Source organism: Haloactinomyces albus (genome assembly GCF_031458135.1).
Classification (GTDB): Bacteria; Actinomycetota; Actinomycetes; order Mycobacteriales; family Pseudonocardiaceae; genus Haloactinomyces; species Haloactinomyces albus.
The window spans coordinates 4005295-4062965 of record NZ_JAVDXW010000001.1; the positions used below are offsets into that span (position 1 = coordinate 4005295).

20 protein-coding genes and 1 pseudogene (2 of these 21 only partly in view) are annotated in these 57671 nt (G+C 65.0%); 4 read left to right on the forward strand and 17 right to left on the reverse strand.

All coding sequences use genetic code 11. The features are described 5' to 3' along the window. The 15 genes and pseudogenes from JOF55_RS19095 to JOF55_RS19165 all read right to left on the reverse strand — a co-directional run. On the reverse strand, nucleotides 1-182 hold the 5' end (the start) of the coding sequence (locus tag JOF55_RS19095; protein WP_310276118.1) for a 2-oxo acid dehydrogenase subunit E2. Its footprint begins 658 nt before the window's first position; only the first 182 of its 840 coding nucleotides appear in the window; the start codon lies at nucleotides 180-182; its stop codon lies off the left edge, out of view. After that, nucleotides 169-4917 carry a type I polyketide synthase gene (locus JOF55_RS19100; RefSeq protein ID WP_310276120.1) on the reverse strand — a complete coding sequence of 1583 codons (4749 nt, stop codon included), beginning with the start codon at nucleotides 4915-4917 and terminating at the stop codon, nucleotides 169-171. Before JOF55_RS19100 ends, JOF55_RS19095 begins: the two co-directional genes overlap by 14 nt. A 37-nt stretch (nucleotides 4918-4954) precedes the next feature. Continuing rightward, nucleotides 4955-10468, reverse strand: coding sequence for a type I polyketide synthase (locus JOF55_RS19105; protein ID WP_310276122.1), 5514 nt, complete (start codon nucleotides 10466-10468; stop codon nucleotides 4955-4957). Between the two features lie 44 nt (nucleotides 10469-10512). Then, the gene (locus JOF55_RS19110) at nucleotides 10513-22116 is read right to left on the reverse strand and encodes an SDR family NAD(P)-dependent oxidoreductase (protein WP_310276124.1); all 11604 of its coding nucleotides are present in this window, start codon (nucleotides 22114-22116) and stop codon (nucleotides 10513-10515) included. Between the two features lie 26 nt (nucleotides 22117-22142). Continuing rightward, nucleotides 22143-30626 (reverse strand): type I polyketide synthase, encoded by an 8484-nt coding sequence (locus JOF55_RS19115; RefSeq protein ID WP_310276126.1) that lies wholly within the window; start codon nucleotides 30624-30626, stop codon nucleotides 22143-22145. Between the two features lie 180 nt (nucleotides 30627-30806). After that, on the reverse strand, nucleotides 30807-32081 hold the full coding sequence (locus tag JOF55_RS19120) for an FAD-dependent monooxygenase (RefSeq protein ID WP_310276128.1): 1275 nt from the start codon (nucleotides 32079-32081) through the stop codon (nucleotides 30807-30809). A 293-nt stretch (nucleotides 32082-32374) separates the two neighbouring features. Then, complete coding sequence (locus tag JOF55_RS19125; RefSeq protein WP_310276130.1) at nucleotides 32375-33406, reverse strand: alpha/beta hydrolase; 1032 nt, start codon at nucleotides 33404-33406, stop codon at nucleotides 32375-32377. Between the two features lie 110 nt (nucleotides 33407-33516). Continuing rightward, on the reverse strand, nucleotides 33517-33744 hold the full coding sequence (locus JOF55_RS19130; RefSeq protein ID WP_310276131.1) for an acyl carrier protein: 228 nt from the start codon (nucleotides 33742-33744) through the stop codon (nucleotides 33517-33519). Further along, nucleotides 33741-35678: an HAD-IIIC family phosphatase gene (locus JOF55_RS19135; RefSeq protein ID WP_310276133.1), complete on the reverse strand. Its 1938-nt coding sequence runs from the start codon at nucleotides 35676-35678 to the stop codon at nucleotides 33741-33743. The genes JOF55_RS19130 and JOF55_RS19135 overlap by 4 nt, the downstream gene beginning before the upstream one ends. A gap of 5 nt (nucleotides 35679-35683) precedes the next feature. After that, on the reverse strand, nucleotides 35684-36676 hold the full coding sequence (locus JOF55_RS19140) for a 3-oxoacyl-ACP synthase III family protein (RefSeq protein WP_310276135.1): 993 nt from the start codon (nucleotides 36674-36676) through the stop codon (nucleotides 35684-35686). A gap of 356 nt (nucleotides 36677-37032) precedes the next feature. Next, a complete protein-coding gene (locus JOF55_RS19145) occupies nucleotides 37033-37593 on the reverse strand; it encodes a TetR/AcrR family transcriptional regulator (protein WP_310276137.1) in 561 nt (186 codons plus the stop codon). Beyond that, nucleotides 37586-38395: an alpha/beta fold hydrolase gene (locus JOF55_RS19150; protein WP_310276139.1), complete on the reverse strand. Its 810-nt coding sequence runs from the start codon at nucleotides 38393-38395 to the stop codon at nucleotides 37586-37588. Before JOF55_RS19150 ends, JOF55_RS19145 begins: the two co-directional genes overlap by 8 nt. Before the next feature lie 223 nt (nucleotides 38396-38618). Beyond that, complete coding sequence (locus JOF55_RS19155) at nucleotides 38619-39416, reverse strand: AfsR/SARP family transcriptional regulator (RefSeq protein WP_310276141.1); 798 nt, start codon at nucleotides 39414-39416, stop codon at nucleotides 38619-38621. A 274-nt stretch (nucleotides 39417-39690) separates the two neighbouring features. Further along, nucleotides 39691-40437 (reverse strand): thioesterase II family protein, encoded by a 747-nt coding sequence (locus tag JOF55_RS19160; protein WP_310276143.1) that lies wholly within the window; start codon nucleotides 40435-40437, stop codon nucleotides 39691-39693. Between the two features lie 79 nt (nucleotides 40438-40516). Continuing rightward, nucleotides 40517-40833: pseudogene (locus JOF55_RS19165) on the reverse strand (transposase family protein); the annotation flags it as partial. A gap of 951 nt (nucleotides 40834-41784) precedes the next feature. On the opposite strand from JOF55_RS19165, the gene JOF55_RS19170 reads away from it, so the two are divergent. Beyond that, complete coding sequence (locus tag JOF55_RS19170; protein ID WP_310276146.1) at nucleotides 41785-44553, forward strand: helix-turn-helix transcriptional regulator; 2769 nt, start codon at nucleotides 41785-41787, stop codon at nucleotides 44551-44553. Between the two features lie 153 nt (nucleotides 44554-44706). On the opposite strand, the gene JOF55_RS19175 is transcribed toward JOF55_RS19170, so the two are convergent. Together JOF55_RS19175 and JOF55_RS19180 are read right to left on the reverse strand one after the other, a co-directional pair. Beyond that, nucleotides 44707-46260: a GMC oxidoreductase gene (locus JOF55_RS19175; RefSeq protein ID WP_310278457.1), complete on the reverse strand. Its 1554-nt coding sequence runs from the start codon at nucleotides 46258-46260 to the stop codon at nucleotides 44707-44709. Nucleotides 46261-46266: 6 nt separating this feature from the next. After that, nucleotides 46267-47259 carry an SDR family NAD(P)-dependent oxidoreductase gene (locus JOF55_RS19180; RefSeq protein WP_310276148.1) on the reverse strand — a complete coding sequence of 331 codons (993 nt, stop codon included), beginning with the start codon at nucleotides 47257-47259 and terminating at the stop codon, nucleotides 46267-46269. Between the two features lie 75 nt (nucleotides 47260-47334). On the opposite strand from JOF55_RS19180, the gene JOF55_RS19185 reads away from it, so the two are divergent. From JOF55_RS19185 to JOF55_RS19195, 3 genes are all read left to right on the forward strand, one after another. After that, on the forward strand, nucleotides 47335-47949 hold the full coding sequence (locus JOF55_RS19185; RefSeq protein ID WP_310276150.1) for a TetR/AcrR family transcriptional regulator: 615 nt from the start codon (nucleotides 47335-47337) through the stop codon (nucleotides 47947-47949). 191 nt (nucleotides 47950-48140) lie between these two features. Beyond that, nucleotides 48141-49577 carry an acyl-CoA carboxylase subunit beta gene (locus JOF55_RS19190; RefSeq protein WP_310270393.1) on the forward strand — a complete coding sequence of 479 codons (1437 nt, stop codon included), beginning with the start codon at nucleotides 48141-48143 and terminating at the stop codon, nucleotides 49575-49577. Between the two features lie 407 nt (nucleotides 49578-49984). Further along, nucleotides 49985-57671 carry the 5' portion of a type I polyketide synthase gene (locus tag JOF55_RS19195; RefSeq protein ID WP_310276152.1) on the forward strand. 5 nt of this gene lie beyond the right edge of the window, so only the first 7687 of its 7692 coding nucleotides appear in the window; it begins with the start codon at nucleotides 49985-49987; the stop codon falls past the right edge of the window.

A 57671-nucleotide genomic window follows, 5' to 3' on the forward strand; every position in this document is an offset into this window, starting at 1 on the left:
TATCGTTCGCCGGCCTCCCGTGCTGCATTCCGATGCTGCTGAACGGCAGTCATGTCAACCTCGGTGTCCAGGAAAACCGGCGAGAACGAACGGATCTCCTTGAGGAAGTTGAGCGTGTGGCGGCGCTCCCTCGCGATTGTGGTGATGGTCGGGCTTTCGCCGGTGGTATCAGGATTGGCCATGGTGGATTCCTCCATTCGGTTCGTCGGGGTCGGATTCGTCGTCGAGTTCGGAGGCTCCGCCATCGAGGACCAGCAGCAGCTGACGGGCGATGTCGAGTGGGTTCGGATTCTCGTAGAAGATCGCGGGCGACATTTCCAGTCCCTCCAGGCGCAGCCGGTTGCTCAGTTCGAGTGCGCTGAATGAGGAAAAACCCAGGTCCAGCAAGTTGGAGTCCTCGGAAATTTCCTCGACCGAGTCGAGCCCGAGAACGGATGCCGCGTTGCGGTATACACGTTCCAGCACGGTCCGTAGTTTTTCCTCGTCCGAAAGCGTGTGGAGCCGGGACAGCAGCGGCGTCGGCTCGTCTCCGAAGGGCGATCCATCGTGTGTGTCGAAATCGAGCACTTCTCGCAGGAAGTGCTCGTGACTTGCGGCGGTATTTTCCCGCAGGACTGCACGGTCGAAGTCGGCGAGTAACAGACAATCGGGGCCCGAGTCGGCGGCCTGCCCCAGGACCTCCATGGCGAACCGAGCGGACAGCGGGCGCAGCCCGAAGCGTTCGGTCTCGTCGGTGCCTGTGTCCACCGGTCCCCAGGCGATTGCGGTCGCCGGGCGTGATTGCGCCCGGCGAGTCGATACCAGGGCATCGAAGTAGGCTTGTACCGTGCCTTGGGCCGAAAACCCGGGCACACCGAGAACTCCGGCCGCAGGAGCGAAGAGCACGAACGCAGCCAGAGATCGTTCCCGTGTCAGCTCGTCCAGGACGGTTGCTGCTGTGACTGCGGGAGCCAGCGTGTTCCGGATCTGCTTGCTGCTCGGTGGTACTGCTGGTGATTCGATGGCGGCCGCGGTCGTGTGCACCACCGCGTTGAGTGGTCTCTCCGCCGGTACATCGGCAAGGATCCCCGCGACCGCGTCCTGATCGGTGAGCTCGCAGCGGACCAAGCTGATCGGCACCCCGAAACGGGACAGCTCGGCTTCGAGTACCTCGGCCTCCCGCGAACCGGTGTCGGTCGAGAGGGTGAGCAACAGATGTTCGGCGCCGTGCTCGGCCAGCCACACTGCGGCTTCCCGGCCGATCACCGAATCGACGCCCGTCACCAGGACGGTGCCACTCGGTGTCCACGACTGCTCGTTGTCGAGCGGACGCACCGGTAGCAGCCGCTTGGCGTAGCCGCGCGAACCGCGTAGTGCGATCTGATTCTCCCCCGTGTCGACGGATCGGGTTCCGGAAGCCAGTACGGCGGGCAGCTGATGTCGAGTGTTGCCATCGAGTGCCTCGGGCAGATCGATCATGCCGCCCCACCGCGCCGGCGACTCGACGGCCATCGCCTGGGCGAGCCCCCACGTGGCGGCCTGCCAGGGTGACGGATCCACTGTCCCGGGGGAATCGGTCACGGAGAAGGCACCGCGTGTGATCGTCCACATCGGTGCGGCGATCTCCGCGTCCTCCAGTGCCTCGGCCAGCACGATCAACGAGCCGGGACAGCTCATGCCGTTCTCGGGCCCCTCCCGATCGGCGGTCAGCGCCAGCAATGACAGGACACCGTGGACAGGATCGGATGACCGGGTTCCTGTCGCGATCGCCTTGCTCAGGTATCCGCTCAGGACATCGTGATCCTCGACGCGTTCATCGACGACCACCGTTAGGACCTCGGCGCCGGCATCGATCAACGCCTCGGTGACCGCGTGGGTGAACTCGCTGTCCGCCCACTCCTCGGGAAGGACCACCAGCCATCGGCCGGAGAGGGCAGCCGTATCGAGGTCCGGCAGCGGGTTCCAGCCGATCCGAAAACGCCAGCCGTCCTTTCGCCGCCATTGGGACAGTGTGGGAAGGATCGTGGCCAGACCGGATCGTTGCTCCTCGGACATTCCCAGTATCGCGGCAAGCGAGTTCGTGTCCTGCTGCTCGACCAGCTTCCAGAACTCGGCTTCGATCCCGGGGTCTTTCCTGCCTGGAGTGCCGGCCGAGGGCGCGGAATCGTGCAGCCAGTAGGGGCGGTGCTGGAAGGGATAGCCCGGCAGCTCGACCCGTCGTGCCTCGGTGTCTTCGAATACCGTGTGCCAATCGACGGGGTAGCCGGTGACGTGTTGCTCGCTGAGTGTGCTCAACGCGGACCGGATTTCGGGCCGCCGCGGCCGCAGCACGGGCGTCAGGCTCGGTTGCACGGACGCGTCGGCATACTGCTTCAGGCTGCTGTCCGCCATCGCGGTGAGAGTGGCATCCGGGCCGAGTTCGAGGTAGCGGGTAACGCCATTCGTGTACAGCGTGTGAATGGCGTCGTCGAACCGAACGGCGTAGCGGATGTGGTTGCACCAGTACTCCGGCGAACACATCTGCTCGGCTGTGGCCAGTTGTCCGGTGAGGTTGGACACAATCGGCATTGTCGGCGGCCGAAGCTCCAGTCCGGCGACCACATCGCCGAACTTGTCGGCGGCCTCGTTCATGTGCGGGGAGTGGAAGGCATGGCTCACCTTCAGGCGCCGGACCTTGTGCCCCTCGCTTTTGAAGTGCTCCATGACCTCCACGGCGAGCTCCTCGTCGCCGGAGATGACGACCGATCTCGGACCGTTGACGGCGCCGATCCGCAGATCGTCCGTTCGATGCGCGAGTACGGCCAGCACTTCGTCCTCGGAGGCATCGACGGAGACCATCGCGCCGTCGTCCCGAGCTTCCTCCATCAGCCGGCCACGGGCCGCGACCATGGCAGCGGCATCCGGTAAGGACACGACCCCGGCGATATGCGCGGCGGTGAGCTCGCCGATCGAGTGCCCGGCCAGGTAATCGGGATGCAGTCCCCAGTGGCCGACCAACCGGTACAGTGCGGTCTCCAACGCGAACAGCGCCGCTTGCGTGTACATCGTCCGGTCGAGCAGCTTCGCCTGCTCGGATTCCGGTTCGGCGAACACGACATCGCGTATCGGCTGGTCCAGATGCCGATCCAGGGCCTGACAGACATCGTCGAACGCGCCGGCGAACACCGGGAAGCTCTCATACAGTTCACGGCCCATCCCCAGACGTTGGGACCCCTGGCCGGTGAAAAGGAATGCCGTCACGTTCTTGTCGGAAGCCGATCCCCGCACCAGGGTGGGCGACGGTTCGCCTTGGGTCAGGGCGTCCAACCCGTACAGGAAGGTGTCCCGGTCGGCTCCGACGAGTGCCGCACGGTGTTCGAAGTGCGTACGAGTGGTCGCCAGCGAGAAGCCGACATCCGCGATCCGCAGGTTCGGGTTCTCCCGCACGAACGAGCGCAGTCGCACCGCCTGATCACGCAAGGCATCGGCACTACGTGCGGAAATCACCCACGGAGTCATGCGTTCGTTCGGCTGCTCCGTGGTATGCGAAGCTTCTTCGCTCTCCGGCGCCTGCTCCACGATGACGTGGGCGTTGGTGCCGGAAATGCCGAACGAGGAGACTCCGGCGCGCCGGGGCTGGTTGCCGTTCGGGATCCAGTCACGTGCTTCGCCGAGCAGCGCGACAGCCTCGCTGTCCCAGTCGATGTGCGGTGTGGGTTCGTCGGCGTACAGGGTCTTCGGGAGCACCCGGTGACGCATGGCCTGGACCATCTTGATGACGCCTGCGACGCCGGCGGCGGCCTGGGTGTGGCCGATGTTCGATTTGATCGAACCCATGTACAACGGCCTGTCGTAGGCGCGTTGGTGACCGTAGGTGCCCAGCAGAGCTTGGGCTTCGATGGGGTCACCCAGTTCGGTGCCGGTGCCGTGGGCCTCGACGGCATCGATGTCGTGGGTGTCGAGCCCGGCGTCGGTGAGAGCCTGGTGGATGAGGCGTTCCTGGGCCGGTCCGTTCGGAGAGGTCAATCCGTTGGACGCGCCGTCCTGGTTCACCGCGGAACCCCGCAGCACGGCCAGCACGGGATGTCCGTTGGCACGGGCATCCGACAGCCGTTCGAGCAGCAGGATGCCGATGCCCTCGCCCCATCCGGTTCCATCGGCCGCGGCGGAGAAGGGCTTGCATCGTCCGTTGGGTGCCAGGCCACGTTGGCGGGAGAACTCGACGAAGACCCCCGGCGTGGCCATCACCGTCACCCCACCGGCCAAGGCCAACGAGCACTCGTCGTTACGCAGCGCTCGAACGGCCAGGTGCAGGGCAACCAGGGACGACGAGCACGCCGTGTCGACGGTGAGGGCCGGACCTTCCAAGCCCAGGGTGTAAGCTACCCGCCCGGAGGCGACGCTGCCCGCGCTGCCGATTCCGAGCAGCCCCTCGACTTCTTCCGGCGGCTGCTGAACGCGAGAGCCGTAATCGGTGTACATCACGCCCGAGAACACACCCGTCCGGGATCCGCGCATGTCGCCGGGATCGATTCCACCGTGTTCGAATGCTTCCCAGGAGCTTTCCAGGAGTAGTCGCTGCTGCGGGTCCATCGCCATCGCCTCGCGAGGGCTGATTCCGAAGAACCCCGCGTCGAATCCGGACGCGTCATTGAGGAAACCGCCTTCGTGGGCGTAGCTCTTGCCTTTCTTCTCCGGATCCGTATCGAACAGGTTGTCCAGATCCCACCCCCGGTCCTGGGGAAATCCGTCGATTGCATCTTTGCCGGAGGCGACCAGATCCCACAAATCCCGCTCCGAGCGCACGCCACCTGGATACCGGCAACTCATCGACACGATCGCAATGGGTTCCTTTTGAGTGGACCGTGCCTCGGCCAGCCGTTGGCGTGTCTGGTGGAGATCGTTGGTGACCCATTTGAGGTAGTCGAGGAGTTTCTGTTCCTTTTCCGAGTTCGTCATGGCAACTGAACTTCCTTCGAGACGAAAGGTCGTATTCTTAATTCGATGTCCGGCCGAGCTCTTTGTCGATGAAGTCGAACACGTCGTCGACAGTTGCCGACTCGATCTGGTCGGATACCTCGGATTCGCCGTTTTGTTCGTTCTCGGTCCACCTGGCCACCAGATTCTGTAGCCGCGCGGTGATTCGGGGACGGTGCTCCGTGTCGGCAGATAGTGCCAGTAGTGCGGTCTCGAGCCGGGTCAGGTCCTCAAGGACCGACTGCGCCGCATCCCTTTCCGCGGGTACCAGCTCGGTGCGTATGTGGTTGGCGAGTGCGGTGAGGGTGGGGTGGTCGAAGATCAGCGTGGCAGGCAGGCGGAGTCCGGTGGCGGTGTTGAGCCGGTTGCGCAGTTCGACGGCGGTGACCGAGTCGAATCCCATGTTCTTGAATGCCTGGTTTGTGTCGATGGTGTTGGGGTCGGGGAGGGCGAGGACGGCGGCGATGTGGGTTTGCAGGGTGGTGCGGAGGAGTTCGTGTTGGGCGGTGGGGTCGAGTTCGGCGAGTTGTTCGGTGAGGGTGCGGGGGTTGGAAGCGGTGTGCGGGTTGGTGCGGACGAGGTTGCTGAGGATGGGGGGCAGTGTCCGGGTGTCGTGTTGGTGCTGGAGGGCCGTGGTGTTCAGCTGGGTGGCCAGGTAGGTGGGCTGGTTGTGGTGGAGGGCGGTGTCGAAGAGGGTGAGGCCGTCGTGGTTGGTCAGGGGGGTGAGGCCGGAGCGGCGTATGCGGGTGATGTCGTGGGTGCGGAGTCCTTCGGTGAGGGTGCTGCTTTCGGTCCAGAGGCCCCAGGCGAGGCTGGTGGCGGGGAGTCCGTGGGTGTGGCGGTGGTGGGCGAGGGCGTCGAGGAAGGTGTTGGCGGCGGCGTAGTTGGCTTGGCCGGGGTTGCCGAGGGTGCCGGTGGCTGAGGAGTAGAGGATGAAGGCGGCGAGGTCGTGGTCGGTGGTGGCGGTGTGGAGGTTCCAGGCTGCGTCGACTTTGGGGGTGAGGGTGGTGTGGAGTTGGGTGGGGGTCATGGTGGTGAGGACGGTGTCGTCGAGGACGCCGGCGGTGTGGATGATGGCGGTGAGGGGGTGTGTGGTGGGGATGGTGTGGATGAGTTGGTGGGTGGTGTGGGGGTCGCTGAGGTCGGCGGCGGTGATGGTGACGTGGGCGCCGAGTTGTTCGAGGTCGTGTTGGAGTTGGGTGGCGCCGGGGGCGTGGGGGCCGCGGCGGCTGGTGAGGTGGAGGTGGGTGATGTCGTGGTGGGTGACCAGGTGGTGGGCGATGAGTGCGCCCAGGGTGCCGGTGCCACCGGTGATCAACACCGTGCCCGCGGGATCCAGTTCCGCGCCCCCGACATCCCCCGACCGCACGACGTTTCGCGCCACGCGTGGAACGCACAACGTGCCGGAGCGTATCGCCACCTGCGGTTCGCCATGCGTCCATACGTCCTTGACCACGGCCTCCGTGTCCACGGTTTCCGGGTCGGTGTCCGGATCGAGGTCGAGCAGGGTGATCCGGTCGGGATGCTCGGATTGAGCGGTGCGGATCAGTCCCCACACCGCCGCGCCGGGCAGATCGACCACCGTCTCCGCACCGCCGGTGGACATCGCCCCGCGTGTGGTGATCACCAGGTGTGTGTCGGCGAACGCCGGTTCGTCCAGGAAGACCTGTGTCAGCTCCAGTAGCCGAGCGGTCAGGGTGTGCACGGCCTCCGGGATGTCGTCACCGTGGTCGGTGGCATGCACGAGCAGCGACCGTGGTGGTGCTTCGGAGGAATCCGCGAGTCGGCGTACCGCATCGGCATCCGGTGTTTCCAGTGTGTGGAGGGGAGCCGGTGTTTCCGAATAGGCGGTGCCGTTCGCGGCTGTCCATTCGACGGTATACAAAGTCCGCGGCCGGTTCGCGCGCAGTGCGTCGAGCTGTTCGGTACTGATGGGACGTACGGCCAGTGCGGAGATATTCACCAGCTCGGTGCCGTCCTCATCGGCCAACCGTAGTGAAACCTGCTGGTCACTCGACTCGGAAAGCTGCACTCGCAGGCGCGTGGGATTGTTCATCGCACCGGTGTGCAGGTTGATTCCGGACCAGGTGAATGGGAGTCGTATTTTGTTTTCGTGGGTGTTGAGGACGAGTGGGTGTAGGGCGCTGTCGAGGAGGGCTGGGTGGATGTGGTGGTTGGTGGTGTTGGTGTTTTCGGGGAGGGCGATTTCGGCGTAGGTGTTGTTGCCGTGGCGCCATGCTTTGCGTAGTCCTTGGAAGTGTGGGCCGTATTCGTATCCGTGTTCGTTTAGTTGGTTGTAGAGGCCGTCCAGGTTGAGGGGTGTTGCTTCGGTGGGGGGCCAGTGGGTGGCCCAGTGTGTGTCTGGGGTTTTTGGGGTGGGGTTTGTGGTCAGGGTGGCGGTGGCGTGTCGTGTCCAGTCGTTGGTGTTGGTGGTGCGGGTGTGCAGGGTGAGGGTGCGTTGGTGGGTGTTGGGGTGGGGTTCGCTGATGTGGAGTTGGAGTTGGAGGTTGGTGTCGGTGTCGAGGATGAGGGGGGATTCGAGGGTGAGTTCGTTGATGTGGGGGGTGTTGGTGTGGGTGGCGGCGTGGAGGGCGAGGTCGATGTAGGCGGTTCCGGGGAGGAGGACGGTGTTGAGGATGGCGTGTTCGGGGATCCAGGGTTGGGTTGTTTGGGTGAGTTGGCCGGTGAATAGCCAGCCTTGGTTGTTGGGGAGTTCGGTGGCTGTGCTGAGGAGTGGGTGGTTTGTTGGGGTGATGCCGAGGGTGGTGGGGTCGTTGGTGGTGGTTGGGGTGTGTAGCCAGTAGTGCTGGTGTTGGAAGGGGTAGGTGGGGAGTTCGATGTGGTGTGCGTGGGGGGTGAGGGTGGTCCAGGTGGGGCTGTGGCCGTGGAGGTGGGCTTGGGTGAGGGCGGTGGTGAATTGGGTGGGGGTGTGTTCGTGGCGGCGGAGTGTGCTGATGGTGGTGGCGGGGGTGTTTTCGAGGGTGTCGGTGAGGGGGGTGGTGAGGACGGGGTGGGGGCTGATTTCGATGAAGAGGGTGTGGCCGGTTTCGGTGAGGTTTTGGGCGGTGTCGTGGAAGTGGACGGTGTTGGCGAGGTTGTTGTACCAGTAGGTGGCGTCGAGGTGGGTGGTGTTGAGGTGGGTGCCGGTGACGGTGGAGTGGAAGGGGATGGTGGCTGGTTGGGGGGTGATGGGGGCGAGGTCGGTGAGGATGCGGTGGCGTGCGGGGGCGACGTGGGGGCTGTGGGAGGCGTAGTCCACGGCGATGGTGCGTGCGTGGATGTTGTCGGTGTTGCAGGTGGTGAGGAAGGTGGTGATTTGTTCGGTGGGGCCGGCGATGACGGTGGAGGTGGGGCTGTTGATGGCGGCGATGTGGAGGTCGGTGGTGTGGGGGGTTTGTAGGCGGGTGTGGATTTCGTGGGCGGGGAGGTTGATGGAGGCCATGCCGCCGGTGCCTGCCAGGGTGCGGATGGCTTGGGAGCGTAGGGCGATGATGCGGGCGGAGTCGTCCAGGGAGAGTGCGCCGGCGATGTGGGCGGCGGCGATTTCGCCTTGGGAGTGTCCGAGGACGGCGTCGGGTTCGATGCCGTGGGCGCGCCATAGGGTGGCGAGGCTGATCATCATGGCCCAGAGGGCGGGTTGGACGACGTCGACTCGGTCGAGGAGTTCGGCTCCGTGGTCGGTGGTGATGGTTTCGAGGAGGTCCCAGTCGGTGTGGGGGGCCAGGGCTTCGGCGCAGGCGTGGAGTTGTTGGGTGAATACGGGGGAGGTGTTGACGAGGTCGCGGGCCATGCCTGCCCATTGCGAGCCTTGGCCGGGGAAGACGAAGACTCGTTTTCCGGGGCGGCTGGTGTTGGGGATTTCGGTTTGGTGGAGGGCGGGGGAGGCTCCGCCGATGGCGAGTGTGCCGAGGGTGTCGATGCCGTGTTGGCGGTCGGTGGTGATGATGGCGGCGCGGTGTTCGAAGTGGGTGCGGGTGGTGGCCAGCGAGTAGGCGATATCGCGGGAGCTCAACTCCGGATGCTTGTCCAGGTGGGCACGTAGCCGTGTTGCCTGATCACGCAATCCTTGTGCTGTTTTGGCCGAGAGCAGCCAGGGCTGTGCTCCCGGGTCGACGGGGTCGTCGGATTCCGCGGCGGGCTTTTCGGGTTCGGGGGCCTGTTCGAGAATCACATGGGCATTCGTGCCCGAGATGCCGAACGACGATACCGATGATCGGCGCGGACGCCCGTCGGTGGCCCAGTCGTGGGGCTTCGTCAACAACGACACCGCACCGGATTCCCAGTCCACGTGGGGGCTGGGCGTTTCGGCATGCAGTGTCGGTGGCAGAACACCATGGCGCATCGCCTGCACCATCTTGATCACACCACTCACCCCGGCCGCTGCCTGCGTATGACCGATGTTCGACTTCACTGAGCCCAGCCACAGTGGCTGCTGCCGGGTGTGCTCGCGTCCGTACGTCGTCAACAGTGCCTGGGCTTCGATGGGGTCGCCGAGGGTGGTGCCGGTGCCGTGGGCCTCGACGGCGTCCACTTCGGCCGCACTCAGCCGGCCGTTCTCCAAAGCCTGGCGGATCACCCGCTCCTGTGCCGGGCCGTTCGGCGCACTCAACCCGTTGCTGGCGCCGTCCTGGTTGACCGCCGAGCCACGCACCACTGCCAGGATCGGGTGTCCGTTGGCTTCGGCGTCGGAGAGGCGCTCCAGCAACAACATGCCCGCCCCTTCGGACATGCCGGTGCCGTCGGCCTCCGCCGAGAACGCCTTGCACCGACCATCCGGAGCCAGCGCCCGCTGCCTGCTCATACCGATCATGACGTTCGGCGAGGCCATGACCGTCGAACCACCCGCCAGCGCGAGCGTGCACTCGCGGTTCCGGAGGGCTTGTACCGCCAGGTGCAGCGTGACCAGCGACGACGAACACGCCGTGTCGACCGTCACCGCAGGGCCTTCCAAACCGAAGGTGTAGGCGACCCGGCCCGAAGCGACGCTACCCGTGCTCCCCGTCAACTGGTACGCCTCGGTGTCGGCTGTTCCTGCCCCACCGAAGGCGTAGCCGTGGACGACCACTCCGGCGAACACCCCGGTGCGACCGCCGCGCATGGTGTTCGGGTCGACACCGGCGCGTTCGAACGCCTCCCAGGACGTCTCCAGGAGCAGTCGCTGGTGGGGATCCGTCGACAATGCCTCGCGCGGGCTGATTCCGAAGAACTCGGCATCGAATTCCCCGGCATCCAGCAGGAAACCGGCCTCACGCGGGTACATTTTCCCCACTGCGTCCGGGTCCGTATCGAACAGTTTCTCCAGGTCCCAGTCGCGGTCCGTCGGAAACTCGGCGGAGATCGCGTCCGTGCCCGTTGCCACCAGGTCCCACAGCTCCTCCGGTGAGGAGACACCACCGGGAAACCGGCAGCCCATGCCGACGATCGCGACCGGTTCGTGGTTCTTGTCCTTTTCTTCTTGCAGCCTCCGGTTGGCCTCTCGCAGGTCGGTCGTCGCACGCTTCAAGTAATCGCGGAGCTTGTCTTCGGTGTTCATTCGGCACTACCTTCTCTGCACATCGCTGGGCGTGGTGTGGTGGCTCAGAGGGATCCGAGTTCCTCGTCCAAAGCCTCGAAAAGCTCCTCGTCGGAAGCCACGTCGAGACTGTCGTCGACGTTCGAACGCTCGGTCAGATTGCGCAGGATCGTCTGGAGCCGCACCACCACGGAGCTACGCACTTCGTCTCCTGACGAGTGAGCCAGAACTTTCGTCTCCAGGCGGTCCAGGTCGGCGAGCAATGGTGCGGCGAGTTCCTTTTCGTCCGGGACCATCTCGCTCTGCAGGTGCTCGGTGATCGCGGTGATCGTCGGATAGTCGAAGATCAATGTGGCGGGCAGATGCAAGCCAGTCGCGGCGTTGAGCCGGTTGCGCAGTTCCACCGCGGTGAGCGAGTCGAAGCCCAGATCCTTCAGCGGCCGGTCATCTTCGATCCCGCTCGCGTCGGGATGGCGCAGCACCACCGCGACCTGCGTTCGGACCGTGTCGAGCACGAGTTCACGCATTTCGTCCTCGTTCAGCCCGGCCAGTCGGCGCTGTAGGCTCGGAACCTGTTCGAATTGCTCGTTCCGGGCATCGCCGACCAGCTCGCCGAGCACGGCGGGCAGGTTTCCGGATGCGTGCTTGCGTCGGTACGCGGCAAGGTTCAACCGTGCCGGGACCACGGCAGGTAATGCGGTGAGCAACGCAGCGTCGAAGAGCCTGAGCGCCTCGTTTGTGGGCATCAGGCCGATTCCCGAGTCGCTGGGCCGTGACGCCAAGTGCTTGTTTCCACCGTCCGCCCAGTAACCCCAGGCGAGACTGCTTGCCGGGTGCCCGTGAGCGTGGCGATGGTGAGCCAGGGCTTCGAAGAAGGTGTGCACGAAGGCGGCATCGAGTTGATCGGCTTCACCGAGGGAACCGGCGGCCGAGGAGTAGAGCACGAACGCGGCGAGGTCCAAACCGGCGGTGGCGTTGTGCAGATGCCAGGCCGTGCCGATCCCGGAGGACAGCGCATCGTCGAGCTCGTCGACCCCCGTCGACGACATCGGCGCGTGGCCGGAGGTTCCCATGGTGTGGATCACGGCGGTCAGCGGGTGCTGCGGGTCGACCGAGTCGACCAGCTCACGGACGGTCTGCGCATCACTCGTGTCGACCGCGGCGATGTTGACTTGTGCGCCGTGTTGTTCGAGAGCACGATGAAGGTCGTCTCCGACGGTGCCGCCGGGATCGGCCAGCAACAGGTGACGGACACCGTAGTGGGTGACCAGGTGATCGGCGGTCAACGCGCCCAGGGCATCACTGCCCATGGTGACCAGGACGGTCCCCTCCGGATCCAGGCCCTCGCTCTGCCCTGTCTCGGACATGGCGGTGCGCACCAGGCGGGGAACCCGGACAGTACCGCCGCGCAGGGCCAGCTGAGGTTCGGCACTGGCCGAGACACGTGCGATCAGCTCGGGCTCGGGGGGCTCGGACGTATCGAGGTCGAGCAGGGTGATCCGGCCCGGGTGCGTGTTCTGTTCGGTGTGGACCAGCCCCCAGACACTCGCAGCGGCCAGGTCGTCGTTCACCGCATCGTCCACGCCGGTGGACACCGCACCGCGCGTGACGACCACCAGTCGGCCATCCTCGTTCGCCGGTTCACCGAGGAAAGCCCGAACCTTTCCGAGAACGTCGTGGGAGACGCTCTTCGTGGCCTCGAGCACGTCCTCGTTTGCCGGAGCCTCCACCGAAATCACCTGCGGATCCGGTCCGTCCGGCTGTGCGGGGGAGGAAAACTCGATCCACTCTCGACACAGCAGCGAGTTCTGCCGCTTGGCGCGGGCGGCGGCGAGCTGGTCCGGAGTGACGGCGCGGACGGTGAGCGAGTCGATCTCAATTACCGGTGTGCCGTACTGATCGGTCAGCCGTAGGGAGATTGCGTCCTCCGCGACAGGCGCGGTGTATGCCCGGAGTTTTCCGTGCGCGGGACTTCCCAAGCGGACTCCGGACCAGGCGAATGGCATTCGTAGTTCCGAATGCTGCTCGCCTTCGGCCGGACCGTGGTAAAGGGCGGCCGGCAGGGCGCTGTCGAGGAGGGCTGGGTGGATGTGGTGGTTGGTGGTGTTGGTGTTTTCGGGGAGGGCGATTTCGGCGTAGGTGTTGTCGCCGTGGCGCCATGCGGCCCTCAGGTTCCGGTAGGTGGGGCCGTACGTGATGCCCAGGTGATCGAGCTGGTCGTATAGTTCGTCGACGTCGATCTGGGTGGCCTCCGGGGGCGGCCAAGTCCCCGTCGAACTTCTGTTGTCGCTGTCCGATTCGATCGGAGGTTCGGACAGTACTGCGGTGGCGTGTCGTGTCCAGTCGTTGGTGTTGGTGGTGCGGGTGTGCAGGGTGAGGGTGCGTTGGTGGGTGTTGGGGTGGGGTTCGCTGATGTGGAGTTGGAGTTGGAGGTTGGTGTCGGTGTCGAGGATGAGGGGGGATTCGAGGGTGAGTTCGTTGATGTGGGGGGTGTTGGTGTGGGTGGCGGCGTGGAGGGCGAGGTCGATGTAGGCGGTTCCGGGGAGGAGGACGGTGTTGAGGATGGCGTGTTCGGGGATCCAGGGTTGGGTTGTTTGGGTGAGTTGGCCGGTGAATAGCCAGCCTTGGTTGTTGGGGAGTTCGGTGGCTGTGCTGAGGAGTGGGTGGTTTGTTGGGGTGATGCCGAGGGTGGTGGGGTCGTTGGTGGTGGTTGGGGTGTGTAGCCAGTAGTGCTGGTGTTGGAAGGGGTAGGTGGGGAGTTCGATGTGGTGTGCGTGGGGGGTGAGGGTGGTCCAGGTGGGGCTGTGGCCGTGGAGGTGGGCTTGGGTGAGGGCGGTGGTGAATTGGGTGGGGGTGTGTTCGTGGCGGCGGAGTGTGCTGATGGTGGTGGCGGGGGTGTTTTCGAGGGTGTCGGTGAGGGGGGTGGTGAGGACGGGGTGGGGGCTGATTTCGATGAAGAGGGTGTGGCCGGTTTCGGTGAGGTTTTGGGCGGTGTCGTGGAAGTGGACGGTGTTGGCGAGGTTGTTGTACCAGTAGGTGGCGTCGAGGTGGGTGGTGTTGAGGTGGGTGCCGGTGACGGTGGAGTGGAAGGGGATGGTGGCTGGTTGGGGGGTGATGGGGGCGAGGTCGGTGAGGATGCGGTGGCGTGCGGGGGCGACGTGGGGGCTGTGGGAGGCGTAGTCCACGGCGATGGTGCGTGCGTGGATGTTGTCGGTGTTGCAGGTGGTGAGGAAGGTGGTGATTTGTTCGGTGGGGCCGGCGATGACGGTGGAGGTGGGGCTGTTGATGGCGGCGATGTGGAGGTCGGTGGTGTGGGGGGTTTGTAGGCGGGTGTGGATTTCGTGGGCGGGGAGGTTGATGGAGGCCATGCCGCCGGTGCCTGCCAGGGTGCGGATGGCTTGGGAGCGTAGGGCGATGATGCGGGCGGAGTCGTCCAGGGAGAGTGCGCCGGCGATGTGGGCGGCGGCGATTTCGCCTTGGGAGTGTCCGAGGACGGCGTCGGGTTCGATGCCGTGGGCGCGCCATAGGGTGGCGAGGCTGATCATCATGGCCCAGAGGGCGGGTTGGACGACGTCGACTCGGTCGAGGAGTTCGGCTCCGTGGTCGGTGGTGATGGTTTCGAGGAGGTCCCAGTCGGTGTGGGGGGCCAGGGCTTCGGCGCAGGCGTGGAGTTGTTGGGTGAATACGGGGGAGGTGTTGACGAGGTCGCGGGCCATGCCTGCCCATTGCGAGCCTTGGCCGGGGAAGACGAAGACTCGTTTTCCGGGGCGGCTGGTGTTGGGGATTTCGGTTTGGTGGAGGGCGGGGGAGGCTCCGCCGATGGCGAGTGTGCCGAGGGTGTCGATGCCGTGTTGGCGGTCGGTGGTGATGATGGCGGCGCGGTGTTCGAAGTGGGTGCGGGTGGTGGCCAGCGAGTAGGCGATATCGCGGGAGCTCAACTCCGGATGCTTGTCCAGGTGGGCACGTAGCCGTGTTGCCTGATCACGCAATCCTTGTGCTGTTTTGGCCGAGAGCAGCCAGGGCTGTGCTCCCGGGTCGACGGGGTCGTCGGATTCCGCGGCGGGCTTTTCGGGTTCGGGGGCCTGTTCGAGAATCACATGGGCATTCGTGCCCGAGATGCCGAACGACGATACCGATGATCGGCGCGGACGCCCGTCGGTGGCCCAGTCGTGGGGCTTCGTCAACAACGACACCGCACCGGATTCCCAGTCCACGTGGGGGCTGGGCGTTTCGGCATGCAGTGTCGGTGGCAGAACACCATGGCGCATCGCCTGCACCATCTTGATCACACCACTCACCCCGGCCGCTGCCTGCGTATGACCGATGTTCGACTTCACTGAGCCCAGCCACAGTGGCTGCTGCCGGGTGTGCTCGCGTCCGTACGTCGTCAACAGTGCCTGGGCTTCGATGGGGTCGCCGAGGGTGGTGCCGGTGCCGTGGGCCTCGACGGCGTCGATGTCGGCGGGGGTGAGTCCGGCGTTGGTCAGGGCTTGGCGGATGACTCGTTCTTGGGAGGGTCCGTTCGGTGCGGTGAGTCCGTTGCTGGCGCCGTCCTGGTTGACCGCCGAGCCACGCACCAGGCCCAGGATTTGGTGTCCGTTGGCTTGGGCTTCGGAGAGCCGTTCCAGTAGCAGCACCCCGACACCCTCGGCGAATCCTGTGCCGTCGGCCTCCGCCGAGAACGCCTTGCACCGACCATCTGCGGCGAGACCCCGCTGCCGGGCGAAGTCGACGAACAGATCGGGACTGGTGTTGACGGTGACACCGGCTGCGAGGGCCAGTGTGCAGTCGCCGTTGTTCAGTGCCTTGGCAGCCATGTGCAGCGCGACCAGCGACGACGAACACGCCGTGTCGACACTGACCGCAGGGCCTTCCAAACCGAAGGTGTAGGCGACCCGGCCCGAAGCGACACTGCCGGTGTTGCCGGTCAGGAGGTATCCCTCGACATCGTGGGCCCCGACACGAGTCGCGTCGGCAGTGCTCGGCCCGTAGTTCTGCGTGATGATGCCGGTGAACACGCCTGTGGGAGTGTTGCGCAGAGTGTGGGGAACGATTGCGGCGCGTTCGAACGCCTCCCAGCTCGTCTCCAACAGGAGCCGCTGCTGCGGATCCATGGCGAGCGCTTCACGCGGGGAAATCCCGAAGAAGGCCGGATCGAAGTCGCCCGCATTGTTCAGAAACCCACCGGTGGTGGTGTAGGTGGTTCCCGTTCGGTCGGGATCGGGGTGATGCAGATGGGAGAGATCCCAGCCACGATCGGTGGGGAACGGGCCCATCGCGTCCTGCCCGGCGAGCAGCATGTCCCACATGTCCTCGGGCGAGTTCACATCACCCGGATACCGGCAGGCCATGCCGACGATCGCGATCGGATCGTCGGCATCGGCCGTGCTCGTCGTCGCCTGGACGGCTTCGGGGGCAGGAGCGCTGTCGAGCACCAGCTCGGTTCGTATGTGGTTGGCGAGTGCGGTGAGGGTGGGGTGGTCGAAGATCAGCGTGGCAGGCAGGCGGAGTCCGGTGGCGGTGTTGAGCCGGTTGCGCAGTTCCACCGCTGTCAGGGAATCGAAGCCGAGATCGTTGAAGGCTTGGTCGGGAGAGATGGCTGTCGAGGATTCGTGTCCCAGGACAGCGGCCACCTGTTCGGCGAGCAGTGTGAGTAGCGCGTCCTGCCGTTCCGATTCGGGCAGCTCGGAGAGTCGCTGCAGCAGCGAGGCCTTCTCGGCGGTAGCCGGTTTCGGCTTGGTGTGGTGTTGGTTGGTGGGTTGGTGGGGGGCGAGGTTGGTGAGGATGGTGGGGAGGGTGTTGGTGTTGGCTTGGTGGCGTAGTTGTTGGCGGTCGAGGTGGCTGGCGAAGAGGTAGGGCTGGTTGTGGTGGAGGGCGGTGTCGAAGAGGGTGAGGCCGTCGTGGTTGGTCAGGGGGGTGAGGCCGGAGCGGCGTATGCGGGTGATGTCGTGGGTGCGGAGTCCTTCGGTGAGGGTGCTGCTTTCGGTCCAGAGGCCCCAGGCGAGGCTGGTGGCGGGGAGTCCGTGGGTGTGGCGGTGGTGGGCGAGGGCGTCGAGGAAGGTGTTGGCGGCGGCGTAGTTGGCTTGGCCGGGGTTGCCGAGGGTGCCGGTGGCTGAGGAGTAGAGGATGAAGGCGGCGAGGTCGTGGTCGGTGGTGGCGGTGTGGAGGTTCCAGGCTGCGTCGACTTTGGGGGTGAGGGTGGTGTGGAGTTGGGTGGGGGTCATGGTGGTGAGGACGGTGTCGTCGAGGACGCCGGCGGTGTGGATGATGGCGGTGAGGGGGTGTGTGGTGGGGATGGTGTGGATGAGTTGGTGGGTGGTGTGGGGGTCGCTGAGGTCGGCGGCGGTGATGGTGACGTGGGCGCCGAGTTGTTCGAGGTCGTGTTGGAGTTGGGTGGCGCCGGGGGCGTGGGGGCCGCGGCGGCTGGTGAGGTGGAGGTGGGTGATGTCGTGGTGGGTGACCAGGTGGTGGGCGATGAGTGCGCCCAGGGTGCCGGTGCCACCGGTGATCAACACCGTGCCCGCGGGATCCAACTGGGTGGGAATGGTGAGGGTGTGCTTGCCGATGTTGCGTCCCCGCTGCAGGTGTCGGAACGCTTCCGGCGCGTGCCGAATATCGGTGGCGTGCAGCGACAGCGGAGTGAGGATTCCCTGCTCGAACAGGTCGCGCAGCTCGGTCAGCATCTCCTGGTGCCGGTTCGGGTCCGCCTCCACCAGATCGAATGCGCGGTAGTACACGCCGGGGTGGTGTTCACCGACCTCGTCGACATCCCGAATGTCCGTCTTGCCCATTTCGATGAAGCGCCCGCCACCAGGTGGCAGCAGACGCAGTGATGCGTCGACGAACTCGTTGGCCAGGGAGTTGAGCACGACGTCGATCCCGCCGGAGATGTCGAACCGGTTCTCGAAGTCCAGTGTGCGGGAATTGGCGACGTGTTCGTCGTCCAGGCCTGCGGTGCGCAGGATGTGCCACTTGCCCGGACTGGCGGTGGCGAAGATTTCCATCCCCCAGTGACGGGCAAGCTGGCACGCGGCCTGACCGACACCGCCGGCAGCCGCGTGGATCAGAATCTTCTCACCCGCTCGAACATCGGCCAGGTCCCGGAGCCCGTAGTAGGCCGTCAGGAAGACCACCGGAATCGCGGCCGCTTGGGCATAGGTCCAGCCGGTGGGCATGCGAACCAGCCAGCGATGGTCGACGACGGCGGTAGGAGCGGCAGCGCTGCTGACCAGTCCCATTACCTTGTCGCCGGGAGCGAGGGACGTGACGTCCGGAGCCGTTTCCAGAACGACGCCGGCGGCCTCGCTCCCGATGGTTCCGTGCCCGGGGTAGACACCCAGAACGATCAGGACGTCCCGGAAGTTGACTCCGGTGGCGCGGACCGCGATGCGGACCTGGCCGGGGTCCAGGGGCCGGGCGGCGTCCGAGTACTCCTCCAGAGTGAGGTTGTCGATCGTGCCAGGAGCGGTGAAGTCCAGGCGCCACGGACCCTCGTCGGGTGGTGTCAGCGTACCGGTCTTGGCTTCACTCAGCCGGGGGACGTACAGGGTTTCGGAACGCAGGGCGAGCTGTGGCTCGTTGGCGGCCAGTGCCCGTGCGACCAGCTGAGCGTCGGGCTCGGAATCGTCCTGAGGATCGAGGTCGAGCAGGGTGATCCGGTCGGGATGCTCGGATTGGGCGGTGCGGATCAGTCCCCACACCGCGGAGGCAGGCAGATCGGTGATCTTGTCGCCGATGTCGGTGGACACCGCGCCACGAGTGGTGATCACGAGCTGGGTGTCTTCGAGAGCGGGTTCAGCGAGGAATGCTTGAACGAACTCCATGAGCTGAGCGACCAGGGTGTGCGTTGTCCCCGGTAGGTCCTCGCCGTGGGGAGCCTGTGCGACCGCCACCAACGTTTCGGGAGTCGCGTCACCGACGGCCGCAAGGTCGAGCCCGGGGAGCGTGAGCACGTCCGGCTCTGCGGTGGTCCCGCCGGGATCCGGCAGGGAGTTCCAGCTGATCTGGTACCCGTTGCTGCCGCCACTACGGGTGCTGGCGAGTTGGGCGGGGTCGATGGAGCGCAGGGTGAGCGATTCGGCGGTGCCGACGAGGCTGCCTTCGGGATCGGCGAGTGCAATCCGGCAGGTGTCGTCGGCAGTGGTGGTGATGCGTACTCGGAGCTCGGTGGCTCGGTCGGTGTGCAGGTTGATTCCGGACCAGGTGAATGGGAGTCGTATTTTGTTTTCGTGGGTGTTGAGGACGAGTGGGTGTAGGGCGCTGTCGAGGAGGGCTGGGTGGATGTGGTGGTTGGTGGTGTTGGTGTTTTCGGGGAGGGCGATTTCGGCGTAGGTGTTGTTGCCGTGGCGCCATGCTTTGCGTAGTCCTTGGAAGTGTGGGCCGTATTCGTATCCGTGTTCGTTTAGTTGGTTGTAGAGGCCGTCCAGGTTGAGGGGTGTTGCTTCGGTGGGGGGCCAGTGGGTGGCCCAGTGTGTGTCTGGGGTTTTTGGGGTGGGGTTTGTGGTCAGGGTGGCGGTGGCGTGTCGTGTCCAGTCGTTGGTGTTGGTGGTGCGGGTGTGCAGGGTGAGGGTGCGTTGGTGGGTGTTGGGGTGGGGTTCGCTGATGTGGAGTTGGAGTTGGAGGTTGGTGTCGGTGTCGAGGATGAGGGGGGATTCGAGGGTGAGTTCGTTGATGTGGGGGGTGTTGGTGTGGGTGGCGGCGTGGAGGGCGAGGTCGATGTAGGCGGTTCCGGGGAGGAGGACGGTGTTGAGGATGGCGTGTTCGGGGATCCAGGGTTGGGTTGTTTGGGTGAGTTGGCCGGTGAATAGCCAGCCTTGGTTGTTGGGGAGTTCGGTGGCTGTGCTGAGGAGTGGGTGGTTTGTTGGGGTGATGCCGAGGGTGGTGGGGTCGTTGGTGGTGGTTGGGGTGTGTAGCCAGTAGTGCTGGTGTTGGAAGGGGTAGGTGGGGAGTTCGATGTGGTGTGCGTGGGGGGTGAGGGTGGTCCAGGTGGGGCTGTGGCCGTGGAGGTGGGCTTGGGTGAGGGCGGTGGTGAATTGGGTGGGGGTGTGTTCGTGGCGGCGGAGTGTGCTGATGGTGGTGGCGGGGGTGTTTTCGAGGGTGTCGGTGAGGGGGGTGGTGAGGACGGGGTGGGGGCTGATTTCGATGAAGAGGGTGTGGCCGGTTTCGGTGAGGTTTTGGGCGGTGTCGTGGAAGTGGACGGTGTTGGCGAGGTTGTTGTACCAGTAGGTGGCGTCGAGGTGGGTGGTGTTGAGGTGGGTGCCGGTGACGGTGGAGTGGAAGGGGATGGTGGCTGGTTGGGGGGTGATGGGGGCGAGGTCGGTGAGGATGCGGTGGCGTGCGGGGGCGACGTGGGGGCTGTGGGAGGCGTAGTCCACGGCGATGGTGCGTGCGTGGATGTTGTCGGTGTTGCAGGTGGTGAGGAAGGTGGTGATTTGTTCGGTGGGGCCGGCGATGACGGTGGAGGTGGGGCTGTTGATGGCGGCGATGTGGAGGTCGGTGGTGTGGGGGGTTTGTAGGCGGGTGTGGATTTCGTGGGCGGGGAGGTTGATGGAGGCCATGCCGCCGGTGCCTGCCAGGGTGCGGATGGCTTGGGAGCGTAGGGCGATGATGCGGGCGGAGTCGTCCAGGGAGAGTGCGCCGGCGATGTGGGCGGCGGCGATTTCGCCTTGGGAGTGTCCGAGGACGGCGTCGGGTTCGATGCCGTGGGCGCGCCATAGGGTGGCGAGGCTGATCATCATGGCCCAGAGGGCGGGTTGGACGACGTCGACTCGGTCGAGGAGTTCGGCTCCGTGGTCGGTGGTGATGGTTTCGAGGAGGTCCCAGTCGGTGTGGGGGGCCAGGGCTTCGGCGCAGGCGTGGAGTTGTTGGGTGAATACGGGGGAGGTGTTGACGAGGTCGCGGGCCATGCCTGCCCATTGCGAGCCTTGGCCGGGGAAGACGAAGACTCGTTTTCCGGGGCGGCTGGTGTTGGGGATTTCGGTTTGGTGGAGGGCGGGGGAGGCTCCGCCGATGGCGAGTGTGCCGAGGGTGTCGATGCCGTGTTGGCGGTCGGTGGTGATGATGGCGGCGCGGTGTTCGAAGTGGGTGCGGGTGGTGGCCAGCGAGTAGGCGATATCGCGGGAGCTCAACTCCGGATGCTTGTCCAGGTGGGCACGTAGCCGTGTTGCCTGATCACGCAATCCTTGTGCTGTTTTGGCCGAGAGCAGCCAGGGCAGGGCGGTGTCGGTGGGGGTGTTGTCGTTGTTGGGGGTGTTGTCGTCGGTGGGGGTGGGGGCTTGTTCGAGGATGATGTGGGCGTTGGTGCCGGAGATGCCGAAGGAGGAGATGGCGGCGCGGCGGGGTTGGTCGTGGTGGGTGGTCCAGGGTTGGGGTTGGGTGAGGAGGGCGAGGTTGCTGGTGTGCCAGTCGATGTGGGGGGTGGGTTGGTGGGCGTGGAGGGTTTGGGGGAGTGTGCGGTGGCGGAGGGCTTGGATCATTTTGATGATCCCGCCGACGCCGGCGGCGGCTTGGGTGTGGCCGATGTTGGATTTCAGGGAGCCGAGCCAGAGGGGGTGTTGGGGGGTGTGGTGGTGGCCGTAGGTGGCTTGGAGGGCTTGGGCTTCGATGGGGTCGCCGAGGGTGGTGCCGGTGCCGTGGGCTTCGACGGCGTCGATGTCGGCGGGGGTGAGTCCGGCGTTGGTCAGGGCTTGGCGGATGACTCGTTCTTGGGAGGGCCCGTTCGGTGCGGTCAACTGGCTACTCGTGCCGTCCTGGTTGACCGCCGAGCCACGCACCACCGCCAACACTCGGTGGTTGTTCTCCACGGCCTTGGACAAACGCTCGAGGACCAGCACCCCGACACCCTCGGCCCAGCCGGTGCCGTCGGCCTCCGCCGAGAACGCCTTGCACCGACCGTCTGCGGCGAGACCCCGCTGCCGGGCGAATCCCACGAAGGTCGACGGCGTGGCCATCACCGTCACCCCGCCCGCCAGAGCGAGGGAGCACTCGTCGTTGCGAAGTGCACCCATTGCCAGATGCAGGGACACCAGCGAGGAGGAGCACGCCGTGTCCACCGTCACCGCAGGGCCTTCCAGGCCGAGGGTGTAGGCGACCCGGCCCGAAGCGACACTGGCTGCGCTGCCGGTTACCAGCGGGCCTTCGTACTCCTCGGGAGTCGCGGCCTGCGTACTTGTCACGCGCGTTCCGTAGTCGCTGTACATGACTCCGCTGAACACGCCCGTGGACGAACCCCGCATACTGTTCGGGTCGATGCCCGCGTTCTCCAGCGCTTCCCACGAAGTTTCCAGGAGCTGCCGCTGCTGCGGATCGGTTGCCACCGCTTCACGCGGGGAAATCCCGAAAAAACCGGCGTCGAACTCGGCCGCCTCGTGTAGGAAACCGCCCTCGTGTGCGTACGAGGTTCCCGGCACGTCGGGATCCGGGTCGAACAACTTCTCCAGGTTCCACCCACGATCCGAGGGGAATCCCGAGATGCCCTCCTCGCCGGAGGCGACCAGATCCCACAAGTCCTCCGCTGAGGACACTCCACCCGGGTACCGGCAGGCCATTCCCACCACGGCGATCGGTTCACCGATGCTGTCGCTGAGCTGCTGGTATCGCTCCCGCAACCGCTCGTTTTCCAGCAGCGACTTCCGCAACGCCTCGACGAGTTCTCCGGAGGATTCAGTCATGACTAGTTCCAATACCTCTTGTAATCTCAGGAGTCGTTCTGTGAAAAGGCCATCTTGATGAGTGCGTCGACGTCCGCGGACGCGATTTGCCCGCTCCGTTCCGCAACGTGCTGATTATCCGACTCTTCGGTTTGCTCGGCGAGTTTCATCAGCGGTTCCAGCAGCCCGGACTCTCGAATCCGTTCGACCGGAATAGTGGCGATCGTGGTGCGGACCTTCTCGTCGTCCGCACTTTCCTCTGCCGTATCACCGGTGGTGGGGGCGCACAATTCCGTTGCCAGGTAGTCGGACATGGCGTCCGCCGTCGGATAGTTGAGTGCGAACGTACTGGGCAGGCGGAGTCCGGTGGCGGTGTTGAGCCGGTTGCGCAGTTCCACCGCTGTCAGGGAATCGAAACCCATCTCCATCAGACCCTGGCTCACGTCGATGGTGTTGGGGTCGGGGAGGGCGAGGACGGCGGCGATGTGGGTTTGCAGGGTGGTGCGGAGGAGTTCGTGTTGGGCGGTGGGGTCGAGTTCGGCGAGTTGTTCGGTGAGGGTGCGGGAGTTGGAAGCGGTGTGCGGCTTGGTGTGGTGTTGGTTGGTGGGTTGGTGGGGGGCGAGGTTGGTGAGGATGGTGGGGAGGGTGTTGGTGTTGGCTTGGTGGCGTAGTTGTTGGCGGTCGAGGTGGCTGGCGAAGAGGTAGGGCTGGTTGTGGTGGAGGGCGGTGTCGAAGAGGGTGAGGCCGTCGTGGTTGGTCAGGGGGGTGAGGCCGGAGCGGCGTATGCGGGTGATGTCGTGGGTGCGGAGTCCTTCGGTGAGGGTGCTGCTTTCGGTCCAGAGGCCCCAGGCGAGGCTGGTGGCGGGGAGTCCGTGGGTGTGGCGGTGGTGGGCGAGGGCGTCGAGGAAGGTGTTGGCGGCGGCGTAGTTGGCTTGGCCGGGGTTGCCGAGGGTGCCGGTGGCTGAGGAGTAGAGGATGAAGGCGGCGAGGTCGTGGTCGGTGGTGGCGGTGTGGAGGTTCCAGGCTGCGTCGACTTTGGGGGTGAGGGTGGTGTGGAGTTGGGTGGGGGTCATGGTGGTGAGGACGGTGTCGTCGAGGACGCCGGCGGTGTGGATGATGGCGGTGAGGGGGTGTGTGGTGGGGATGGTGTGGATGAGTTGGTGGGTGGTGTGGGGGTCGCTGAGGTCGGCGGCGGTGATGGTGACGTGGGCGCCGAGTTGTTCGAGGTCGTGTTGGAGTTGGGTGGCGCCGGGGGCGTGGGGGCCGCGGCGGCTGGTGAGGTGGAGGTGGGTGATGTCGTGGTGGGTGACCAGGTGGTGGGCGATGAGTGCGCCCAGGGTGCCGGTGCCACCGGTGATCAACACCGTGCCCGCGGGATCCAGTTCCGTGCCCCCGACATCCCCCGACCGCACGACGGCACGACTCAGTCGCGGGGCGTGCAGGGTTTTCCCGCGTTGGGCGAGCTGTGGCTCACTCGTGGCGAGTGCTCGGGAGACGACTTCGGGAGCAGGCCTCCCATCCTCGTTCGGATCGAGGTCCAGGATGGTGATCCGCTCCGGATGTTCGAGCTGTGCGCTGCGGACGAGGCCCCAGAGCGTGCTCGCGGGAAGGTTGGTGACCGCGTCATTGACGCCAGTGCTGACCGCTCCACGGGTGGTGACGACGAGGTGGGTTTCGTCGAAGGTCGATTCGGTCAGGAAGATCTGAACGAGTTCCATGGCCTGCCGGGCCATGGTGTGCGCGGTGGTGGGAGTCTCCTCGTCCTGGGCATCGGGGGCGGGCGCGACCAGTGTGTGGGGGACCGCGTCACCGAGAGCCGCGGGGTCGAGGCTGAGCCCGGTGAGCACTTGTACGTCCGGGGTGCCGGTGGTGGGCGGTTCCTGCAGGGTGGTCCAGTCGAGTTTGTAGCCGTTGTCGCCGGTGCGGTGGAGCCGCTCGAGTTGCCCCGGATTGATGGTTCGTAGGGTGAGCGTGGTTTCGGCTACCGGGCTGCCTCGGTCCGTGGTGAGCTGCAGAGAGGCTTGCCCATTGTCGAGTCCGCGCAGCCGTGCTCGCAGGTGAGTGCTGCGGGTGTCGTGCAGCGTGGGTCGGGACCATGCGAAGGGAAGTTGGACATCGCTGTCCTCGGTGTCCAATAGGAGTGGGTGCAGCGCGCTGTCGAGGAGAGCCGGGTGGATGTGGTAGCCGGTGTTGTCGGTGTCCTCGGGCAGGGAGATCTCGGCGTAGATGTCTCTGCCGTGACGCCACGCCTTGTGGAGACCTCGGAAGCTGGGCCCGTACTCGTAGCCGTGTCCGAGCAGACGTTCGTAGAACCCGCCGAGCTCGACCGGTTCCGCTTGTTCCGGCGGCCAGTTGATGGCCCAGTCGGTGTCGGGCGTGTGCTCGGGTGCGGTGGGCGCGAGGATGGCGGTGGCGTGCAGTGTCCACTCGTCGGCTGCGTCGGTGTCCGGGGAAGTCCGGGTGTGCAGGGTGAGGGTGCGGTGGCCGGTTCCGGAGTCCGCTTCGCCTATGTGCAGCCGGAGGGACAGCGCCGTGTCCTGGGAAAGAGCCAGTGGAGTGTGCAGGGTTAGTTCGTCGATGTGGGGGGTGTCGGTGTGCTCGGCGGCGTGGGAGGCGAGCTCGAGGTAGGCGGTTCCGGGAATGAGCACGGTGTCCAGGACCGCGTGCTCGGGGATCCAGGGTTGAGTCGTCTGGGTGAGTCGGCCGGTGAACAGCCAACCTCGGTCGTCGGGCAGTTGCATGGTGGCTGCCAGCAGCGGGTGCTGTGCCGGGAGGGCTCCCAGAGATGTGGGGTCACCGTCGTTGACGGGTGTATCCAGCCAGTGGCGCTGGTGCTGGAAGGCGTAGGTCGGTAGCTCCACGGGGCGGGCGTGCGGAATCACGACGTCCCAGTCCGGACGGTGCCCGTCCAGGAACATCCGCAGCACGGAGGTGAGGAAGGTGCTGACTTCGGGGCGCTCGGCGCGCATGGCCGCTGCCAGGAGCGGCTCCGTGGCCCCGGTCGTGGTGTCAGCCAGAGTGGCGTCGGCCATCGGGGTCAGGACGCTGTCCGGCCCGATCTCCAGGTAAGTGGTCGTACCTCGCTCGGCGAGGGTGGTGATGCCATCGGCGAACCGTACGGGTCGGCGAATGTGGTGCGCCCAGTACTCGGGGTCGGTCGGTTCTCCTGGCTCGGCGAACCGTCCGGTCACGTTGGAGACGAGCGGAGTCCGTGGCTCGTGTAACTCTACTTCGGACAGAGCTTGTCCGAATCGCTCAACGGCGGAATCCATGTGTGGGGAGTGGAAAGCGTGGCTGACGTTCAGCCTCCGCGCTTTGCGCCCTTGGTCGGTAAAATGGGCTCCCACGGATTCTGCGATGTCGGCGTCACCGGACACGACCACCGCTTCGGGCGCATTGACGGCTGCGATCGTCACCCTTCCCGCGTGCTCCTCGAGTGCGGCGAGCACCTCGGATTCCCCGGCCGCAATGGCGACCATTGCTCCGTCGTCCCGGGCGGCCTGCATCGTCTGCCCGCGCGCGGCGATCAGAGTGACCGCATCGGTAAGGGAGAGCACTCCCGCGACGTGTGCGGCGGTGATTTCGCCGATCGAGTGGCCGATGACAGCGTCGGGAACCAGGCCGTGGTCCTCGTAGAGCCGGTAAAGCGCACATTCGATGGTGAACAGGGCAGCCTGCGTGTATACGGTCCGGTCGAGCAGATCGGCTTCCGCGCTCCCGCTGTCGGCGAACATCACCGCCCGCAACGGAGTCTCGAGGTGGGCGTCGAATCGTGTGCAGATCTCGTCGACGGTCTCGGCGAACACCGGAAAAGTGGCGTGGAGTTCGCGTCCCATCCCGACTCGCTGGGATCCCTGGCCGGAGAACACGAACGCCAGACCACCGCGAGATCGCCGGATGTTGCCTTGCAGCACCTCCGGTAGCTGGGCATTGTCGCTCAGTGCCTCGAGTCCGGTGAGGGCTTGTTGGCGGTCGGTGGCGATGATGGCGGCGCGGTGTTCGAAGTGGGTGCGGGTGGTGGCCAGCGAGTAGGCGATGTCGCGGAGGTGGAGGTGGGGGTTGTGGCGGAGGAATGTGGCCAGTCGGTGGGCTTGGTGGTGGAGAGCGGTTTCGTTTTTGGCGGAGAGGACGAGGGGGAGTTCGGTGGGGGTGTTGTCGTTGTTGGGGGTGTTGTCGTCGGTGGGGGTGGGGGCTTGTTCGAGGATGATGTGGGCGTTGGTGCCGGAGATGCCGAAGGAGGAGATGGCGGCGCGGCGGGGTTGGTCGTGGTGGGTGGTCCAGGGTTGGGGTTGGGTGAGGAGGGCGAGGTTGCTGGTGTGCCAGTCGATGTGGGGGGTGGGTTGGTGGGCGTGGAGGGTTTGGGGGAGTGTGCGGTGGCGGAGGGCTTGGATCATTTTGATGATCCCGCCGACGCCGGCGGCGGCTTGGGTGTGGCCGATGTTGGATTTCAGGGAGCCGAGCCAGAGGGGGTGTTGGGGGGTGTGGTGGTGGCCGTAGGTGGCTTGGAGGGCTTGGGCTTCGATGGGGTCGCCGAGGGTGGTGCCGGTGCCGTGGGCTTCGACGGCGTCGATGTCGGCGGGGGTGAGTCTGGCGTTGGTCAGGGCTTGGCGGATGACTCGTTCTTGGGAGGGCCCGTTCGGTGCGGTGAGTCCGTTGCTGGCGCCGTCCTGGTTGACCGCCGAGCCACGTACCAGGCCCAGGATTTGGTGTCCGTTGGCTTGGGCTTCGGAGAGCCGTTCCAGTAGCAGCACCCCGACACCCTCGGCCCAGCCGGTGCCGTCGGCCTCCGCCGAGAACGCCTTGCACCGACCGTCCGGAGCCAGCCCCCCTTGCCGGGAGAATTCCACGAAGATACCAGGATTGGACATCACCGTGGTGCCGCACGCCAAGGCGAGCTTGCACTCGCCGCCGCGCAGGGCTTGCACCGCCATGTGCAGCGCGACCAGCGACGAGGAGCACGCCGTGTCCACCGTCACCGCAGGTCCTTCGAAACCGAAGGTGTAGGCGATCCGCCCCGAGGCGACACTGCCGGTGTTGCCGGTCAGCAAGTAGCCTTCGGAACCATTGGCGCGCTCGTGCATGCGTGGCCCGTAGTCCTGTGGCATCGCACCGACGAAGACGCCGACCTCCTGCTTGGGCAGCTCGTCCTGTGCCAGCCCCGCGTGCTCGAATGCCTCCCAGCTCGTCTCCAGCAGGAGCCGCTGCTGGGGGTCCATGGCGGCGGCCTCCCGTGGGCTGATGCCGAAGAACTGCGCGTCGAACAGGTCGGCCTCGTACAAGAAGCCGCCCTGGTTGACGTACGACTTCCCGATCTCGTCCCTGTCCAGGCTGTCCAGATTCCATCCCCGGTTGTCGGGGAAGCCGGAGATCGCGTCTCGGCCCTCGATGAGCAGTTGCCACAGATCCTCAGCCGAGCGCACCCCGCCCGGGTAACGGCAGGATGTGGCGACGATGGCTATCGGCTCGTCGACACCGGCTTCGACAGGCGCTCCGCCTGCGGGGCTCTTTTCCGCGCCGAAAAGCTCCGCCTCTATCCGTTCGGCCAGCGCGGTGAGCGTCGGACGAGCGTAGATCACGGTCGAGGGCAGATCGAGCCCCGTGACGGTGTTGAGACGGTCTCGGAGCTCCACTGCTCCGAGGGACTCCAGGCCCAGTTCCTTGAAGTTCAGGTCGACGTCGACTTCCTCCGGGGAGGTGTGGCCGAGAACGGCGGCGGCTTGGGCTGCGACCAGTTCCACCAGCGCATTCTGCCGAGCGGATCCGGAGAGCTCGCTCAGCCGCTTCCGCAGGCTCGCATCGGCGAGATCGGACTCCGGTTCGGACTCGGAGGGCGTGGCGGGGGAACTGTCGGCAGCGATGGGCTCTCCCGTGGTGGTCGGGGACTGCAGCCAGTAGTGCCGACGCTGAAACGCGTAGGTGGGGAGTTCGATGTGGTGTGCGTGGGGGGTGAGGGTGGTCCAGGTGGGGCTGTGGCCGTGGAGGTGGGCTTGGGTGAGGGCGGTGGTGAATTGGGTGGGGGTGTGTTCGTGGCGGCGGAGTGTGCTGATGGTGGTGGCGGGGGTGTTTTCGAGGGTGTCGGTGAGGGGGGTGGTGAGGACGGGGTGGGGGCTGATTTCGATGAAGAGGGTGTGGCCGGTTTCGGTGAGGTTTTGGGCGGTGTCGTGGAAGTGGACGGTGTTGGCGAGGTTGTTGTACCAGTAGGTGGCGTCGAGGTGGGTGGTGTTGAGGTGGGTGCCGGTGACGGTGGAGTGGAAGGGGATGGTGGCTGGTTGGGGGGTGATGGGGGCGAGGTCGGTGAGGATGCGGTGGCGTGCGGGGGCGACGTGGGGGCTGTGGGAGGCGTAGTCCACGGCGATGGTGCGTGCGTGGATGTTGTCGGTGTTGCAGGTGGTGAGGAAGGTGGTGATTTGTTCGGTGGGGCCGGCGATGACGGTGGAGGTGGGGCTGTTGATGGCGGCGATGTGGAGGTCGGTGGTGTGGGGGGTTTGTAGGCGGGTGTGGATTTCGTGGGCGGGGAGGTTGATGGAGGCCATGCCGCCGGTGCCTGCCAGGGTGCGGATGGCTTGGGAGCGTAGGGCGATGATGCGGGCGGAGTCGTCCAGGGAGAGTGCGCCGGCGATGTGGGCGGCGGCGATTTCGCCTTGGGAGTGTCCGAGGACGGCGTCGGGTTCGATGCCGTGGGCGCGCCATAGGGTGGCGAGGCTGATCATCATGGCCCAGAGGGCGGGTTGGACGACGTCGACTCGGTCGAGGAGTTCGGCTCCGTGGTCGGTGGTGATGGTTTCGAGGAGGTCCCAGTCGGTGTGGGGGGCCAGGGCTTCGGCGCAGGCGTGGAGTTGTTGGGTGAATACGGGGGAGGTGTTGACGAGGTCGCGGGCCATGCCTGCCCATTGCGAGCCTTGGCCGGGGAAGACGAAGACCTTCTTGCCCGTTTCGCTCCGAGTCGCCGTACCGGGGAGCAGAACGTCGGGGGACGGAGTGTTGGTGGCGAGCGCGTGCAGGCCTGCCAACCCGCGATCCCGGTCGGCGGCGACCACCGCCGCGCGCCGTGTGAAGTGGGTGCGGGTGGTGGCCAACGAGTAGGCCACGTCCCGGACGCTCAGGTCGGGCCGTTCTTCGAGATGGGAACGCAGTCGGGCAGCCTGAGCGGCCAACCCGCGCTTGGTCTTGGCCGACAGGACCCAGGGAAGCGCCGCGGTTTCGTCGTACTTCGGGTCCGTGTCCTCGGTGCCGCTCGGCACGGAAGGCGTCTTCGGGGCTTCGGCGAGTACGACATGGCAGTTGGTGCCGCCCATGCCGAACGAGGAAACCCCCGCGACGAGTCCCTGCTGCTCGTCCGGCCATTCGTCGAGTTGCCCGCAGACCCGCAGGCCCAGGGTGTCCAGGGGAATCTCCGGGTTGGGCGTTTCGAAGTTGAGGCTTGCCGGGAGTTGCCGGTGCGCGATGCTGAGAGCGGTCTTGAGGAACCCGGTGATACCGGCTGCGCCCTCCAGATGGCCGACATTCGTTTTCGCCGAACCGACCAGGAGTGGGGAGTCGGAGGTGCGGTGGTCACCGAGCACGTTCCCGAGCGCGGCCGCCTCGATCGGATCGCCGACGCGAGTGCCCGTGCCGTGCAGTTCGACGTACTGGACTTCGCCCGGATCCACTCCGGCCTGTTCGTAGGCTTCCCGCAGTACCTCTTCCTGACCTTCGCGGCCGGGCACCGTCAACCCGAAGGTGGCACCGTCGTTGTTGACCGCGCTGCCCAGGATCGTGCACAGTACCGGATTACCGTCCCGGAGCGCGTGGGAAAGGGGTTTGAGCACCACGGTTGCCGCACCCTCTCCCCGGACGTAGCCGTTGGCGCGGGCGTCGAAAGTGAAGCAACGTCCGTCCGGGGAGAGTCCACCGAATCTGGCGGACCGCACCGTGCTTTCCGGAGCGAGGGTGAGGTTGACGCCGCCGACGATGGCAAGACTCGATTCACCCCGGTGGAGGCTCTCGCAGCCGTTGTGCACCGCGACGAGCGAGGACGATTGTCCCGTGTCGATCACCATGCTGGGTCCGCGCAGGCCGAGAGCGTAGGAGACCCGGTTGGCGATGATACCGCGGTGTGAGCCGATGATCGAATGCTGGTTCAATTCCCGGTCGTCGAGTCTGCTCGACAGTATCGAGTAGTCGTCCCAGATGGAACCGACGAACACGGCTGTGCGAGTGCCCTCGAGGTCGCCAGGACATATCCGGGCGTTCTCGAGGGCACTCCAGGCGAGCTCGAGAATGATCCGCTGCTGCGGGTCCATGGAAGCGGCTTCTCGGGGAGAGATTCCGAAAAACGATGCGTCGAAATGGCCGACATTTTCGAGGAAACCACCGAAGTATGGGTCGTCCTCATCGGATTCCCACCGGTTCTCGGGTGGTTCCGTGATCGTGTCGACACCGTCTCGAAGCAGCTTCCAGAAATCATCGGGGTTCGAAGCCCGCGGTAACCGGCATGACGTCCCGATGACTGCAATGGGCTCCTTGTGTCCCGCCTCGCGCTTTTCGCTCATCGCCCTTCCTCGGTCGGCCCTCGTGTCGAGGTGGTTGTCCTGGTGTCCAGGAAAAGGATCGTTGTTCTTACGCCGGGTGCGGCAGGCATCGTTCTTCCGTGGAGTTTCGGGTGTTCGACCGTGCCGCTTCGGCGGGTCGACCGTGCCCGCTGGGGACGATCTGCGGATGGGATGTCGGTGTCAGCGACGAGACGATTCGGCTCCGGCGTCCCCGGCTGGGACGTTCTCCGGCTCGGCACGCAGGTCGACTGGATCGATGGGTACGGTCCCGAGCATTTTGTTCAACATCCGGTACTTCACCGGAAGCCGGTGCAGAATCCGGTACTTGATCTGGCGGGCCAGGATTCCGGCCTTACTTGTCACGGCGAGGCCGCTTTCCTGCGCTGTCTGGAAGCGCGTTACTTGGTCCTTGTGTGCTCGTCGTTCGGTGACGAAGTCGCTGAAGACCCGGCCGGGAACGGGTTCCTCGTCGGCGCCGTTACGCAGCGCTTCCGCGATTATCGGGGTGATACGCACGCAATCCTGAATGGCCAGGTTGACCCCTTGGCCGAGGATGGGCGTGCACGTGTGCGAGGCGTCCCCGATCAGGACCAGACCGTCACGAGCCCAGTTGTCCACATACGCGGTGAAGATCTCCAGGAAACTGGTGTCGTCCCAGGAGTTGAGATGGTTGTCCATCAGCGGTCCGAGCTGCGGGGCCAGTTTTCGGACCTGCTCTTTGAACGAGTCCAGTCCCGCATTGCGGATCTTCCCGAAACCTCGTTTCGGCAGGTTCTGCGCGACTCGGATGTCGTCCGGATACGTCGGCATGCACACCAGGTGCCGGTCGCGGTCGACGAAGAACTGAGTGTAGTGCCGGTCCCACTCCGGTGGCCGCGGGACCTTGAACCAGAGAACATCCCGGTCCATCGGCTCGACGTGAGCTTTGACTCCTGCGGCTTTCCGTACTTTCGAGAACCGTCCGTCGGCACCGACCACGAGCCTCGCACGTACGGTGGATCGCGAGCCGTCACCGAATCGTAGCTCCGCACCGACGACTTTGCCGGACTCCTCGATCAGATTGGTCATCTGCGCGCCGGCGGCGTGGTGGTAGCTGGGTTCCTGGCTTGCCGCGTCATTGATGATACTGAGCAGCGCCGGCTGTGGCATGTCGATGTAGGGCTTTTTCCGCGCGGTGCGGAGATACTCCACGTCCATGACGTGACGCTTCTCGAGGTACATCTTCATGCCCTTTGTCTCCAGGTAACCGTGCGCGCGCATAGCGGGCCCGAACCCGAGTTCGTTGAGGGCCGTCAACGAGCCCGACACGAGTGTTTCACCGCGGAAGCTGCGCTCGACCGTCGCTTGTTTCTCGGCTACTATGACCCGGATACCGCGGCGGGCCAGCATGCAGCCGAGCAGCGAACCGGCAGGGCCGCCACCGATGATCAGTACGTCCGTTTCCTCAGGGATCATTTCAGCGCCTTTCCGCCAGATGTTGTCTGGTTGTGTACCGGCGAAACACGCCCGGATGTTCGACAACGGTCCGGCCGCTGGTGTCACCGATCGGGCATTTCGCTGGGTCAATCATTAGCTACAAAGCTAAAGTCCCTCTAAAGGGGCTCTTGTGGACTTTTCCAGGTGATACCACCAGGATGGTGCTGCGCGTGCTGGGCCGCGTGTCATGAGTTCGCCGGTGCGCACACTGTTCCTCTCCGATACGGGGTACCGGAGAGGAACCTTTTCGGGGAACCGTGGTTATGCCTGTATCAGACCTGCTGCTCCTGTCGCATCCGTGTGAGTGAGTCGAAGAGCCACTCGCGAGTCTCCTGAAGATGGCCCGGTGAGGCGTGCACGTCGTCGAGAACCCGCGTTCTCAGGTTGTGGACGTGGTCCCGCAGATGGTGTATCTCGCTCGGTGGCGTGATCTCGTCCTGGGTGCTGGCCATGTAGGCGACCGGAATCCGCAATGCTGCCAGCTCTTCCGGGGTCAGGGCCCATCCGTCGAGCTCACTCGACAGGTTTTCAGGAGAGGTGCCCAACAGGTGAGCAAGCGTATCGATTGTCACCCTCGGCAGCTGCGTTCGCCAATCCACGTCGGTGAAAAAGTCGCTGATGGGAGCGGCATTGGAAATGACCCCTCGGATCCGCGGTTCCTCGATGGCGCACCGGAGAGCCAGATGACCACTGAAACTGTTCGCTATGGCGAAGGTGCGCGCGACATCCGCATGGGAGGCGAGCGCGTCCAGGATCCGGGGGAGCATGCGCCAGCTATCGCGCTCGTAACGCACCGTGTTCTCACCCACCCCCGGCATCTCCGTGATGACCATTGCCAGGCCGAGCTGATCGGCCAGCTCCAGCAGCGGAGCCCACTGTTCCTTGAGGCTGACGATGCCGCCCATGAACAGGAGGAGCGGACGTGGCCGGGTAGCGGAAAGCCCATTGGTCAAGCAGCGCACACGGCCCTTTGGTTCGGCCAGTTCCAGATCGAGCCGTCCGATTTCCGAACGGTTGCTCCGCCACTCGTCGAATGACTCGACCGCACGCCGTAAGGCCTCCTGGCGTGCCGCACCATCGACGAACGGAAAGCGAGCCATCGTGTAGCAGTTGCAGGCAGCGAGGTTGTCCCCGTCGGCTCTGTAGGCGTCGCCGACGGACGACCACTCGTACACCCATGACCGCGGTGCCCCGTCGCGATCGTGGCTTATCCGATCGAGCACCTCCTCCCAGAGATCATCGGGAATGTTCAGCAACTTCGAGTGAACCGAGGCGAATTTCTTGAGTTCACCGATATGATTCATCGCACAATACTTTCATTTGGTCCGGAAGCCCGGTTCGCCGACACAGCGGGAATGCCGGTACGAGCCGCGAGCGTGGTCGGCGCGGTTTCACTGCCTTTCGGGGCGAATTCTCAAACACCGACGTAGAGATTGAAGATATCCTCGAGGGAACTCGCTTCGAGGATGTCCGGCAGGGGAACGCTGCGCCCGGTGCGCTTTTCCATGGCAGAGACCAGACCCAGTAGGTGTACGGAGTCCCAGCCGGGCACCTCGTCGAAACCGCGGCTGGTGAGTTCGACGGTCAGCTCCAAGCCGATCTGGTCACGCATCATCGTGACGAATTCGTCCAATGTGTTCACTGGAAGCTCCCTTGAAGATCCTCGATCAGGTGCAGGTGCTCGGGGACCGCGGGGATGTCGTGCAGGTCGTGCCGGTAGGTGGTCCCCGAGTCGTCACCGGCCACGCTTTCGAATCCATAGCGCGCGTACAGGTCCGCCACCCCGGCGTTCTTGGCCGTCGGCTGATACTCCCCGTACACGGCTTTGCATCCATTCGAGAAAGCGTCCCGAAGGACCGCGCCGAGACATGCCTGCTCTATTCCTCTGGAGAAGACACGGCAACTGAGCAGGAAGTTCTCGATTCGTGCCGTGTCGTCGTCCTGACGTACCAGGAGCGCACCGACCAGACCGTTGTCCCCGAACCGATCACTCGCATGGATCGTCAGCACTCGTGCTCCCGCGGACATGGCGAACTCGCGGACCTCCGTGGGCTGCATTCGCACCGTTGTCATATTGAACTGGTTGGTCCGCAGAGTGATTTGCGAAACCCGGTTGACATCGGATTCGCGGAGCGTGCCGATTCTGACCTCGACACGCAACTCCCGCAGGTAGTCCGCGAGCGATTCGAACTCCGCCAGGAAGTCACTACGTTCGCTTTCACCCCGATACAGGGCCGGCCGTGCACGATCCTCTTCGGTCAGTTCCCGGATGTCGAACCAACCGTCCTCCAGCAGTCTGCTGATGTGCAGCGCCGGTTCGGTACCGATTTGTACTGTCGTGACCTCAGGCAGCGCGTGTCGCATGAGGCCGCACTCGTACGAGCTGTCGTCGACGAACACGAAGCTGTCGGGCTTGATGTTCAGCGCCTCGGCAGTTTCTCGCACATTGTCCGGCTTGGGGCGCCAGTTGGCGGTGACCCGCACGAAATCGTCCTCGCGCAGTGCCATGTCGGAGTTTTCACACAATACCCGGCGGACCGGCTCGATATCGTTCTTGCTCACCGCTGTGAGCAGGACGCCCTGACTGCCGAGTTGCTTGACCACTCGCTGGAAAGCCCGGAACGCTTCGCCGCGATAGCTGGTGGCGACTTCGATGCCCTCACTTCCGTCGTCACCGAGGATGCCACCCCACAGTGTGTTGTCCATGTCGAGCGCCAGGGCCTTCTTCGTTCGCCCGGTCGAGTGCCGGGCGAGGTGGCCGACCTCGCGGGCGTACCGGGCTAGCAGAGCCGGCGACAGCGGTACCTTGGCATAGGTGTTCAGTCGGATGTCCTCAGCCGTCAGCCCTTCGGACAACAGTGGTTCCAAATCGATGACGAGCGCCGAGGAGTATCGCTCGGTGAGTTCGAGCAAACGCGCGTTGGTCCTGTGCCAAGCGGCGCTGAGGCGGGCGCGTGAACGGTGGTCCACCAACTGTGCGGAGAATCGCCGCGGCAGTGTGACGGTATTGAGCACCAATGTCGCGTTTGTGGTTGCCACGAACCGCTCCACGAGCCATTCGATCAGCCGAACCTTCTCCTCGAGCTTGTGTTCGGCAGTGGTGGCATCCCACGGTACTGGCAGCTCGTCGAAAACTATCGTGGGGTCGAGCACGCAGACCACGATGTCCGGAGCCGAGCGATACAATGCGCTGTCCGGATCGGATAGATCGAAGACGTAGCTGTCGAAGTCGGACAGTGCGGAACGCAACAGCAGACCGTGTCGAGCCAGCTCGGCGTTGAGCGGTGGCACCAGTTGGTTCAACGTGCCGTGTCCGGTGATCGCTACTTTGACCGCCGGTGTCGAGGGGTGTTCATGGAGCACGTCGTCCACGTCGATCCGGTTCAGCAACCGCCCCGCACGAGTCAGCCCTTGATCGTCAAGGCTGTTCAGCAACGCGCAGGCCGATGGAAACTCACGCGCGAGGCGCCCCGCGCGGTACAGTTCCATGAACCGTTCCTCCGGATCGGACCGCTCCGAGTCCACCACTCCCGAGGCGGTTGTCGAGGCATCGGACGAGAACACGGTTTCGTTCATGTCGATCAGACCTTTTCTACCGCGCAGCCGGACTTTATCCACTTACTCGACTCGATCGAGATGCATACGGCTCGATCGCTCCTGCTCATACGAGGGAGCGCTCGCTCGAGCTGAAAGAACGGGGCGGCATTGCCGGTGTTCCCGATTTCGCGAACACGCGAAATCTCTCGGATGTCGGAGACGGAAAGAGAATCGACGATTGCTTTTGTCATGCGTCCGGAAAGTTGCGGGGGGAGCAGGTAGTCGAATTCCGTCTCGTCCCAGTCGAGGTTTTCCAGCAGTTGCCGTAGAACTTCGTTCGCCATCTCCGGAACGCGATTTTCAATGGCCCTGTAGTCCTCGGTCACCGCGGTGTGCCCGCCGGTCTGCTGGTCGTGGAGTCCGCGATCTCCCGCGCCGAACCACTCGACGACCTGGCCGGGTTCATGGCCCATCCCGACCAGCCGGACCAGAGGAGGGTGCAGTACAGCGGCTTCCGTAACCGGATCGGTACTGAGTACGGCAGCGCCCGCGCCATCGCCGAACAGCAGGGTGTTGACTGCGTAGGATGAATCCGTGTTCCCGAAATCCATATTGGTGTCGTAGTGTTTCGCCACCGACTCGGCGCCCAGTACCAGCGCGTTCCGACTTCGGCCGGTGGACAGCATCTGATGGGCCACATCCAGTGCCTGCAGTGCCCCCGAGCAGCCCGACTGGAGCTGGAAGGAGGCCACGTCGTCGATCCCGAGGCGGTCGGCGATCAAGTTCACTGTGGCGGGCATGAGTTGGTCGGGAGTGGCTGTCCCCATCACGATCAGATCGATGTCCCGGGGGGTGGTCCCTGCTGCTTCGAGAGCCTTGCCTCCGGCCTCCGTGCCCATGTCGACGAGCGTGTGGTGACGTTTGCCGGTCTCGACGTCGAACCCGAAGTGCCTGCTTTCCGTCCCGATGAACATCTCCAGCCATTGTTCCCAAGCGCTGCTCATCCCGAAGTGCTCGGCCAGCATGGAGTTATCCACGGGGAGACCCGGCAGAGATGTACCGACCGAAAGTATACGGATGTTGGGGTAGCTCATCCAGGGATGCCTTTCAGGTTTTTCGGCTACTTGTCGGGGATCATAGAGAGCACGTCTAAAGCCTGGCTAATGCGGCTCTTTATTCCGCGACTCGGCCGGGATCCGAAATGGCTCCGACTGGTCGGTGCAGGAGGTGAACGATCTCGGGAAATTGGCCGGCCGGCTGTGACCGGTTTCATGGTGGGTGCGTCGGCAGCGCTGTTCCACGGGGACCGCTTCGTAATTCCGGTCCGGATATTGCGCAGGCCGATCGATGTGTGTGGATTCGGTGTCGATGCCCACGGTGAGCCTGCTGGTGATCACCAGTTGGCGAGAGCCTGATCGGTCGCCTCGATGAGGTGCTCGAAACTCCGGTCGATCGAGTACGGCATCTCGAATCCGCCGTCCAGTTCCAGACGTACGAAGCCGTGCAGTGTGCTTCGTACGAACCGAGCGGCATCGACGACATCCTCTCCGGATATGCCGTAGCCTTCGAATACGGCGTAGAGCACGGAAAGCACGTCGTCCGTGGCTGCTGCGAATTGGGTGTCGCCCGGAGTCGGTGTGCGGAAGACGTACGTGTAGTGGCCGGGGTGGGCGAGGGCGAAGCTTCGGTAGGCGTTTGCCACGGCACGTAGGGCGTCCGCTCCGGCCTTTCCCGTGCTCGCTCGGCGAATGATGTCGCCCATATCGTACATGACTTTCATGGAGAGAAGCCTGTGCAGGTCCTCGAGTCCGTCGACATGCTTGTACAGGCTCGGCTGGGCGACTCCGAACCGCTTCGCGAGTTCCGCCAGCGTCAGCCGGTTCCGGCCGACCTGGTCGACGACCCGGGCAGCTTCTTCGACGATCACTTCCGTCGACAACCCGGCCCTAGGCATGCGCGAGCTCGTCGATCAGTCGTATGACGGCGGCCGCAGTCGCGTCGGGTGCTTGTGCCTGTGGAAAATGCCCGACGCCGGGAATCATCACCACTTCCGCGGAAAGCTTCGCAGCGATCCAATTCGCTTCGTCGGACGGGTCCTTCCAGTCGATGTCCGCTGCGCCCATCACGACGATGGTCGGGGTGCTCACGTTCTCCAATCGCTTTTCGGCGGGGGCGTGCTCAGTACGGCTTGTCCGAACCAGCGCCTTCCAGTGTCCTGGGCGGCGCAGGTTTTCGCGGACTCGAGCCGCATGCTGTTCGTAGTCGTCGGGCTTGGTGCCGGGGAACCACTGTGGATAGTAGGACATGAACGCCGCCGGGCCCCATGGCTTTGTGAGAAGCAGCCGGAAGAGCAACTTCTGAAAGGCGGTCGACTCCGGGTCGCGGACGAACGGTCCGAGCAGAGCCAGTCCGCTGATCTTCGAGGGGGCATCGGCCGCCGCGATCACGCCCGCTCCCGCGGCCATCGAATTGCCCACCACGAATGCCGGGCCGCCGAGGTGATCGACGAGGGCGAGTATGTCTCCGGCCAGCGCCTCGTCGTCGTAGGCGCTGAAGGTGGCGTCGCTGTCGCCGTGGCCACGCAGATCCATCGTCGCCACTCGGCAACCGTGTGCGGTGAGGGTGGGGACGAGGTGCCGGTAGGACTGGCGAAGTTCGCCCATGCCGGGCACGCAGACCACGAGCGGGCCGTCTGTGTCGGTCAGATCATAGCCGATCCGACCTTCGGGGCATTCGAGATAGTGGCTAACATTCATAGCTTATAACCTAAGAAGGCTAGCTTGGTGTTGTCAAGCAGCGGAGACTTCGCCACCACGCGACGATCTCGGCGAGCGACTCGTCATGCGGTCCCGAGGTGGTAACACGGGGTGACTCGACGGGAGGGGTGCGCGTTGTGGCCCACCAAAGCAGGTGGCCACGTGCTCACCGAGGTCGCATGGGCTTCGATGAGCACGTGGCCGGTACGGTCCGCTGGTGGGATCAGGCTGCCGTGCGGTCGAGACTTTCCTCTCGGGCGAGTATCGCGTAATGGAGTTGCTGGACAGCCGTGCAGGGCTCCAAGCCCAGCTCGTCTCTGAGGTGTTCCCACAGGTCGCGGTACACCGCCAGTGCGTCCGCTTGTCGATCACATCGATACAGCCCCAGCATCAAATGCCGGTAGAAATTCTCACGCAGTGGGTACTGGGAAATCAGCGTGTACAGCCGGCCGATGACTTCGCGGTACCTTTCGAGTCGTAAGTAGGTCTCCATCAAGAGCTCGAGGCACTCCAGACGGCTTTCCTCGAGAAATGTCGCATAAGCGTGCGCAACCACACCGTCCTTGAGATCTTCGAGGCTTGATGCCCGCCAGACCCGGAGTGCTTTCTCGAGCGCAGTGATCGTCTCTTCCGAACGCCCTTGGGCGAAGTGCCCGCGCCCCTCGTGCATCAGCCGCTGAAATTCATCCACGTCGATCTCGTCGTCCTCGAGAAGCAACATGTATCCGAGTGGGCGTGTCACGATCGGCGTGCCGGGTGCGGTGCGGGCTCCGGCCCCGGAGGAAGACCTACCGTGTTGCTTGAGGAACTTGCGGAGCTGCGATACGTACACGTGCAGCGCCGCGTTGGCTCGCCGCGGTGGGTTTTCGCCCCAGAGCTCGGTGACCAGTCGCTCGGTGGTGATCACCTGATCGTGGCGGACCAGGAGAACAGTCAACAGGATTTCGAGTTTCCGTGCGGTCAGCAGGCGTGTTCCGTTCGAATCCACGACCTGAATGGGACCCAGAATCTCGTAACGCATCGGACACCTCGGTTGCAGTGAGACCACGTTCGATCGGGAGTCAACGACTTCGACCTTTTCACTCGATCGAGAACGTCGCCACCCCTAAGCCGCCCCCAGCCCACCCCTAAACTCGCACCAAAGCCTTGGAGCTCGCCGTGTTCGGTGGGTGAGGTGCTCGCACCGGGAATTCACTCCGATTTTGCATCCTGTTCCGCTGAGACCTTCCGCCACCAGCCTTTCGACACCAAGGCCGCCCGGTCGTCCACGCTCCACGCCCGGCGAATCAGTCGATTCACACACCGGGACGCAGATGCGCGGTGAGCACGCGCAGCACCTCGTCCTGCTGCTCGGCCAGGTAGAAATGCCCACCGGGAAATACATGTACTTGCGCTTCCACACTGGTGTGCTCGCTCCATGCCTCGGCCTCTTCCAACGTGACTTTCGGATCGGCATCACCGGTGAGAACGACGATTGGGCAGTCGACTGTAGCGCCGGGGGCACATCGGTACGTCTCGATCGCCCTGTAGTCGCTGCGTACGGCCGGTAGAATCAAGCGCAACAGTTCCTCGTCACCGAGCACCCACGGGGCGGTTCCGCTCAGCTCGCGCATCTCCGCGATCAGGCCCTCGTCGTCCTGGAGGTGCACTCGTTCCTCGCGGTATCGCGAGGGGGCTCGCCTGCCCGAGGCGAACAGTGCCATCGGCGGTGTGTCCAGCCGCTGCGCAACCTCGAACGCCAGCACGGCGCCCATGCTGTGCCCGAACAGTGCCGTTCGTGAATTCTGCCAGGGACGCAGCTCGTCAGCCACCAGGTCGGCGAGTTCGTCGATGTCGTCGATGAAGGGCTCGCTGCGCCGATCCTGTCGGCCCGGGTACTGCACGGCCATCACCTCTATGCCCGGCGACAGAGCCTGGGATACCGGAAAGTAGAAGCTTGCCGAGCCGCCAGCGTGCGGAAAACACACAAGGCGGTCCGTTGCGTCCGTGCCGGAGCGAAAGCGGCGGATCCACTGATCACCGCTAATGGTGGTGTCTGTCATTGTTTCTCTACCTTTACAACGGAATATTGCCGTGGTGACCACAGGTACCGGCTTCCCGGCCTAGGGTCTGCTTTAGAAGTTAGAGCCATTCGTTGATGACGGTGATGGTCACGGTGGCTTTGTGGCGCACGGCGAGCTTGTCGTAGGGGGTGGCGACGGCGCGGTGGCGTTTCAGGCGGTTGATGCAGCACTCGACGGCGTGGCGCTGTGTGTAGACCTCGGCGTCGAAGGCGGGTGGGGCGCCACCGCGGTGGTCCCCGGCCCGACGATGCTGGGCCTGGTCTGCCTTTTCGGGATGGTGGCGTCGATTCCCCGTCAGCGCAGGTAGGTTCGGTTGGCTCGCGCGCTGTAGGCCTTGCCGGCGATCACGCGAGCCGGGCGCGTGCGCGGGCGCCCTCGCCAACGGATCCCGTCGATGAGCTGCCGCTTCGAGCGCTTCGGCGGACGTCCACTCTTGACTCCCACCGGCAACAACGGATCCAGCTTCGCCCACTGCGCATCACTCAAATCGCCCCGCGCCACACCATGATCATCACAGACCCTGACCCACTTTTGAAACACACCCTCTGGCGCGACCGCAATTTTCCGCCAGGTTTCGGCAGGTACGACAGGCCACCACCCGAGCACTGTTGACGCGTCCCAGCCTCCGTGACCACACCGCTGTCGTCGGGGATGTGTGATGAGCTCGCGGAGTTCTTGTCCAGAAGATCGTCCAACCGCGCGGATGGCGACCGTGGGTCGGCTTCATTCTCGTATGTCTGCTTGGCCGAAACGGTGCCGGTCACATCCCCCCCACCGGGGCGAGGAGCACAAGTCCCGTCCGCTTGCTCATGGCCGGTCGTCGAATCGGGCATAGCACCTTGTTGTCTTCCACATCGACGTGTTCCGGCTCAAAAGCTGGCCGAGCCTCCTCCTGGAGTCAACCCCTATTTGAACCCCTATCAGCGTCTTCGGGGTGCCAGGTACCCCCTCAACCGCATCTGGACAACAGTGTGTCGCCGATGTTCATTCGAATGGTCGGATCGCTTCAACAGGGACGGAGGACGACACCAACCTCCTCCCTGTGTGGTGTCAACACACGGATCGACGTCGCCATGTCCATGCTCTCGTGGCCAAACGCTGGCCCGACCACTTTCCTACTAAATAGTAGACATCCATTTGGAGCACTTCTAGTTAACAGAACGTACTGCTCTCACCATCCCTTTTCACGAATGAGCTAATGACTTACTCTGCCCCCTAGAGAGCGGTCACGCTCGGTGTCAAACCATCGGGCGGTCGGGGGGCTGTCGCCAAGGATAAAACGGGGACCACGGTCCGAAGTGTCCGAAAGCTGGGGAACCAACGGGGATGACACTCATCGAGCGACACGAAGAAGCAGCATCGCTCTGCGAACTCTTCAACATCTGCACAGCAGGCAACGGCGCAGTGGCTCTCATCACGGGGAACGCCGCCAGCGGAAAGAGCTCTCTCCTGCAAGACTTCGGCGAGAACGTCAGCACTTCGGATGCCGTCCTCCTGACAGCGGTCGCCTCTCGCGCCGAACGCGACTTGCCGATGGGCGTGTTGAGTCAGTTGCTGCACTCGACCGACATGCCCGCGGAGCGCTCCGCACTGTTCGATCACCTGCTGGAAGACTGCATGGCAAGCCTCGTCGATGTCGACGGCGGTCTACGCAGTCCGAACGTCCTGGTGCTGCACGGACTGTTCAAGGCTCTGATCCGGCAAGCCATGCACACGCCTGTCGTCATCGTGGTGGATGACCTCCAGTACATCGACAACGCCTCCTGGCAGTTTTTGCTCTATTTCCTCCGGCGCAGCCGCTCCGCACGGACCATGGTCGTATTCACGCAGCGCACCGACGCGGATCGGGCACCCGTCGAGGTGCACTCCGAGCTGGTCTCCATGCCCAACTACCGCCATATCGAGCTACAACCACTCACTCGGCAGGGCACTGCTTCCGTGCTGTCGCTTCACCTGGATCCCGAGACGGCAGACCAGCTCGTCGACGAGTTCCACCGAATCAGCCACGGGAATCCGCTGCTGGTGCAGGCCCTGCTCGACGATCTCTCCGCTGGAGCGCCTTCGGCACCGCAAGTGGTTGTCGGTGATGCCGTGGGGCGTGCCGTACTGCGATGCCTGCACTCGTCCGGTCGTTCCACACTCAGGGTTGCACGGGGTGCTGCGGTCCTGAACGAACGGACTTCTCCGGTGCTCTTGGCCCGCCTGTTGGATATGGAGACCGGCGCGGTGGAGCAGGAATGTCGAACCCTACGGTCGATCGGTTTGCTGGGCGGTATGGTACTACGGCATGCGACTGGCCGCTCCGCGGTCGTCCGCGACATGCCGACTTCCGAGCGCAGTGAACTGCACCGCCGTGCGGCGAAGCTGCTCTTCGAGACTTGCTCCGCGGCGACCACAGTCGCCCGGCATCTACTGGCGGCCGGCAATCCGGACGAACCATGGGCCGTGGAGGTACTCACAGATGCTGCGGACCACACCGCGCACGATGGTGAGGTCGAATTCGCCCGGTCATGCCTGGAACTGGCCCAGCAGTATTGTTTCGACAGACGAAGATGTACGACGATCACATTGGCGTTGCTCAATCTCGAATGGCCGTTGCATCCCACCGTCGCGATTCGTAGGCTGCGGCAGCTCGTCGACTCGGCCCCCTACCAATCCTTGCTCCTACCCCAGGCGACCGACCTGGTGGACTGGTTGCTGTGCGTCGGCTGGACCGGCCCGGTCTGGGCTGTCCTCGACCGGATCGCCGAATTGAGCGCGGCCGGTGACGCATACGCTACGACCGAACTGCGGAACATCGAGCTGAGACTTTCTTGTGACTTTCCGGGGGTGTCCGACCGACGGAACGGAACACTCGCGGCGCAACACATCACAAAAACGATCAAAGCCTCCGCCGTCACCAATCCTCGACTGAGCGCGTTCGCAGCGTTCGACACCGTCCTGCGGGAAGGTGAAGAGGAGGATTCGATCAAGGTCGCAGAAAAGGTTCTCGAAGGAACAAGTTCGGATGACAGAAGAGTACAACACGTGTTCGCGGCGATTAGCACATTGCTCTGTACCGACCGACTGGAAAAGGCCGGAAAGTGGACGGAGAAGTTGCTTCGGCAAGTGCCTCCGCTCCAGTGCCCGGGCTATGAGGGAGCCCTTCTCGCGCTGCGAGCCGAAACCTTCCTCTACCGAGGCGACTTCCGATCGGCACACGATTATGCGCATGCATCCTTCCAAAGGATTCCCTTCGTCGCTTGGGGGGACATGATCGGCGGTCCTCTGAGCACTCTGCTGCTGGCCTCGGTCAAAAATGCAGAGCTCTGGAAAGCCACGGAACTCATCGGGAAACCGGTTTCGGAAAGAATATACCAGACCCGCTACGGGATTCGCTATCTGTACAGCCGCGGACAATATTACTTCGAGACCGGGCGGCTCTCCGAAGCACTCACCGACTTCAACACATGTGGCGAGATGATGCGGGCCTGGGACATGGATCGTCCCGCTTTCGTACCGTGGCGATCCGGACTCGCCCGGGTACGGCTGTGCCTGAACCAGCCGGTACAAGCCTGGCAACTGCTGCAGGAACAGCTGGAACTGCTTCCCGACCGAAGCAAACCGTGTCCGCGAGTCCGCTCGCCGCGCCCGCTTGCCGCCGAGGACCGCTCACAGCAATATGAGTCACTGCATAGGGCGATCGTGGCACTGGAGATAGGCGGGGATCGAGCTGAACCTGCCCAGGAGACGACGGAGCCACGGCAGCTCCGGGTGAGCGGAGACGAATCCGAACGAGCGGCGACGTTCCGACACCGACCACATAATCGGACGCTCGGCCACCGAATACCGGGAATGTCACTCGAGACGCCGGAAGAGATCCACACCGACACCGCGGCGATGTTGCGCACGAGTAACGTCGCTTCGAAAGTCCGTTCGCTGAGTGGTGCCGAGCGGCGTACCGGAACCCTCGCGGCTCAAGGTTTGAGCAACCGGGAGATCTCCGAGCGTCTTTACATCACGGTCAGCACCGTCGAGCAACACCTCACCCGCGTCTACCGCAAGCTCGATATCAAACGACGTCAGGACCTACCGTCGAACATCGGCATCACGTAACTCCTCCGGATACTTGCGCCGGTTTCCTCCCTCACAGCGGATCATGCTCGTCACTCGACGGGTTCGCGCTGCACCTCCTGAGCGGAAGGACCCGCTCCTCGTTGATTACTCTGCCACTGACGGCGACCTCACGGAACGCAACAGGCAAGCCCCTCAGAAGGATCGCTGGAGCGCGAGGGTGACGCATCGGTCGGCGAGTGCGGTGACCGTCAGCGCGGGAGGCACCGCGCCAGTAGAGCCGGGGATGAGTGAGCTATCGATGACGAACAGGCCAGGGTGGCCTATAAGCTCTCCCGTCTCTTTTGTCGCTGCACCGAGTGCGGCGCCTCCCAGCGAGTGCGCAGTCAGTGCTGGCGTCACCACGTCCAGATCGAGGCCGAAATTCGCGGAGTCCCACTGCCGCATAGTATCGCGCACCGCAGAACTGACGCGGACAACACGGGGGTCGGATGTCGGCCAGGACAATTTCACTTCGTCCGATACTGGGTCGTACGTGAAATTCCCCAGCCCCGGAACGACGGAGACCGCAAGCATGGTGCTGGAAATCATGCCGAGCGCAGGGAGTCCGAGCGGCGGAAAGCTGAGCAACGTTACGGGTGCGCCGGACGTATCCCAAGTACGAGCGTGCATATGTGCGGGACCGCCCTGGTCCGGATTGTTGAACTTGAGTCCGGTGCCGGCAACGAGGTGATCGCCGCTGGTGCCCCACCCCGTGCCCACTGCTTCGTTGAGACGGGACAAACTGCCACGGGCCTTTGCCCGGACCAACAATCGCATGGTACCGAGCGACCCGGCGGCAAGAAAGACTCGCCGTGATGAGAACCATGGACGGCCGACGACCTTGCCCTCTTCGTCGAGTTGTTCGCACCCGACTAAGTAGCGATCTCCTTGTGGAAGGATATCGCGCACCAGGTGAAGGGGACGGACATCGGTCCGGCCAGTGCGTTCGGCTCGCGCAAGTATCGTGCGGTCGACACTGCGTTTCGCCCCACTGTTAATTCCCCAAACGGCGTGTCCGAGAATTGCGGAACGCGGGGTCGTCCCGGCGATCTCGGCGCGGACGATGTCCCAGTCGACCGCCATCTCGGAACGCTGCATCGCCAGTCCGGCCCTGTCCGCCCTGCGAGCGAACTGCCGAGCGTTGCCATAGAAGGAAGAGTTCAGGACGTCGTCCGGGACCGTGGAGAGGCCGATGAGCGATTGTGCACGCGGATACCAATGCTGTGCCATTTCCGTGTAGTCGAGGGCCTGTCCAAAGCTTTGGCGGAACAGGTTGCCCGGCGGGATCATCATGGCGGCGTAGTTGACAAGAGAGCCGCCGCCGACTCCCGCACCAGCCATGGTGGTAATGCCATCGTGCGCGCATGTCTCGAGCACACCGGTGAAGGGAGCAAAGGTGTGCTCGGTGAACGGTGACCGGGTGGAAAGCCAGGCGGCTCGCCCATCGGGCACGGGAGGGGTCGCGAAGGTGTCGCCGTCTGGGGTGATCGGCCATCGGCGCCCGCGTTCCACGACGACGGAGTCGATACCCGCTTCGGCGAGTCTGAGGGCGGCAACGGACCCCGCATAGCCGCTACCGACGACGAGGGCATCCACAGGTTCCGAGGCCGCTGCGGTGCGGCTGACAAGACTGCCACCGAAGAGCGCCGACCCTGTTGCCGCAGCGCCGAGGCGCAAGGCCCATCGTCGGCTGACGTCTTGGTTCATCACGCGTTACTCCAGCCTGGATTCGTAGAAGGTGTCCGAGAGATCGTCAGCACAGGACGTCGGTTCGGCGGGGAGGGCACACAGTTCGGCGGCAGCGGCCCACAATTCCTCTTCGCGCTCCCGGTCGTAGGATTCAGGTGCAGAAGCTGCGACCTTGCGGCGGTCAATGTAGGTCCCGCTGTCTCCCGGGGTGGAGCCGCCTGCGGCATCGGCGAGCAAATTTCCGGCGGTGGTCGGGCTGAGCGCCAGCGGAGTGGCCCGCAGACCGTGCAATAGCGTGCGCGACAGCGCACGAATCACCGGCCCGGCGTCACGAACAAGGCCCGTGCCGGGCACATAGCCGGGGTTGAAGGTGTAGACGTCGACACCGTCGGGTAGGCGGCGGGCCAGTGCGTGCACCAGGTAGGTGACCGCCAGCTTGCTGGTGGAGTACGCCGTGCGGCCCTCGGCTACCGAGTGAGCCTGGCTGCCTTCTCTGGGCATGGCGAGTTGGCGGGTGCTTTCCCAGCGGGGCGCCGGAACCATGCCGAGGTTGTGTCGGAGGTCGCCAAAATGGGTGTCGCTGCCAACCATCGTGATCCTGGCAGGTGTCGTGAAATGGTTCCACAACAGGCGCACGAAGTAGTAGTTGGCCAGTACATTCACGGCAAACGTGGTTTCGTAGCCGTCGACGGTGGCGTGGGTCCGGCTGGTCATCTGCAGGCCCGCGTTACCGAGAAAACCCTTCAGCGGAGGTAGTTCCTGGGCATCGACGCGCCGCCGGACCTCGTTCGCTGCGGTGCCGATCTCCGCGAGCGAGGCCAAGTCGCAGGATATCGCGGTGACATTCGGGTTACCGGTGGCATTGGTGAGATCCTCGGTGAGCCGCTCACCATTCTGCCCTCTCGCTGTCACCAGGAGATGGTTTTCAGGGTACCTGGTTAAGAGGCGCTCAGCTGCCGCACGTCCGAAGCCGCGACTGGCCCCCGTCATCAGCATGGTGCCCTGTGGCGCACGCATACAGCCCTCCGAACTGAGTTCCAATTGATACTGGGTACCATACGGTATCGAGTTCAGCTAGCCTAGACTGGATTCATGACACAGCAGCGCCCGCTCCGCGAGCGTCATCGGCAGCGCGCCAAGGAGAAGATCATAGATGCAGCTTTCGCCCTCTTCGCCGAGCGCGGCTTCGCCGACGTGACCGTGACGGAGATCACCGATCAGGCCGAGGTGGGGCGCACCACTTTCTTCAGGTACTTCGGTGACAAACAAGAAGTCCTGTTCGCCGATGAACAGCCTCTGCTCGACCAGCTCGCACATGCCGAGGCCCCATTACTGCAACCCCCCACCTTCCAGCAAGCAATGGCGCAGACCCGCACCGTCGTGCGCGATATCTGCGATCAGGTCACGGCCGACCCGGAGCGCTATCGCCTGCATGAACGGCTCGTCGGCGACAACCCCGAGTTGCACGACCGAAGTGAGCGCAAGCTCCTACGACTCACCGAAGCCATGACCGACGCTCTGCGAAACCAGGGAGTCCCCGAGTACGAGGCAGTTCTCGCCCCACATTTGGCACTCGCCTGCTATCGCACAGGCAAGCACATGGCCGGCACGGACCCCACGGCACTCGTCGGTGCGGTCGACGCCGCCTTCGAACTCCTGGAACGAGCACGGGGAGCGCAGTGGCAGGGCGATAACCCAGGAAAATGAGGCTTTCAACAAATTCTTGATCCACTCTAAAGACCGCATCTTTATTCAATAGAACTACGGCCGCTTGCACAGAACAGCTCAGTCCGGGGAACACACCGCAGGTGCGTTGCGGTGCGCTCCGGCCAAGATGCTTGCACGGGATTTCGAAGCATGCTTCAACCACACCAGCCCGTCATCTGCGGAGGTATCCGATGACCGCTTTGGCCGCGCGTCCCGACAGTCAGCAGTCCGAGCAGGATCCGCGTGACCCGGAGTTGCGCTTGGCGCAGCTGTTGGACGCGGACTCGATCGTGCCGCTGCATCCGCGGGATGCCAGCGGCATGTACGCGGTGCGGGGCCGGATCTCCGGGGCGAAAGTGATCGTGTACTGCAGTGATGCCACGAAGAAGGGTGGTGCGCTGGGCTCCGAGGGATGTGGGCACATCGTCGAGGCCATCGACACGGCGGTGCGGGAGCGGTGTCCGGTCCTCGGTGTGTGGCACTCCGGGGGTGCTCGGATCCCCGAGGGGGTCGAGTCGCTGGATGGCATGGGTCAGATGTTCGCGGCGATGATCCGCGCTTCGGGCAAGGTGCCGCAGGTCTCGGTGGTGGTCGGTCCGGCTGCGGGTGGTGCCGCCTATGGTCCGGCGCTGACCGATGTGGTGATCATGGCTCCGGCCGGTCGGGTGTTCGTCACCGGGCCGGATGTGGTGCGCAGCGTGACCGGTGAGGAGATCGACCAGGACGGGCTCGGCGGTGCCGAGGCACACGGCAAGAAGTCCGGGGTCGTGCACGTCGTGGCCCGTGACGAGCCGGATGCCTACCGCCGAGCCCGGCACCTGACCGGGCTGTTCGCCCGGCCGGGCCTGTTCGACCTGCAGTCGGTGCAGACCGAGCAGGACCTGCGTGCGCTGCTGCCGGAAACCGCACGGCGGGCCTACGACGTCAAGCCGGTGATTCGGGGCATTCTCGACACCGATGCCGACGGGACCAGCGATTTCGCCGAGCTGCAGGGCAAGTGGGCGCCCAACGTCGTGACCGGACTGGGCAGGCTCGGAGGTCGCACCGTGGGTGTGATCGCCAACAACCCGCTGCGCAAGGGCGGGTGCCTGGACTCGCTGTCGGCGGAGAAGGCCGCCCGGTTCGTGCGCATGTGCGACTCGTTCGGGATTCCGCTGCTGGTGATGGTCGACGTGCCCGGCTACCTGCCCGGGGTGGGCCAGGAATGGGGCGGTGTCGTGCGCCGGGGCGCGAAACTGCTGCATGCCTTCGGTGAGGCCGTCGTGCCGCGGGTGACCCTGGTGACGCGGAAGTCCTACGGCGGTGCCTACATCGCCATGAACGCCCGCTCGCTGGGCGCGACCACGGTGTTCGCCTGGCCGGAGGCCGAGGTCGCGGTCATGGGCGCCAAGGCAGCGGTCGGCATCCTGCACCGCAAGGCCATCGCCGCCGCCCCCGAGGAGGAACGCGAGGCCCTGCAGGACAAGCTCACCGAGGAGCACCAGCAGGTCGCAGGCGGCGTCGACCGCGCGAAATCCATCGGCGTCGTCGACGAGGTCATCGAACCCAAGGAGACCCGCCGCCGCGTCGCCGAAGCACTCGCCGCCGCCCCCACCGGCAGCGGCAACCACGGCAACATCCCCCTGTGACCGCGCGGACAACGCAATCGCGACAAGGGACTGTCGCTTGCACGGTGGTGCGCCACGAGGTGTTGGTGCGCCGTGAGTCGCTGGGAATCGAAGGAGATGCGCGACCTCCTCGCTGGGGGCATCTGTTAATCGGACACCCCCTACAGGTGAGAGCTCAGTAGGGGAAGTAGGGGTACTTCGAACAAATCTCCAGCACACACTTTTCCGGTATGGTGAGGTTTCACTTTGCGTTGCCGGGTAATCCCCTACTGAAGGGGAATAGGGGTTGCTCGGGCGACGCTCGATGGACAAACTCGTTGTCGCAGTGACCAGGGTGTGCCCGGTGCCTAAACTCGTCAGTAGAGGGACTCATGGCTGAGTATTGCGGTAGTTCGGAATCTGAATACTTGAGCTTTCCGGACGAAAGTATGGAAACCTCCGAGCCGCTTGCTGTGGTGGGTGTGGGGTGTCGTTTTCCTGGTGGTGCTGTGGGGGTTGAGGGTTTTTGGGATTTGTTGGTGGGGGGGCGGTCCGGTGTGTGTGAGGTGCCGCCGGGTCGGTGGGATGTGGATGCGTTTTTTGATGCGGATCCGGATGTTCCGGGGCGGACGTATTCTCGGCATGGTGGTTTTATTGAGGGGGTTGGTGAGTTTGATGCGGGTTTGTTTGGGATTCCTCCGCGGGAGGCGGTGAGTATTGATCCGCAGCAGCGGTTGATGTTGGAGGTGGCGTGGGAGGCGTTGGAGCATGCGGGGGTGGCTCCGGATGCTGTGCGTGGTTCGCGTATGGGGGTGTTTGTGGGGGTGGGGGGGAGTGATTATGAGCGTTTGAATCTGTCGGCCGGTGGTGTTGCCGGGGTGGATGGGTATGCGGCTACTGGTAGTGCGGTGAATTTCGTGGCGAATCGTGTGTCGTATGCGTTGGGGTTGGAGGGTCCGAGCCTGGCGGTGGATACGGCGTGTTCGTCGTCGTTGGTGGCGTTGCATGTGGCTGCTGGTGCGTTGCGTGCGGGGGATTGCGACAGCGCGTTGGTGGGTGGGGTGAATCTGTTGTTGTCGCCGGGGACGACGGTGGCGTTGTCTCAGGGGCGCATGTTGTCTTCGGATGGTCGGTGCAGGACTTTTGATGCCGACGCGGACGGGTATGTGCGTGGTGAGGGCTGTGGTGTCGTGGTGGTGCGTCGGTTGTCGGACGCGCTGGCCGAGGGGCAGCAGATCCTCGGTGTCGTGCGCGGCACCGCCACCAACCAAGACGGACGAAGCAATGGCCTCACGGCGCCTCGTGGCGGTGCTCAGCAGGAGGTGGTGCGTCGGGCGTTGGCGGTTGGTGGTGTGTTGCCGTCCGAGGTGGGTTTTGTGGAGGCTCATGGTACGGGTACGTCGTTGGGGGATCCGATTGAGGTGCGGGCGTTGGCTCGGGTGTTGGGGCAGGGTCGTGCTGGTGGGGATCGGGTGCGGTTGGGGTCGGTGAAGACCAATATTGGTCATTTGGAGGCGGCGGCCGGTATTGCTGGTTTGATTAAGGCGTTGTTGGTGGCCGAGCGTGGGGTGGTTCCGCCGCATTTGAATGTGAATCGGCTCAATCCTTTGGTGGACTGGGATGGGTTGCCGGTTTCGGTGGTGCGGGAATTGTCCGCGTGGCAGCAGGATCGGCGGATCGCGGGTGTGTCCTCGTTTGGTTTTGGTGGTACGAATGCGCATGCGGTGATCGAGGGTCCGGCTGCGTATCAGGATTGTTCCGGTGGGGCCGGTGGTGTGTCGGCATCCGGTCGGGGTCCTGTGGTGGTGAAGGTGTCGGCGGCCTCGGCGGCATCGTTGCGGGAGTCGGCCCGGCAGCTTGCGGATTTCGTGGTCGCTGATGCGGAGGGGGATCTGCGGTCGGTGGCTTGGGCTGCGGGTGTGGGGCGTGCGGATTTGGCCGAGCGTGCCGCTGTGGTCGCCGGTGATCGTGGTGAGTTGGTGGGTGGGTTGCGGGCGGTTGCTGCCGGTGGCGAGGTCGCCGCGGGGGTGGTGCGGGGGCGGCGTTCTGCTGGTGGCAGTCCTCGGGTCGGGTTTGTTATTCCCGGTCAGGGCGCACCGTTGGCGGGTGTGTTGCAGGGGCTGTATGGCCATGACGCCACGATCACCCGTGTGGTGGACGAGGTGGCCACTGTGGTCGGTCCGGTCACCCGGCTTCCGCTGGCTGCGCTGCTGGATGATGGTGAAGACTCCGTCCGGGCGCTGCACGACACGGCTGTGGCTCAACCCGCGCTGTATGCCGCCGCGGTGGCGCTGGGGACGTGGTGGCAGGCCCAGGGAATCGAGCCGGAAGCCGTGGTCGGGCACAGCGTGGGTGCCTACGCCGCCGCCGCACTCACCGGCATCTTCACCACAACCACCGGCGCCCACCTCATCATGCGCCGCGCCGAGTTGATGACGACGTTGCCCTCCACCGGTGCCATGGCAGCAGTCATGTGTCCTGCCGAAGACCTGGACCACTACAGGGCGATCAGCGACGGTGAGGTATCCATCGCCGCTTACAACGGTCCCCGGGAGACCGTGCTCTCCGGCCCCCGGGACTCGGTCGGGGAGATCACCGACGATCTGGCCGGACGTGGCGTGCGAGTGGCGCCCCTCCGGGTGTCGCGCGCTTTCCACTCCGCGGAGATGGACCCCATTCTCGCCCAGCTCGCCGATGCCTTCGACGACGCCGAGCTGCACGAACCGCGGCCCGGATTCCTCTCGGACACGACCGGTACCGCTGCCGGAGATGAGGTTACGACCGCGGAGTACTGGGTCCGTCACACGCGAGAACCCGTGCGCTTCGCCGAGGCTCTGAGCACAATGCTCGCCCGCCGGGTCCGCGTCGTCGTGGAGCTCGGGATGGGCAGCATGCTGCGACACGTGGCTTCCGCCGCCCAGGGGGCCTCCGTTGCTTGCCTGCCTTCCGTGGTCGCAGGCGAGGGCGCGCACCGGCGCTTGTGGGAGGCCTTTGCCCGAGTCTGGTCCGAGGGCGTCGACGTCGACTGGAACCGGATCAACGGTCCCCGGCCGCCTCGTCTCCCTAAGCTGCCCACGTACCGTTTCCAGCGAGAAACGTACTGGTTGCCGGGTGCGCGCCCGACCGAACCACCGGCCGGACATCCCGATGCGAACGCTTCGGAGGTCGAGCCCCGGTGGGAGCCCGCCACCACGACGATTCCTGCGCCGCGCCTTGCCGGCGCGGACGCTGCTGCTGACCGCGCCGACGAGCTCATGGATTGGCTGCGGCGGGAGCTCGTCGGGGTCCTCGACTCCGCGGACTTGGCCGACCTCGATCCGGACACCGGGTTGTTCGACTTGGGCCTGACGTCGGCGATGGTGGTCGACCTGCGAGCCAGGCTGGAGAGGGAGCTCGGTCGCCAACTGCCCACCACCGTCGTCTTCGATCACCCGACCATCCGGAAGCTGGCCGAACACTTGGCCGGGGGCGATGTCGCTGCTCCTGCGCCCAGGACGCGGCAACGACGTCCGGATGGGGACGAGCCCATCGCCATCGTGGGTATGAGCTGCCGCTTCCCGGGCGGTGCCAACAGTCCCGATCTGTTCTGGACCCTGCTCCAGGAGGGGCGCGACGCCACATCCGCAGTGCCTCAGGAGCGATGGGACGTCGACGCTTTCTACGACGAAGACCCCTCCACTCCCGGCAAGGCCCATACCTTCCGCGGTGGTTTCCTCAACGTCCCCATCGACGAGTTCGACGCCGAGGCGTTCGGCATCTCGCCGCGCGAGGCCCGCGGCATGGACCCGCAGCAGCGCCTGCTCCTCGAAGTCGCCTGGGAAGCCCTGGAGGACGCCGGTTGTACGGCTACTGATCTGGATGGCTCGGCGACCAGTGTCTACATCGGCATCAACACCGCGGACTATCTCCAGCTGATGTCGTCAGCAGGAACCAAGGGCATTGATCCCTATCTGGCTACCGGCAACACCCCGAGCGTCGCCGCCGGGCGCCTCTCGTACTTCCTCGGGACGCAAGGACCGAGCCTGGCCGTCGACACGGCGTGCTCGTCCTCCCTGGTTGCCGTGCACCTGGCCGCGCGGAGCCTGCGCTCGGGCGAAAGCGACCGCGCAGTCGTCGGCGGGGTGAATCTCATGCTCGCGCCGAACACCACGGTGAGCCTGGCCAAGCTCGGAGCCCTCTCCCCGGACGGTCGCTGCAAGACCTTCGACGCGTCCGCAGACGGTTACGGCCGGGGAGAGGGCTGCGGCGCCGTCGTGCTGAAGCGGTTGTCGGACGCCCTGTCCGATGGCGACAGGGTGTGGGCGGTGCTGCGCGGATCCGCCGTCAATCAGGACGGTCGCAGCGCCGGTCTGACGGTGCCCAACGGGCAGGCGCAGCAAGCCGTCATCCGCGAGGCACTCCGGGATGGTGGTGCCGAAGCCGATGACGTGGGCTACGTCGAGACGCACGGCACGGGAACGCCCCTCGGCGACCCGATGGAGCTCGACGCGCTCGTGGGGGTCCTGCGCCCCGAGAACGCGGCCACGCCGCTGCCGGTGGGGTCGGTGAAGACGAACATCGGGCACCTGGAGGCCGCAGCCGGGATCTCCAGCCTGATCAAGGTCGCCCTCTCGCTGCACCACGGCCAGATCCCGCAGCACCTGCACTTCAACACCCCCAACTCGCTGGTGCCGTGGGACGACGCCCCCGTGTCGGTGCCCACCGACCTGACGGACTGGACGCGAACGGACGCACCTCGGATGGCGGGGGTGAGTTCGTTCGGATTCAGCGGCACGAACTCTCATGTGATCTTGGAAGAGGCCCCGCCCCGTCCCGACGACGATGCCGGGGATGCGGAAACCGCGCCTCAGGAGGACAGCACCAGAGCACCACAGTTGCTGCTGCTGTCGGCTCGCACCGACGACGCCCTCAACGCCACCGTTGACCAATACATCGGCTTCCTCAATGACGCCGCATCCCAACCGGCAGCCACGGCCTGGCACGACATCGTGCGCACGGCTGCTCTGCACCGGACCCACTTTCCCACGCGCATCGCGCTGACGGCCAAGTCACCGGAGGAAGCCGCCGGGATCCTGGAAGCGCATGCCGCCGGTGAGTCCCCCCGTGCGGTTCGCGTCGGGCACGCGGTGGAAGCGCAGAGCCGACGGATCGTCTTCGCCTTCAGTGGTCAGGGCAGCCATTGGTCCGGCATGGGCCGAAGTCTGCTCACCGAACCCGTCGCCGCCGGTGTGCTGCGCCGATGCGACCGACTCATCCGGGATCTGGCCGGTTGGTCCGTGCTGGACGAGATGTGTGCCGATGCGAACCACCTCGACGACACCGCCGTCGCCCAGCCGGCGCTCTTCGCCATTCAAGTGGCGCTCACCGAGTTGTGGCGCTCCTGGGGAGTCGAACCCGACGCCGTCGTCGGGCACAGCGTCGGAGAAGTCGCTGCGGCCTATGCGGCCGGCGTCTTCAGCCTCGAGACCGCGCTCGAAGTCGTGGTGCGCCGCGGTCAGGTTATGGCACCGACGCGCGGCGAAGGGGCCATGGTGGCCGTCGGCGCGTCCACCGAGGTCGTCGACGAGCTCATCGCCCCTTACCGCGACCGCCTGTCGGTGGCGTCGGTGAACAGCCCGACCAGCTGTGTTCTCGCAGGAGAACCGGAAGCTTTGGCCGAGCTCGAACCGGTGGTCCGCAACCGCCGCATCTCGTGGGTCTCGATCCAGTCCGAGTACGCGTTCCACACCCCGCGGATGGCTCCCGCTCGTGACGAACTGGACCGGTCGCTGCGGCACATCGTCGTGGCCGAACCACGGCGGCCGTTCTTCTCGACCGTCACGGGGAACGATGTGGGGCAGGCGGTTCTCGACACCGACTACTGGTGCGAGAACATGCTCCGACCCGTGCGGTTCATGGAGGCCGTGCGGGCGTCCACCGCGGCGGACAAGCACAACATTGTCGTGGAGATCGGCCCGCACTCGGTACTGCGCAGTGCTGTCGTCCAGTCCTTGGACGGTCGTGCGAGCCAAGTGACGAGCGTGGGCTCCATGCGCAGGGGCGCAGATGGTCGAGCCACGATGCTGGACGCGGCGGGGGCGCTGCACGTGCTCGGGCACGAGCTGGCCTGCGAGCGGATTGCACCCGCCGACGGCAGGCACACCAGCCTGCCGACCTACCCGTGGCAGCGCGGCCGGTATTGGCTGCCCGAACGCCCGGTGTCCACCGAGGGCGAGGCCGTAGTGCCCCGCGAGGGGGAGGACGACGAAGCCCTGACCGGTAACTGCTACGACATCGAGTGGCACGACTCCGACGCACCGACTGTCCCCGTCCGGGACGACGGTGCGGACCACGCCGGTCTGTGGTTGTTGGTCATGGACAAGGGCGGCGTTGCCACGCGCGTTGCGGAGCGTCTGAGGACCCTGGGCCACGCATGCGAGTTGCTGGACCCCTCGCAGTTGATGTCCGATGCCAAGGAGCGGATCCGTGAGCTCACCGCCGGGTCCGAGGTCCGGGGGCTGCTCCACTGCGCGACCCTCGACGCGGACACGAATGATGCGGTGGATCTCGAACTGGACGCGGCGCTGGAGACCTCCTGTGCTCCGGTGTTGCTGGCTCCGCACGTCCTCGGAACCACGGGCACGAACGCCGAGCCCCGCCTGTGGGTGGTCACGCGAGGCGCGACCGCCGTCGACGATTCGCCCGTCGCGCCTCCCCAGGCTCCGGCCTGGGGGCTCGCCCGCGTCGTCGGCCTGGAACACCCCGAGATCTGGGGTGGCCTGGTCGACCTCGACCCGGCACAGCACGACCCGGCGACGGACGCGGCAGTGATCGTGTCGGAGGTCCTGGTAGCAGACGACGAGGAACAGGTCGCCTACCGCGACGGTGCTCGGCGGGTGGCCCGGCTCTGCCGAACGCAGGCTCCCGACAGCGTCGACCCGGACATCGGTGCCGACGGCTCGTACCTGATCACGGGAGGACGCGGTGCGCTCGGGCTCAGGGTCGCGGAGTGGCTCGCCGATCAAGGTGCCTGCCACCTGGTGCTCACCGGCCGCAGGCCGCTCTCCGACGCGCCGGACGATCCGGCCGCGGTCGCCGTCCAAGCGCTCAGAGAACGAGGAGTCACGGTGCACACGCCTGCTGTGGACGTGGCGGACGAAGCTGCGATGCAGCGAGTTCTCGGCGATCCGGACGCTCCCTGGCCCACGATTCGTGGCGTCGTGCACGCTGCCGGTCTGTTTGAGGCGTGCGCGGTCGCCGACATGTCCATGGATCGCTTGCGGGCCGTCCTGCGCGCCAAGGTCGAGGGAACGATCGTGCTCGACCGGCTGTTCGCGGAAGTCGAACTCGACTTCTTCGTGATGTTCTCGTCCGCTGCCTCGGTCTGGGGCTCGGCACTCGGTGGTCATTACGTGGCCGCGAACTACTTCCAGGACCTGATGGCGCACGACCGCGTGCGCCGCGGCCTGCCGGGGCTGGCCGTCAACTGGGGCTGGTGGGCCGGCAGCGACATGGTTCCGCCGGACCACGTCGCTTACTTCGAGTCGATGGGGCTGTCCGTCCTGCCGGATGAGGTCGGCTTCCGCGCGCTGGAGCGCCTGCTTGGCTCAGGGCGCACGCAGATGACCGTGGCGCCGGTCGAGTGGGGCAGGTTCCGGCCCGTCCTGGAGGCCAAGCGCCGCCGCCCGCTGCTCGACCTGGTCGCCACCGATGGATCCGCGGAGGCGGGGTCGACGGCTGACCTGGAACTGCTCGGGCGGCTCACCGATGCGATGCCGGGAACTCGTCGCCGCCTGCTGGAGGAACGGCTTCAGCGCGAGGTCGCCGCGGTGCTCGGACGAGACAGCGGGGAGCTGGACAGGGAGTTCGGCTTCTTCGAGGCCGGCATGGACTCCATCACCAGCGTCGAGCTCAAGACCCGTCTCGAAAGGGCGCTGGGGATTCAGCTCGCCGCGACGGTCGCGTTCGAGCATCCATCGATCGCCGCCTTGGCCGACCACATGCTCGCCGAGATGTTTCCGCCGCATGTCGATGCCGAGCACCGTGATCTGGATCAGGAGACGCCCGATTCCGCAGCGACTGCGGATTCCGCCCCGGGTGTTGATGAGCTTTCGGAGGAGGAGTTGCTGCAACTTCTCGACGAGGAATTGAGAGGGA

Coding starts and splice junctions, on each gene's coding strand:
- JOF55_RS19100 (WP_310276120.1), bottom strand. CDS start 4,917: ATGACGAACTCGGAAAAGGAACAGAAACTCCTCGACTACCTCAAATGG.
- JOF55_RS19135 (WP_310276133.1), bottom strand. CDS start 35,678: ATGAACGAAACCGTGTTCTCGTCCGATGCCTCGACAACCGCCTCGGGA.
- JOF55_RS19115 (WP_310276126.1), bottom strand. CDS start 30,626: ATGAGCGAAAAGCGCGAGGCGGGACACAAGGAGCCCATTGCAGTCATC.
- JOF55_RS19160 (WP_310276143.1), bottom strand. CDS start 40,437: ATGACAGACACCACCATTAGCGGTGATCAGTGGATCCGCCGCTTTCGC.
- JOF55_RS19185 (WP_310276150.1), top strand. CDS start 47,335: ATGACACAGCAGCGCCCGCTCCGCGAGCGTCATCGGCAGCGCGCCAAG.
- JOF55_RS19145 (WP_310276137.1), bottom strand. CDS start 37,593: ATGCCTAGGGCCGGGTTGTCGACGGAAGTGATCGTCGAAGAAGCTGCC.
- JOF55_RS19175 (WP_310278457.1), bottom strand. CDS start 46,260: ATGAACCAAGACGTCAGCCGACGATGGGCCTTGCGCCTCGGCGCTGCG.
- JOF55_RS19110 (WP_310276124.1), bottom strand. CDS start 22,116: ATGACTGAATCCTCCGGAGAACTCGTCGAGGCGTTGCGGAAGTCGCTG.
- JOF55_RS19120 (WP_310276128.1), bottom strand. CDS start 32,081: ATGATCCCTGAGGAAACGGACGTACTGATCATCGGTGGCGGCCCTGCC.
- JOF55_RS19180 (WP_310276148.1), bottom strand. CDS start 47,259: ATGCGTGCGCCACAGGGCACCATGCTGATGACGGGGGCCAGTCGCGGC.
- JOF55_RS19150 (WP_310276139.1), bottom strand. CDS start 38,395: ATGAATGTTAGCCACTATCTCGAATGCCCCGAAGGTCGGATCGGCTAT.
- JOF55_RS19190 (WP_310270393.1), top strand. CDS start 48,141: ATGACCGCTTTGGCCGCGCGTCCCGACAGTCAGCAGTCCGAGCAGGAT.
- JOF55_RS19105 (WP_310276122.1), bottom strand. CDS start 10,468: ATGAACACCGAAGACAAGCTCCGCGATTACTTGAAGCGTGCGACGACC.
- JOF55_RS19170 (WP_310276146.1), top strand. CDS start 41,785: ATGACACTCATCGAGCGACACGAAGAAGCAGCATCGCTCTGCGAACTC.
- JOF55_RS19155 (WP_310276141.1), bottom strand. CDS start 39,416: ATGCGTTACGAGATTCTGGGTCCCATTCAGGTCGTGGATTCGAACGGA.
- JOF55_RS19125 (WP_310276130.1), bottom strand. CDS start 33,406: ATGAATCATATCGGTGAACTCAAGAAATTCGCCTCGGTTCACTCGAAG.